Below are 55,010 nucleotides of genomic sequence, written 5' to 3' on the forward strand. Positions count from 1 at the left end.
CTCGGCCTGGGTTTGGCCGGGCAAGGTCCGCAACGCGGCGAGCGTGCGTGCCACGGTTCGCGGGCCCGGCGAGAATTTGAAGACACGACCTAGCGCCGCCCGGCGCCCTCAGGCCGACTCAAGCGCTGTGGTCATTCACCACCAACACCTGAGCCAACCGCACCGCCGCCCCAACCACGGCGGGCCACCCCATCGCATCCAGGTAGACCTCATCGCACGCATCCGCGCCGACCGCGTCCTGCACCGCCCCGCACGCGACACCAAGCCGTCCCATCAGTTCGACTTCCCCCTCGGTGCGGAGAGAGCCGCGGGCCGGATGGTTCCGGGGCCGGTCGGGGCGCGGGGACTGGGCGGTCCTGAGGGGGCGGTCGGGGCGCGGGGGCTGGACTGCCTGAGGGGCCGGTCGGGCGGTATGGGCCCGGGCGGGGACCGGCGGGGAACTCCGTCTCTTCCTTGTGCGTCACTCAGGTTGGGCTGCTGCTGCCGATTTTCCCCGCTCGTGATCGCTCGTCTTCCCTACGGCCACCCCTTCTGAACTGTTTATACGCAAAGTGTGCAAGGGTGGCGTTTTGGGGAGGGGTGCCTCGGTTGCCCCGCAAGGAGGGTCCAGCCGCCTGCGGCGACAGTCGGGAGTACGTCAGACCGTGTTGCGAGTCCTGCTCTTCCTGTGGCGCACGCTCGCCAACGAGTTCAAGTCAATCGTCGTCGCGCCGTTCCGCGAACTGATCGTCAACCGCCGCTGGGGCGGGCTCAACCTCGCGGTGATCGCCTGTCTGGGCGTGATCGTGCTGCACGCGATCCACCTCACCGACTGGGGCTACGACTTCGTGCGCATCATCGGCGGGGTGCAGGCGAGCCTCCCGCTCCCGATCGCGCTGCTCCGCACGCCCGTGTCGCTCTACGTCCCGGCCCTCAACCTCCCGGTCTGGGCCGGCCTCACCCAGTTGTTCATCGCGTTCGCGCTGGCTCAGTTGACCCTGGGCTGGAAGCGCACGCTGCTGGTGTCGTACGTCGCCACGCTCGCCGGCACGATGTCCGCCCGCTTCATGATCTGGCTCGGCCCCGACCACCCGCTCGGCATCGGGCGGCACGAGGCGTACGTCCTGGACACCGGCCCGTCCGCGGCGGTCGTCGGCCTGTTCTCGTACATCGCGGTGGTCAAGCGCGCGCCGGTGCTGTTCTCGCTCACCAGCCTGTCGATGATCATCGAGTCGATCGCCGTCCCGAACCTCGCGGGCCGCGAGCACCTGATCGCGATCGGGGCCGCGATGATCATGGGGTTCGTGCGGCTCTACCGAGAGTCGAAGGGCATCGACGAGGGCGCTTTCGCGCGCGGCATCCGCAAGGCGGCGGTCCGCGGGTACGAGCGCGTACGTCCCCGCGCCGCGCGGCCGGTCCCCGATGCCGCGCCCGCCGCGCCCGCCTCCGCACCGCACAAGCCCCTGGCCGACACGCCCGGGCCGGCGCCGAACAGCCCTCCTTCCGGGTGAAGCCGCGTCGCACCGACCCGTCGGTCGGCTCACCCGGCTACGGTGGGACGCAGTGGACGACAGCACTCCGGACCAGCCGGAGAACTCTCCGGAGCCGCCGCCCGGGTTCCCCGAGGACCTGACGGTGGTCTGTATGACGTGTGACGGCGACGGCTGGCGCTACGTCGGCAGGGCCGCCCGGATCGGCGGACGCATCGCGGCGGTGGGCAAGCAGGAGGCGTGCCTCGTGTGCGAGGCGATGGGCCGGCACAACTGGGACACCGGCCCGGGCGCGTGGGTCAAACGCCATGAGCGCCGCCCGATCCCCGGCTACTGACCGCGCCCGGTTCGCCCGGCTGTCGGGACCGCCGGACCGCACGGATCACCCGGCCGCCCTGCTCCCGCATCCCACAGCGTGGTCAGGCTCGGTCCGGGCCGTGGACGGCCTATTGACGATATATGGACGCCGCGCGAATAATCCGAACTGGCGAAGCCGGGGAGGGGGACGACGATGCGCGGCACACGCGGTACGGACTTCCCCCGACCACTCCCCCTCGTCTCCGGGCGCTTTCTGAGGCGCCGTCACATCGATCTCCTCCGGGTCTGCAGCGCGGCCTAGCCTCTGTCGCGCGTCGGCTGTTCAGGCCCGTGCGAACCCGTGAGTGCGTTCTCCGAGCACCGGCCCGTCTGTCCGCCCGCGCGGCAAGACCCCGCGCGCCGCGAGTACGCGCGCCCACGCTCCGCGTCCGTCCGCCCACCGACCCTGTGTCCGCGTACCCGTGTGCCTCGGCCCACCCGTGCCGCCGCACGCACCGCAGTTTTCCCTGCCCGACTCGGCCTCCAGGGAGTCCCGCATGCACGTCCAGCCCCCCGTACGCCTGCCCAGGTCCGCCGGCCCCGTCGATTTCCGCGTCCACGGACGCCACCGGACGCTCGGGCGCCCGGCCCCGCGCTTCGGCGGCCGCATCGGCCGCGCCCCGGGCAGCGGATTCACCGCCGACCCGCACCGCTACCACTTGTACGTCTGTCTGGCCTGTCCGCGCTCGCTGCGCACCGCGATCACCCGCAGCCTCTGCGGCCTCGAGGACCGCGTGTCCATGTCCGTCGTCGACCCGGTCCGCGACGGACGCGGCTGGGCCTTCCGCCCCGGCGACGGGCACGGCCTGGACACGGTCGCGGGGTTCGCGCTTCTGCGTGAGGCCTACGAGGCCACCGAGTACCACTACGACGGCCCGGTGTCCGTCCCTGTCCTGTGGGACCGCTGGAGCGGACGGATCGTCAGCAACCAGACGCCGCACATCCTGTACGACCTGGCCACCGCGTTCTCCGACCCCACTCCCGGGTTCCGGCTGGAGCACCCGGACGCCGGACCGCCGCACCCCGTGCTCCACCCGACCGGCGCCGCCGCCGATCTCGCGCGCCTCGGTGCGCTGTTCGACGACGACGTATGGGAGGGCGCGCAGCAGGCGGGCCGCGCACGGGCGGGTGCCCGGTACGAAGAGGCGATGCGAACCGTCCTCGACGCCCTCGGCCGGCTCGAACACCACCTGTCGGAGCGCCCGTTCCTGCTGGGCGACCACCTGACCGCCGCCGATGTGCACCTGTGGACCACGCTGCTGCACGTGGACGCGGTGCACCGGCTGCACCTGCGCGCCGAGGACGTGCACCGCATCGCCGACCACCCCGCGCTGTGGAACTACTTCGAGCGCCTGTTCGCGAACCCGTCCTTCGGCGGCAACGTCCGCCTCGACCACATCGCCCGGCACCATACGAGCAGTTGCCGGGGGCCCGCGGCAGGCGGCAGCTCAGTGCCGATAGTGGACTGGCCGCGGCTCACCGGATTGCCCGATCGCCCGGCCGTCGGCGCGCGGGGGGCGTGCGGCTGACGCTGCGGCCAACGGTGCTCCTGACCACGACAAATACGGGACGGCCGGACGCGGATCGCGCGCCGGCCGCCCGTCCTCCGCAGCCCCCGCCAACCGGCCGGACGTCGTGCGCCGTTGACAGCGTTCGCCGGGCTTCGTAGCGTCTGTCGCCACTTGCACCTGCGTTTCCGCCGCACCCCCGAGGTCCTGTTGGCCGACGTCCCACCTGTCCGAGCTCCGCTGTCCGTCGCCGTCATCGGCTGTGGTCCCGGCGGTACGTCACTGCTCGAACGCCTGTGTGCGAACGCACCCGACCTGCTCGCGGAGGACCGCCAACTGCACGTCCACGTCGTCGACCCGCACCCGCCTGGCGGCGGACGCATATGGCGGCGCGAGCAGTCGTCCTTGCTGTGGACCAATTCGTTCGCGTCGGACATCACGGTGTTCACCGACGAGACGAGCACCTGTGCGGGTCCTGTCCGCCCCGGGCCGTCGCTGTGGGAGTGGGGGCGCGACCGGGCGGCCGAGGCTCGCGAGGGACGGTTGTCCGCCGAACTCGCACCGTTCGCCGAGGAACTGGCCCGGCTCACGCCGCAGTGGTTCGCGAGCCGGCCGCTGCTGTCCGCGTACCTGGCCTGGGCGTTCCGCCGGACGGTCGCCGCTGCGCCGCCGAATGTCCGGGTGGCGGTCCACCGCTCGCGGGCCGTGGACGTGGTCGACGTGCCCGGCGGACCACTCCGCCAGCGCGTCGAACTCGCGGACGGGACGCGGATCACGGTGGACGCGTTGGTGCTGACCCAGGGCCACGTCGACGTCGGACCGGAGCCGGAGGAGCGGCGGTTGTCGGCCCATGCCGCTGTGCACAACCTGGCGTTCGTGCCGTGCGGCAACGAACCGGACGTCTCGGTGCTGCGGCCGGGCGAACCGGTCATAGCCCGCGGTATGGGCCTGGCGTTCGTCGACCTGATGGTGCGGGTGACCTCGGGGCGGGGCGGCCGGTTCGTCCGCGGCACCGACGGCGTGCTGCACTACCGCGCGTCGGGACGCGAGCCGGTGCTGCTGGCCGCGTCACGCCGCGGGGTGCCGTACCGGTCGAAGATCGGCTACCGGTTCGCCGACAGCCGGGTGGCCGCCGCGCCGCGCTTTCTCACCGCCGAAACCCTGCGGCGCCTGCCGCCCCGTCCCGGCGCGGGCTGGGAACTGGACCGCGACATCCGGCCGCTCGTGCACCTGGACATGGCCTGGGCGCACTACCACCGGCTGTTCACCGCGCACCGCGACCGCACCACCGTGGACTGGGACGCCTTCTCCGGCGAATTCGCCCGGCTGGCCGACGATTTCGTCGCAGGCTCCGACGGTACGCGTGCCCTGCCCCCGACCCGCGCGACGTCGTCGCTGGTCGCGCGGACCGTGCCCGATCCGGCGGACCGCTTCGACCACGTCCTGCTGGACCGTCCGCTGGCGGGCCGCAGGTTCGGGGACTTCGCCGCGCTCGACGACGCGATACGCGCGCATGTCGCGGCCGACATCGCACGCCGTGCGGACGCGCGCTTCAGCCCGGACCTCGCGGCGCAGCAGGCGCTGGGGGCGGCGTACAGCACGATCGGCCGGCTGGCCGCCGCGGGGGAACTCTCGGAGCGCTCGCGGCGCGAGGACATGCCGGGCTTCCACGGCTTCTTCAGCTATCTGTCCAGCGGTCCGCCGCGGCCGCGGCTCGAAGAACTGCTGGCGCTGTCGCGGGCCGGGGTGGTCCGCTTCCTCGGCGAGGACGTGGCGGTCGCCGCGGACGCGGACGGCTTCACCGCGCAGGGGGCGTCCGTGGCCGCGCCGGTGCGCACGCGCGCGCTCGTCGAGTCCCGCCTGCCGCTGCCGTCCCCGGCGCGTGCTCGGGATCCGCTGCTGCGCGCGCTGTACGCCCGCGGCGAGGCCGCGGACGAGATCCTCGCCGGGCGCCCGTCCGGTCGCGTGCGCACACTCCCCGGCGAACAGCGCCTGGTGGCCGCGGACGGCACGGCGCACCCGGCGCGCTTCGCGGTCGGCCCCGGCGTGACGGGCGGCGTCACGGTGCACGGGTTCGCGAAACCCGGGCACGACGCACAGGCGTTGCTCGTCAGCGACGCGCTGGCGCGTACCGTGCTCACCTCACTCGTACGGCGCGGCGAGGCGAGCACGGACCCGGTACGCGTTGCCGTATGACCGACTCCCCGTGACCCGACTCGCCCCGACCGAATGGCCCTGACCGAGTGGGCCTTACCGAGTGGGCCTGACCGAGTGCGCCTGACCGAGTCACCACCCTGACCGACAACCTCCGACCGACGCGCTCCGCGTCAGCCGGCCGCGTCAGCCGGCCGCGTCCTCGGCTCCCACGCGCAGCGACTCGATCGCCATGCGCAGCCCGGTCTCCAGGTACTTGGGGTTCTCGGGTTTGTGCACCAGGAAGTGGAACATCATGCCGTCGATGAACGCGAGCAGCACTTCGCCGTCATTGGCCGCGTCCTGTGACCCGCTGGCCAGGGCCACCAACTCGGTCAGCTTCCAGAACTCGCGCGCCGAACGGCTCATCGCCTCCTGGATCGCCGGCTCGCGCGTGCCCGCCAACTGCATTTCGTAGCGCGCCAGTTGGCGGTCCCGACTGGTGGACCACCAGGCGTGGGTGAGTTCGGCTATGCGCGGGTAATCCGGCCGGAACGGGCGTACCGCCATCGTGCGCAGCAGTTCGTCGGCGACCTCGCCGGCCTGCCGCCGCTCCAACTCGGTCATGCGGTCGATGACACCGAACACCAGTTGGTCGCGCGTCTTGAAGTAGTACGTCACCGAACCGTGCGGCAGCCCGGCCTCCTGCTGGACGGCGCGATGGGTGAGGCCGCGCAGGCCGTGGGCCGCGAGGACCCGGATCGCCGCGTCGAGCAGTTGTACGCGGCGGCCCGGCGGCCCGCCGGGCACCCGCTCGTGGGCGACATCTTCCGTGGCTGACATCCATCCATTATGCGCACGACTTGACGTGCGTAGAAGATATCCCTACAAACGTAGAAGTCAGTTCTACGAATGTAGGAGGGGTCCATGCCGACCCACGGCACCGCTGCCACCGCACGCACCAAGACCGTCGATCCCAGATTCGTGCTCCTGCTCGTCTGCACCGCGCAGTTCGTCCTGCTCATCGACGACACGATCGTCAACGTGGCGCTGCCGACCATCGGGTCGGACCTGAAGTTCTCCGAGAGCTCGCTGTCCTGGGTCACCAACGCGTACTTCCTGACCTTCGGCGGCTTCCTGCTCATCGGCGGAGGGCTGGCCGACCTGCTCGGCCGGCGCCGCCTGTTCGGCTGGAGCCTCGCCGCCTTCGTCCTGGCCTCGGCCGCGTGCGGCCTGGCCCCCAACGCGGGAACGCTGATCGCCGCCCGCGCCGCGCAGGGCATAGCCGGCGCGCTGCTGTCCCCCGCGGCGCTGTCGATCCTGCTCGCGACCTTCCGGGAGCGCGGCGAACGCGCCCGGGCACTCGGCATCTGGGCGGCCCTGACCGGCCTCGGCGCAGCGACCGGCCTGCTGGTCGGCGGCGCGCTCGTCGAATGGACCCACTGGCGCTGGATCTTCCTGATCAACCTGCCGGTCGGCGCCGTCGCGCTGTTCCTGCTGCCCCGGGTGATCCCGGCCGACGACCGCAGCGCGCCGGTCCGCGCACCGGACTTCGCGGGTGCCGCACTGGGCACCCTGGCAGTCCTCCTGCTCGTCTACACGGTGGTCGAGACCGACACCCACCCGTGGGACTCCGGCCGGACGATCGCCGGCCTCGTCGGCGCCGCGGTCCTCGCCCTGGGATTCGCGCTGCGCCAGCGCTCGGCCGCAGAACCGCTCATCCCGCGCAGCCTGCTCAAGATCCGCCAGGCGGTGCTGGCCCAGCTCATGGTCCTGGTCGCGGCCGGCGGGCTGTTCGCGATGTTCTTCTTCCTCACCCTCTACATGCAGAACGTGCAGGAGTGGTCCCCGCTCCGCACCGGCCTGTCCTACCTGCCGTTCAGCGTCGGCATGGGGGTCGCCAGCGCGGTCACCGCCAAGCTCCTGGCCACGCGCGGACCGGCCGTACCGCTGGCGCTGGGCCCCGCGATCGCCGCGGGCGGCATGTACGCGCTGAGCCGCCTGGACGCCGAAAGCTCCTTCGCGGCCCACCTCATGCCCGCACTCGTCGTCGCCGGACTGGGCCTGGGCATGGCCTTCGTCGCCGTCATCCAGGTCGCCACCGGCGGCGCCGGCGAGGCGGACGGCGGGGTGGCCTCCGCGATGGTCACCACCTGCCAGCAGATCGGCGCGGCCATCGGCATCGCCGTCATCGTCACGATCGCCAAGAGCTACCGCGACGAGCGGCGCGCCGCGGGAGCCCACCCGCTCGACGCCGCGGTCGACAGCTTCAGCCGCGCCTTCGAGATCCAGTCGATCCTGATGGGCGCCGCGGCCGTCCTCGGAATCGTCGTCGGCTGGGCCGCGCACCGTGCGGGCCCGCCCGACACCGCGGCCCTCGGCTCAGCCGTCAAGTCCGGCTCCGACGCCCGGCCGCACGCGCAGCCGTCGTCGGTGGGCTGAACCGCACCGCCGACTTCCGCACAACGCGCCGCACTTCGCCCGACACGCCGCACGACCACCCGCCCCCGACCCGACGCAACGCGACACAACCCGACGCAACGCCGTCGCACCGTGCGGCCCGGACGCCCGCCGACCCCGGCATCCGGGCCGCACGGCCGCGTCGTACGCCTTTGCGGGCGTACGCCGCCGCCGCGTCGTACGCCGTCGCCGCTCTCGCCGCTCTCGCTGCCTCGCCGTCCCCGTCGGCAGCCGGCTCCACGGCCTTCGCACTCGCGCTCCCGCCCTCGCAGCCCGCGCCTTCCGCCTTCGTCGCTACCGACGCGCGACCAGCCCCGCGTCGTACGCGACGATCCCGGCCTGCGTGCGGTTGTCGCAATGCAGTTTGTCGAGCAGGCGCGAGACGTAGCCCTTCACCGTCGCCTCGCTCAGGCACAGCCTCTCGGCGATGTTGGCGTTCGCGAGCCCCTCGCCCAGGCACGCGAGCACCTCGCGTTCGCGCTCGGTCAGTTCGCCGATGCGCGACAGCGCGCGGCGGCGTACCGCGTCGTGGTCCGCCGAGGCGCTGACCAGGCCGCGCGTCGCCGCCGGGGACAACACCGTGTGTCCCTCGTGGGCCACCCGCACCAGGCCGATCAGCTCCTCGGGAGGCGTGTCCTTGAGCAGGAACCCGGCCGCACCCGCGTGGAGCGCCCGCAGCACGTACTGGTCGGGGTCGATGGTCGTGAGCACGACCACCCGTGGCGGGGAAGGCATGCGCGCGATGCGCCCGATCGCGGTGATGCCGTCGACGCCGGGCATGTGCAGGTCCATGAACACCACATCGGGCGCCAGGCGGATGACCGACTCCACCGCCTCGGCCCCGTCGTACGCCTCGCCGACCACCTCGATGTCGTCCGCACTGCCGAGGATCGCCCGCAGCATGCGGCACACCATGCGCTCGTCGTCGACGACCAGGACCTTGATCATTTCGCTCCCGCGGCTGCCGCACCCGTTGCGGCCTCCCCGGCGGGGAGGCCGAGCGGGAGATCGGCGGCCACCTCGAAGCCCCCGTCGCCGGTCGGACCGGCGCGCAGTGCGCCGTCGACCATCTCGACGCGCTGCCGCAGCCCGGTCAGGCCGGTGCCCTCCCCCGCGAAGCTGATCTCGTACGGGCCGGTCGGCGCGGTGTTCAGCACGGTGACCCGCAACCACCCGTCGGCGTGCCGCACCCGGACGTCCACCCGCGCACCCGGCGCGTGCTTGTGCACGTTGGTCAGCGACTCCTGCACGATCCGGTACGCGGTCCGCACCACCACCGGCGACGCCACCGGCGGCCCGTCCACGACGTCGAGCTCCACCGCGACACCGGCCGCCCGGGACTCCGCGACGAGCCGCGAGAGGTCCAGCTCCGTCGGCTCGGCGGTGCGCGCCGAGCCGAAGCGGTCCTCGGTACGCAGGATCGTGACCAGGTTGCGCAGCTCTTCCAGGGCCTGGCAGCCGACCAGGCGCAGGTCCTCCAGACCCTCCCGGGTCTCGTCGTCGGACGTGCGGGTCCGCAGCGCGCCCGCCTGCAGCACCATCAGGCTGACCCGGTGCGTCACCACGTCGTGCATTTCGCCCGCGAGCCGGGCGCGCTCCTCCGAGCGGGCCTGCTCGGAACGCAACTCCTGTTCGCGCTCGGCCCGTTCGGCCCGCTCCGCCAGTGCCGCGATGAGGCGCCGCCGGGACGCGGTGTACAGGCCGTACAGCGCGGGGGCCAGGGCGAGCAACGCGGTGGCGATCAGGTCGCCGGTCGTGGTGTAGTCCCACGGGCGCGCCCACACGATGCTGATCGGCACCACGATCGCGAAGACCCGGCGCCGGTCCTCCACGAACAGCGCCACCGCGTACGTCGCGAAGGGCAGCGCGATGACCTGCTCGGGAATCGAGAGCAGCGTGCAGAACACCGCCACCGCGACCGCGTGCCGACGCCGGAACCACAGGGACATGCAGGCCACCAACTGGGCCACGCCCTTGAGGTACTCGGTCGCGGCGATGCCCTCGTGCCGGTCGTTCCATCCCGCGACGCCGAGCACCACGGCCAGCAGCACCGTGAGGCCGACCGCGAGCACGCGGTCGAACGTCTCGGGGGTCATCCGCGTGAGGGAACGGCTGGTCACGCTCTCCACGGTACCCACCGTCCCCTCTCCGTCATCGCACGTCACCCGCACCACGCGGTGAGCAGTCACCCGCACCACGCGGTGGTCGGTCACCCGCACCACGCAGGCGCTCGTCGTCCCACCAGGCGGGCACTCGTCGTCCCACCACCCGACCACTCGTCGTCCGCGCCACGCGCTCATTCCGTACGAATGGCCCCGAGCACCTCCATCCGGGACGCCCGCCTGGCCGGCCAGGCCGCCGCAAGCACGCCCACCAGCCCGGCGAGGACCAGGAACACCCCCATGCGCTCCCACGGCACGACGGGCGTCAGCTCGCTGGTGCCCTTGGCGGCGTTGACGCCGAGCACTCCGATCAGCAGGCCGAGCGCCATCCCGAGCACCGCACCGAACACCGAGATCATGACCGACTCCAGCCGGATCATCGAGCGGATCCGCCGGCGGTCCATGCCTATCGCCCGCAGCATGCCGATCTCCCGCGTGCGCTCGAACACCGACATCGCCAAGGTGTTGATGATGCCGATCACCGCGATGACGATGGACATGCCGAGCAATCCGTACAGCAGGTTGAGCAGCAGGTCCACGATCCCGCCGAGTTCCTTGCGGTAGTCGTCGCGGGACATGATCTTGACGGCCGGGTTGTCGCCGAGCGCCTTCTCCAGGTTGCCGCGCAGCTCGCCCGCCGCGCCCGGTGCGGCGCGCACCAGGATGTCGGTGTCGACCACGCGGTCCAGGTGCGGGGTCAGGGTGTCGTTGGACATGACCGCCTCGCCCAGCAGGCCGTCGTCCTCGTATATGCCGCTCAGAACGAGAGTCGTACGCTGCCCGTCCGGGAACGCCACGGGTACGCGCGACCCGACCGTGAAGCCGCCGTCCTTGGCCTTCTTCTCGCCGAGCAGCAGGCCGTCCGCGAACCCTTCGGGCCCGCCCTTGACGAAGTCCGCACGCAGCAGGCCGAGTCCGGTCCGCGCGTCCATCGACACGACCTCGGTCCCGTCGCCGGACTCGTCGTCGGCAGCCGCCCCGATCCTGACGTGGGCGCTGCGCAACTGGCTGATCTCGGTGACACCCGGGGTCCTGGCGACGGCCTCCGCCATCGCCGGGTCCATCGGGATCTCGCCGATCAGCGACACCCCGTAGTCCGCGGTGATCCCGCGCAGCGCGATGCGGTCCAGCTCCTGCTTGAGCGACGCACCGAACACCGACAGCGTGCTGACCAGGATGAGCCCGATCATCAGCGCGGACGCGGTGGCCGCCGTACGCCGCGGATTGCGCACCGCGTTCTCGCGGGCGAGCCGGCCCGATATGCCGAAGGCCGCGGACAACGGCCGCCCGGCGAAGCGGATGACCGGCGTGGACAGCAGCGGGACGAGCATGATGACGCCGACGAGGGCGACAAAGCCGCCGCCCATGATCAGGTAGACGTCACCCGTCGCCTTGTCCTTGGTACGCCCGATGCCGTAGCAGACGACGATGCCGATCGCGAGCAGGAAGGCACCGATTCCGTTCCGCGTCCGCAGGCTCTTGGCGGTGGGCGGCAGGTCGCTGCGCAACGCCGCGACGGGCGGGATCGACGCCGCCCGGTGGGCCGGCAGCCAGGCGGCCACCACGGTGACCACCACCGCCACGGCCAGCGCCGCGACGACCGCGCCGGGCGCGACGACCACCGGGCCGGGCGGGAGTTCGGCGTCCATGGAGTTGAACAACGAGCGCAGCGCCTCGGACAGGCCAATGCCGAGCACGAACCCGATGGCCCCGGACACCAGGCCCAGGACCGTTGCCTCGACGAGCACCGCACGGGTGATCTGCCTGCGGGTCGCGCCGATCGCCCGCAGCAGCGCGAACTCCCGGGTGCGCTGGGCGACCAGCATGGTGAAGGTGTTGGCGATGATGAACGTGCCGACGAACAGCGCGATGCCGGCGAACACCAGGAGCACCTGGGTGAGTTCCTTGGTCCCGCTTTCGATCTCGTCGGCCTGGTCGGCGCGCAGCTTGGCACCCGTGACGGCCTCGGCGCCGGACGGCACCAGCGGGCGCACCGCGGCGAGGACGGTCTCCTCGGTGGTGCCGGGCGCGGCCGCGACGGCGATGTCGTCGTACCGGCCCGGTTCGCTGAACAGTTCCTGCGCGGTGGCCCGGTCGAACAGCGTGATGGTGCCGCCGACCTCGTAGCGGGCGTCGTCCGTCGTGAACACACCGACCAGCACCGAGGTGAGCACCGGCCCGTTCGCCACGACGCGCACTTGGTCCCCGACCCGGTAGCCCGCGTCCTTCGCCGCGCGCTCGTCGACGGCTATCTCGCCCTCGCCCCGCGGCCCGTGGCCGGAGGTGAACCGGTACTTGGGGTCCTGGCCGTCGGGACCGGGCGCGAAGGTCGTGCCGTTGGTGTTGCTGCGCCCGCCGATGCGGTCGCCGTCGCGGTCGACGATCGCGGTGTAGCCGGTGTTGGTGGCCCGCACCGACGCGACGCCGGGCAACCCGCGCAGCGCGCCGAGGAGTCCGTCGTCGAGTGCGGGGACCTGCCCGTCGCGCTCGGCGTCCTCGGTGGGCCGTACGTCGACGGAGACGTCCTGGTAGTCGGTCGCCGAAGCCTTCTTGAACGCTTCGGACAGCGTGTTGCTCAGCGTCAGGACGCCGGACACGAAGGCGACGCCGAAGATGATCGCGGCGGCGGTCAGGGCGAGCCTGAGCCGGTGCGCCAGGAGATTGCGCAGCGTGGTTTTCAGCATGGTGAGTCCTCGACGACGAGTCGCGGGGCGAATGGAACAAAAGCCAAGATTCAAGGGACAAAAGGACGTTCGCGCACGCCCCTCCGGGCAGGCGGCATCAACCCGGCGACCCACCGCCAGGAGACGGGGTCGACAGGCAGACCGACACACAGCGGAACAGGGAGCGAAACAGAGCGTGAAGAACAGCCGAGCGAAGACCAGGCTGGTGAGGAACGGGCAGGTGAGGAGCAGGCAGGTGAGGAACAGGCTGGCGACGAACAGGCAGGGTCAATCGACCGGACCGCGAGGCAGGGCAGGCTCGTTGAGCACCACCAAGCCGCTGCGCCGCAACACCACGCCCCCGTCGTCACACCGGGGCCCGGGCCGCGCCGCCTGTTGTCACACCGGGACTACCGCACCCGACACCGCGGAACGTGCCCGTCAGGACCCGCCCTCAGGACGTGCCCGTCAGGACCCGCCCTCAGGAACTGCCCCTCAGGAACTGCCCCTCAGAACACACCCGTCAGAACACACCCGTCAGGACGTGCGTATCGCGTCGAAGCGCTTCATGCGCTCCAGCACCCGGTCGGGCGTCGGCGCGTCCATCTCGTCGACTATGCGGCCGTCCCCGAGGAAGACCACCTGGTGCGCATAGGACGCCGCGGTGGGGTCGTGCGTGACCATCACCACGGTCTGCCCGAGCACGTCGACGCTGCGCCGCAGAAAGGTGAGCACTTCGGCACCCGAGCGGGAGTCGAGGTTGCCGGTCGGCTCGTCCGCGAAGATGATGTCCGGCCGCCCGGCCAGTGCCCGCGCGCAGGCGACGCGTTGCTGCTGTCCGCCGGACAACTCGGCCGGACGGTGCGTCAGCCGGTCCTGCAGACCGACCGCCGTCACGACCTGCTCGACCCACTCCGGGTCGGCCTTGCGGCCGGCGATGTCCATGGGCAGCGTGATGTTCTCCTTCGCCGACAGGGTCGGCAGCAGGTTGAACGCCTGGAACACGAACCCGATCTTGTCGCGCCGGAGCTTGGTGAGGTCCTTGTCCTTGAGCCGCGTGATCTCGGTCCCGGCGATCCACACCCGGCCGCGGGTGACCGAGTCGAGCCCGGCCAGGCAGTGCATCAGCGTCGACTTGCCGGACCCCGACGGGCCCATGATCGCGGTCATGCGGCCGCGCGCGATGTCGATGTCGACCGCGTCCAGCGCGACGACCTGGGTCTGGCCCTCGCCGTACGCCTTGGTCAACTGGGCGGCCCGGGCGGCCACTCCGGGACGGACGGGCGGTTCCGGCACGGACGCCGAATCGGTGTGCGATGTGTCGTCGCGACGGTGATCCACGGTTCCTCCCAGGTTGCCGCCGGCGGGTGCCGACGGGTGCCGCTCCGGACCGGCTTGATCCGACACCGTCAAGACTCCTCCGCGACCCCCGCCTCCCGGTAGACCGGATCGGCGGAACCCTCACCTACGAAAGCAGAACCCCCACCTACGAAAGTCGTGAGCCGTCGTCCTCGGGGAGGAGCCCCACCTCGTCCGCAGTCCCCGTCCCCACCCGCGCCCGCCGCGGAACCGCAGCTCATACCGGGTGGCACGGCGCCGGTCAACCGCCTGCGGGTGGCCTCGGCACACCACCGCCGACGCATGAGGCAGGGTGAGCCCCTAGGGGCAGACGTACACCGGCCGCCCCCTACTCCTCCTTGCGTAGGAGCGGCCGTTCCCTTCCTGACGACGATTCATCGGGCACCCGCCGCCCAATACGGTGATCGTGTTCACTCGAACCAGTTCGCCCGCAACGGCGGAGACGCCGTTCGCGGCGTCCCCCCGCATGCTCCGGTGACCGCACCGGTGACCGCGCCCTGCCCGGCGCTCCGACCCGGCGCTCCGATCCGGCGCACCAGCCACGCACACAACCGCAGGAGAGACTCGTGACCACGGCCACGGCAGCCAAGAACCACGCGGATCCCCGGGGGACCGGCATCGCCGCCCGCGCCGCCCAGCTCACCAAGGCGTACGGAGAGGGCGAGACCCGCGTGGTCGCGCTGAACGCCGTCGACGTCGAGATCGCCCGCGGTCAGTTCACCGCGATCATGGGCCCGTCCGGGTCCGGCAAGTCCACGCTCATGCACTGCCTCGCGGGCCTGGACACGGTGACCTCGGGCCGGAGCTGGATCGGCGACACGGAGATCACGCAGCTCAAGGACAAGGAGCTCACCAAGCTCCGCCGCGACAACATCGGCTTCATCTTCCAGGCGTTCAACCTGCTCCCCACCCTGACCGCGCTGGAGAACATCACGCTCCCCATGGACATCGCCGGGCGCAAGCCCGACCAGGCCTGGCTGCAGAACGTGATCGACACGGTCGGGCTGCGTGACCGCCTGACGCACCGTCCGGCCGAGCTGTCCGGCGGCCAGCAGCAGCGTGTGGCGTGCGCCCGCGCGCTGGCCAGCCGCCCGGAGATCATCTTCGGCGACGAGCCGACCGGCAACCTCGACTCCCGCTCGGGCGCCGAGGTGCTGGGCTTCCTGCAGCGCAGTGTGCGCGAGCTGGGCCAGACCATCGTGATGGTCACCCACGACCCGAGCGCCGCGTCGTACGCCGACCGCGTGCTGTTCCTCGCGGACGGCCGCATCGTCGACGAGATGCACCGGCCGACCTCCGAAGCGGTCCTGGAGCGCATGAAGCGCTTCGACGCCGCCCGCACCAGCTGAGGCGGGGCCGACCACCATGTTGAAGGCAAGCTTCAGAAGCTTCCTGTCCCACAAAGGGCGAATGGCGCTTTCCGCCATCGCCATCCTGCTGTCGGTGGCGTTCGTCTCCGGCACCCTGATCTTCACCGACACGATCACCAAAACGTTCGACGACCTGTTCAAGTCGACGTCGGCCGACGTGACCGTCTCGCAGGAGTCCGACAAGGACACCGGCGACCTCGCCGCGACCGGCCGCGTGCTCTCGATCCCCGAGTCGACCGTCGAGCGGGCGGCGAACGTCCCGGGCGTCGCGAAGGCGCACGCCTCGGTGAGCGTCGAGAACATCACCGTCGCCGACAAGAACAACAAGGCGATCGGCTCGTCGACCGGCGCGCCGACGATCGGCGTCAACTGGTACGAGAGCGACCGCTCCGCGGTCAAGCTGACCAGCGGGCGTGTCCCGCAGGCTCCCGGCGAGGCCGTCGTCGACGCCGACACCGCCGACCGCAAGAAGATCAAGATCGGCGACCCGCTGCGCATCATCGCGCCGGCGGGCGGCTCGTCCGACGCCACGGTCGTCGGCATCGCGACGTTCACCACCACCAACCCGGGCGCCACGCTGCTGTTCCTGGAGACCGAGTTCGCGCAGAAGGCGCTGCTCGGCTCGACCGACAAGATCTCCTCGGTGGAGCTCGACGCCGCGTCCGGCGTCAGCAACGACCAGCTCAAGGCCAACGTCCAGAAGGAACTGGGCGCCGGCTTCGACGTGAAGACCAAGGCCGAGGCCGCCAAGAAGGCCGCGGACGACGTCGGCCAGTTCATCGACTTCATCAAGTACGCGATGCTCGGCTTCGCCGGAATCGCGGTCCTGGTCGGCATCTTCCTGATCTTCAACACCTTCCAGATGCTGGTCGCGCAGCGCACCCGTGAGCTCGGGCTCATGCGCGCGATCGGGGCGAGCGGCAAGCAGGTACGCCGGTCCGTCCTCCTCGAGGCGATCCTGCTGGGCCTGGTCGGCTCGACGATCGGCCTCGCGGCGGGCTTCGGCCTCGCGGTCGGGCTCAAGGCGCTCATCGGCCTCGCCGGCATGAACCTCAAGGGCACGTCCCTGGTGTTCAAGCCGTGGACGCCGATCGTGGCGTACCTCGTGGGCACGCTCGTCACGGTCGTCGCGGCGTACATCCCGGCGCGCCGCGCGAGCCGCGTGTCGCCGATGGCCGCGCTGCGCGAGGCGAGCGCCCCGGCGCAGAAGTCGCTCAAGGTCCGCACGATCATCGGCCTGGTCCTCACCGTGGTCGGCGTGCTGGCCCTGGCCGGCGGCGCGTCCGCGGACAGCGGCGCCACCGGCGGCGGCCTGCTCGGCCTGGGCGTCGTGCTGACGCTCGTGGCGTTCGTGGTGCTCGGCCCGGTGCTGGCCCGGACGGTCATCCCGGCCCTGGCCGCGGGCTACCCGAAGCTCTTCGGGTCGATGGGCAAGCTGAGCCGCGAGAACGCGATGCGCAACCCGCGCCGCACCGGCGCGACCGCCGCGGCGCTGATGATCGGTGTCGCACTCGTGGCGGCGCTGTCGGTGGTCGCCGCGTCCATGAACGACTCGATCTCGAAGCAGATCGACGAGTCGTTCGGCGCCGACTTCACGGTGCAGAGCCAGGGCACCGCGTTCCCGACCGAGATCGCCGACAAGATCCAGGCGACCGACGGTGTCGGCACCGTGGTCCGGGTCCGGGTCCTCTCCGAGGACGACGTCGAGGTCAGGTACCCCGACGGCAAGACGACCGACAACGCCATCGGCGCCGAGCAGGGCTTCGACACCGTGTGGAAGCGCGCGGTGGTCTCGGGCAACGGCGGCGACATCGGCGCCGACGGCAAGGTCGCGGTGAGCGAGAAGGTCGCCAAGGACCACAACCTGAAGATCGGCAGCCCGGTCGAGGTCGTGTTCAAGGAGAAGAACCAGACCGTCAAGGCCGAGGTCGGGGCGATCCAGGAGAACGAGGACCCCGGGGTCGGCTTCGGCGAGGCCGTGGTGCTGCCGCTCGACATGATCAAGCAGAACCTGCCGGAGGTCCAGGACTTCATCGTCTTCGCCAACTCCAAGGCGGGCGCGGACAAGACGCAGGTCAGCGAGTCGGTCAAGCGCACCATCGACCCGTACCCGCAGGTCAAGGCGCGTGACCAGGCCGACTACAAGAAGCTCGTGCAGGAGCAGATCAACATCCTGCTCTACATGATCTACGGCCTGCTCGGTCTCGCGATCATCATCGCGATCCTCGGTGTCATCAACACGCTGGCGCTGTCGGTGGTCGAGCGGACCCGCGAGATCGGCCTCATGCGGGCGATCGGTGCCTCGCGCCGGCAGATCCGCCGGATGATCCGCCTGGAATCGATGGTGATCGCCGTCTTCGGCGCTCTCATCGGCCTGGCCCTGGGCCTCGCGTGGGGTGTGGTCGCACAGCGGCTGCTCGCCTCCGAGGGGCTGGACGTCCTGACGATCCCGTGGAGCACGGTGATCACCGTGGTGGTCCTGTCGGCGGTGGTCGGCCTGCTGGCCGCGCTGCTGCCGGCGCTGCGGGCCTCGCGGATGAACGTGCTGAACGCGATCGCCACCGAGTAGCGGCCGCGGTACGCGAAGGGCGCCCGTCCCCGGGATTCCGGGGACGGGCGCCCTTGCCGTGTACGGGAGTCCGGTGGCCGACGGTCCGCGCGGGGTCCGAACTCCTACCCCGTTGTACGCGCTTCCGCTGCCGCCGCCGCGAGCGCCGCGCGGCACGCACCGTCCGCCTGCCGGGTCGTCTCCGGCAGCCGGAAGCGCGGGCTGAGCGCCAGGACATGGCGGCACGCCTCGGCCAGGTCGAGGCCGTGTCCCACCGACACGAACACCGGCTTGACGTCGCGCTGGGTACGCAGCACGGCACCCACCACCTCGCCGTCGAGCACGAGGTCGGAGGACTCGCCCCGGGCCGGACCGGGCGCGTCGAACGTACCGACGAACGCGGTCTTGCCGACGCCGATGCTCGGGATCCCGGTGTGCACGCCGAGGTGGCACGCGAGGCCGAACCGGCGCGGGTGCGCGAGGCCTTGCCCGTCGCACACCAGCAGGTCCGGCGCGGTCCCGAGGCCGTCCAGCGCCTCGACCAGGGAGGGCAGCTCGCGGAACGCGAACAGCCCCGGCACGTACGGGAACCGGGCCCGGCCGAGGACGACGGACCGCTCCAGGACGGTGAGCGTGTCGGCGTCCAGGACCACCACGGCCGCGGCGAGGCGGTCGGAGTCCTCCGCGTACGCGACGTCGAGGCCCGCGACGCGGCGTACCGCACGCGGCCCCGGGCCGGTCGTGTCGACGAGCGGACGCAGCCGGTCCTGGAGGGCCAGGGCCTCCTCGACGGTCTCGGGCCACGGCTCGGACCGGGGTTCGGACCGGGGATCGGACCACGGCTTGGACCGGGAGTCAGGCCGGGGTTCGGGGTTCACGGGGATCGGCACACGATCCACAGTAGGCCGGACGCGTTGCCCCACCTACCGGATATCCCCGGGTATCGGCTCCCGGCCCGGGGCCGTCGCGTCGGCCTCACTGCTCCCGCGTGCGCGCCACCGGGCAGCCGCCGGTCAGCTTGCCGAGGAACGCGTTGGGGTCGTAGAAGTGCTCGACGTCGACCAGCCGGAGGTCGTCGCTGACCTTGGCGACGCTCACGCCGAACATCTCCACCCTCTCGTTGCTCGGCTCGAAGCCGTGGTACTCGCCTTCGAACGTCCCCCAGTGGCGCCACTTGAACGTCACCACCGGCGGCGGGGACAGGACCTCCAGGACCTCCCAGAAGAACCCCTCGGGGAAGGCGTCGTGGAAGATGTCGTGCGAGGACTCGAAGCTCTCCTCGCCGGTCCGGTAGAAGATGCTGTCGCCGATGAGGATGTTGTAGCTGCCCTGCTCCGTGATGTCGGCGGCGTTCGCCCACGGGCCGCCGTTGACACGTGTGCGGAACCGGTCGGTGACCATGGACACCCAGGTCGCGGGGTCCTTCTTGTGCGAGACCTCCATCTCGAAGACCTGCACGATGCTCTCGACGACGGCCTCCAGCGACCCCGCCTCGAACTTGTGGGTGCGCTGCGCCGGCATCACGGTGTGGGACAGGTGGTAGTCGGGGGCTTCCGCACGCCAGTCGCCGGGAGCGGCGGCGGCCACCACCGCGTCGCGGCCCTGGAGCCACAGCGGAGTCTCAGGGGCTTCGGTGCTTTCGGAAGTCGTCATGCGGGCGATCCTGACCTCTGGCGCGCGCCATGGCAACCCTCCGGATGGCAACTCTCCGTATATCTCCGCGAGTTACCGCAATGCGCGGTTGACTCGCGTTGCGAGGGAAGGCTCCGCGTTCGCCCCCATGGCCAACTCCCTTGGTATGCAAGGGAATTGCAAAGAGATGCGGAATGGAGAATACCGGTTCAGGCGGCGGAGGCGCTTACCGGGGAGCACCGCGGCAGAGGCAGGCGCGCATGCACTCCGTGTCCGGAGCGGTGGATCCGGAAGTCCGTGGCGTCGAGCCGGGCCCGGGCCGCCGCGCGCGGTACACCGTACCTGCCGAGCAGGAGTTCCAGTGCCTGCGACTGGCACTGCGCCAGGGCCCGGTCCACGTCGGCGTCCAGACCGAGCGGCACCAGGTGGTCCGGCGTGGTGACGTACGGCCGACGCCCCGCCCCCGACCAGTGGCGCACCTCGGCCTGCGGGATCACGTCCAGCCGCACCGTCGCGCGCAGGGGACCGTGCCACACGAGGCCGGGCACGCCGCGCAGCGTCCCGTACCGCGGACCGCCCAGGTGGAACAGCGCACCCGGCACCTGGACGGGCAGGTGCAGCGTTGCCCCGACGGTGAGTTCGGGCAGATCCAAGTTGCCGCCGAAGGATCCGGCACGTGTCGAGTGCCGGCGCAGCCCGTCCGACGTGGCCACCCCCATCACGCACAACGAGGGCCGGAATTCGAGCGGCGTGCCGTCGCCCAGAGCCCCCGTGCGCGCCACCGGGTCGAGGTGGCACAGCTGTTCCGGCCCCAGTCGCCCGCGCGGCGCGACGACCCCGTACCCGGACCGCGGGGCCAAGTCCTCGATGCGCACCGCGAGTACATCCCCCGGCCGGGCCCCGCGCACCTCGATCGGACCCGTGACGACGTGCGGCCCGTCGACGGCCGGCTCGTGGGCCGCTCCCGACTCGGCGAGCGCCCGCAAGTCCGCGGGAACGTCCCGCGGATCGATCCCGAAGCCGCCGAAGTACGCCACCGGGTCGCGTCCTTGATCCCCCGTCAGACCTTGGTGGGAAACCGTGTCCACGAGTACGGTGTCGCCCGTCCCGACACTCATGACGGGTCGGTCGACGGCGCCCGGCAACCACCCCCACAACACGGTGCCGGGCCGCGACACCAGCAGATCTCGGGACATGTCCGAGGTTGTACGCCCGGCCCGTAACCGGCTCGGGTCGGCGCGGTTACGTACCGGTTTCGCGGCGGATCGCCGGGGCCGTAACCCCTCGGTAACCCGACGGCAACAGCCCGCCTCCACAGTGGTCGCACAACACTGTTCACCCGCACCGGAACCATCCACGCTCCCCGGCGCATGAGGAGATGCCGTGACCGACACGACCACTTTGACCGGCGTGATGCTGCCTGATGGTCGCGTCCGCAACGTCGTCCTCCGGCACGGCAGCGTGAGCCACATACGTCCGGTCGGCATACCCGATATCGGGCAGTCCGCGATCGACCTGACCGGCTATCTGCTGCTCCCCGCGCCCGTCGAACCGCATCTGCACCTGGACCGCGCGCTCACCTGGGAGCCGATCGGCAGCGACCCGGACGGGCGGGACGGCGCGGTGCGTTCGTGGCGTGCGTCGCCTTCCCGGTACGGCACCGCCGACCTGCGACGGCGGGCACACAGCGCACTCCAGGCGATGTCCGCGAACGGCGTCACCGCGGTACGTACGCACATCGACATCGGCGTGGGCGCCGGCGCTCCGCTGCGCGCCGTCGAGGTCCTGCGGGAACTGCGCGAGGACCTGCACCGCTTGCTCGACCTCCAGATCGTCGCGGTCCCCTCCCCTGACCTGTCGGACCGCTCCGCGTTGGAGGCCTTCTCCGCGGGTGCGGGCCTGCTGGGCGGCCGTCCGCACCGCGCGGCGGACCCGCGTGCGGAGACGCGGCGGCTGCTGCGTCTCGCGGACCGTGCCGAGGTCGATCTCGACCTGCACCTCGACTACCAGCCCGACAGGCGCGTACTCGCGGTTGCCGATCTCGCCCGGCTGCTGCGCAAGTCGGGCTTCGGGCGGCAGGTGACCGCGAGCCACTGCGCGACGCTGGGCCTGTTGCGGCCGCCCGCGCTGGCGAAGGTCGTGGAGGCCATCGCGGCGTCGCGGATGGCGGTGATCGGCCTGCCGTCGACGCCGCGCGACGACGCGCGGGCGGCGGTGGCGCCGTGCGGGGGCCCGGGCCCGTTGCACGCGCTGCTGGAGGCGGGGGTTCCACTCGCGGCGGGCGGCGACCACGTGCGCGACGCCCTGCACCCGATGGGCCGCGCGGACGCCCTGGAGACCGCCTCGCTGCTGATGACGACGGGTCAGATGAGCGCGGACCAGGCGTACGCCGCGGTCAGCACCTCCGCCCGGGCGATCATGGGACTGCCGGTGGCCGGCACCGAGCCCGGGGCCGTGGCCGACCTCCTGGCGGTACGCGCGAGCAGCCTCGCCGAGGCCGTACTCACCACTCCCGCCGACCGTGTCGTGCTGCGCCGCGGGCGCGTGGTAAGCCGTACCTCTGGGCGGCGCACGCCCGCACTCCAGGGCCGGTCCGACAGCGGCTACGGCCGTCGCCGCGGCCGTGTCCCGGCCGGGGCCCGCTGACGCCGACGACCGGTGCTACCCCTGGGCCAGCCGCCGTCCGCCACTGGGATACGTCACGATCAGTCCCTATTTGACACTGCCTTGCCGCCCGCGGCGGACATGATCATCCGTCCGAATCGCTATGGCCATCGCTCCTTGCTCATCGCATGATGACCCGCGGGCCCCTCCCGGCCCACCGGTCGACGGCACGACGGCAAGGAGCGCGGCATGGGCACAGTAGAACTTTTGGACGGGCACGACACGGTCGGCCTCGCCGAGCTGGTGCGCACGGACCAGGTCAAGCCCGCGGAACTCCTCGACGCGGTCGTGGCCCGGATGGAGGAGCGCAACCCGGCACTGAACGCGGTGGTGGCCACGCGGATCGACGCCGCGTACCGCGAGATCGAGGCGGGGCTGCCGGACGGTCCGCTGCGCGGCGTGCCGTTCGCGGTGAAGGACCTCGGGTGCGACGTCGCGGGACTCGCGACGACGAACGGCTCCCGGCTGTTCGCGAGCAATGTCGTCGCGCACGACGGGATCCTCGCCGGCCGCTACCGCGCGGCCGGGCTCGTCATCGTCGGCAAGACCAACACCCCTGAGTTCGGCAAGAACGCGAGCACCGAGCCGCAGTTGTTCGGCCCGACCCGCAACCCGTGGAACACCGCGCACTCGCCCGGCGGTTCGAGCGGCGGCTCGGCGGCCGCGGTGGCCGCGGGCATCGTGCCCGCGGCACACGCCAACGACGGCGGCGGCTCGATCCGCATCCCCGCGGCATGCTGCGGCCTGTTCGGCCTGAAGCCGTCGCGCGGGCGGGTGCCGAACGACGGGGGCAACGCGGCGTTCGCGTACCCGCTCTCCATCGCCAACGCGGTCACGCGCACGGTACGCGACAACGCCGCGCTGTTGGACGCGGTCGCCGGCCCGGTCCTCGGCGACGCCACCCTCGACCCGGCGCCGCCCGGCTCCTTCCTCGCCGCACTCGCGGAAAAGCCGGGCCGGCTGCGGATCGGCTTCGCGACGGCCGCCGCGGACGGCACACCGGTGGCCCCGGCGGGCGCCGAGGCGGTCCGGCGTACGGCCGCCCTGCTCGCCGAACTCGGGCACGACGTCGAGGAGTCCGCGCCGCGGTGGGACATGTCCGATGTCGTGTCGGTGTTGAGCCAGGTGATGGGCGCCGCGACCGGCGCGCAGATCGAGGACCACCTCGCCGCGCTGGGACGCGGGCTCGCCGACGACGACCTCGAACCCGCCACCCGCTGGCAGCACGACCGCCTGGCCTCCGCGACGGTCACCGACCTGAGCCGCGCGCTCCGGCTCGCCGAGACGCTCGGGCGCCAAATAGCCCCGTGGTTCGCCGAGTTCGACGTCTGGCTGACCCCGACGCTGGGTCTGGACGTGCCGGAGTTGGGCTGGATGGACACGACGCGCCTGGAGACCATGGCCAATGCGGGCAAGATGACGTGGTTCACGTCCGTGTTCAACGTGACGGGCCTGCCCGCGGCCTCCGTGCCGGCCGGGTTCGACGGCCGGGGCCTGCCGGTCGCGGTGCAACTCGCGGGCCGTATGGGCTCCGAGGCGACACTGCTGCGCGTCGCCGCGCAGTTGGAGGAAGCCGCGCCTTGGCCGTGGCAGGCCCCCTGGAACCCGGGCGCCTGACGCGCCGCGCGATCTGGTGCACGCGGCCCGGTGCCCGCGGCGGGGAATCCCGCCGCGGGCACCGAGTCCGAACTCACGCGGTGCCCGCGCTCATTCGCGATTCGAGGTCACCCGAGAACTGAGACCACGCGAGACCCGAGGTCGTTCAAAACCTTGGGTTCATGCGCGGTCCGACGTCACGCCGCCGCTTCGGCCGGGGTCGGCTTGATCGGCGTGCTGGCGCGGCCGTCGACGCCGACCGGGATGTCGCCGTCGACCGTGGTGCGGTGCAGGACCCGGGTGACCCGGCCGAAGTCCGAGACCGCGCGGTGCTGCGTCGCCCGGTTGTCCCAGATCGCGACGTCGCCCGCCTGCCACGACCAGCGCACCGTGTTCTCGATGCGCGTGACGTGGCCCTGGAGCAGGTCGATCAGCAGCTTGGAGTCCTCGCGCGAGTAGCCCTGGATGCGCTGCACGAATCCGCCGAGCAGCAGCGTGCGTTCGCCGGTCACCGGGTGCACGCGGACCACCGGGTGCTCCGTCTCGTACTTCGTCGACGCGAAGACCTCCTGGTACTTCTTGAACGCCTCGGGGTCCTTGTCGGGCGAGAAGCCCGCGTAGTCGTACACGTTGGTGTGCACCGCCCGCAGGGAGTTCGCCAACTCCTTCAGTTCGGGCGTGAGTTCGTCGTACGCGGTGGCGGTGTTGGCCCACACGGTGTCGCCGCCGGCCTCCGGGATCTGGATGCCGCGCAGGATCGAGGCGAGCGGGTAGGCGGGCACGAACGTGACGTCGGTGTGCCACTGGTCCGCGGCGCCGCCGTACTCGCTGGTGATCGGCAGGACGTACTCGCCCTCCAGGTTCACCGTGGGGTGGCCGATCGGGGTGCCGAGCAGGCGGGTGAACTCCAGCTGCGTCTCGTCGGTCAGGTGCTCCTGGCCGCGGAAGAACACGACCTTGTGGGCGTGCAGCGCGTCGCGGATTGCCTGCACGGTGGCTTCGTCGAGGTCGCCGGAGAGGCGGACTCCGCCGATGACGGCGCCGATACGTCCGGCGACCTTCGTGACGGTGACGCCAGTGGCGGCAGCGGTGGCAGCAGGGGTGGTGGTGGTGTCGAGCGTGGTGGCGGTCACGAGGATTCCCTTCCAACGGGTCACATGGCATGGCGGACAGGCATGGATCAGGCGGCTCAGGCGAGACGGAAGCCGGCGTCCGCGAACGGCGTACGGGGTGGCGTACGGGATCGGGACACACGGCAGCGCGCGACCGCCGCGCCATGGGCGCGGGAAGGCGTACGGCAGGGGCGGCGCGCGTCGGTCAGCGACAGTGCGCGCCGGGAGGCACAGGCAGATGGGAGATGCGGTGGCGGATCAGCGCGCGCATCGATGCTCCCCTCAGGCCCGGCAAGACCGCGGGCATGGGGCCCGCGTCACGTCGATTGTGGGCGAGATAGGTGCACTGGTCAACTATTAACGGATAGACATACCGCGACACACCCGTTTGAGTGTTGCTATTTCTGATGAAGCATGACATTCGCGTCTTACTGTGAGGGTCCATCAGATTTCTGACCCTCCGGACGAGGTGAGTCGTGCGCTCCGCTCGTGGTGCAGCCCTGCTCGTCGTCGTCGCGGTCCTGGCCGCCGTGGGATTCGTGTTCCTGGCCAAGGACAGCGACGACAAGAGCGCCAAGAACGACAGTTCCAAGGCCCCGGCCGCGGGCAAGGACGACAAGTCCGTGCAGGCCGCCCCGCCGCCCGCCGGCGCCGTGACCCTGATCGGCGACGGTTCGACGTCCAGCACCGGCGTGCAGCCGAACCGCATGCCGATCGAGAAGCTCAAGCCCGGTGAGACTCCCCCGCAGTTCGTGGTCTTCTCGTGGGACGGCGTGGGCGAGGACAACCAGAAGCTCTTCTCGCACTTCCGCAAGGTCGCGCAGGAGTCCAACGCGACGATGACGCTGTTCCTCAGCGGCATCTACGTGCTCCCGGCCAGCCAGCGGGCGCAGTACCAGGGCCCGAACAAGGCCGTCGGCCAGAGCGACATCGGCTTCCTCGACGCCAACGAGGTGCGCGACACGATCGAGCAGCTCGGCCTCGCCTGGAAGGACGGGCACGAGGTCGGCACGCACTTCAACGGCCACTTCTGCGGCCCGACGGGCGGCGGCTCGTGGTCGGCCGCCGACTGGGTGAAGGAGACCGAGCAGGCGCTGAAGTTCGTCCAGACGTGGCGCACCACCACCGGCATCACCGACCTCCCCGCACTGCCCTTCGACTACAAGAAGGAGCTGGTCGGCGGGCGGGCGCCGTGCCTGGAGGGCCAGAAGGCGCTGCTGGAGGCTGCGCCGCAGCTCGGCTTCCGGTACGACTCCAGCGGGCCGGGCGGACGCCAGATCTGGCCCGCGAAGGCGAACGGCATCTGGGACATGCCGCTGCAGTCGATCCCGTTCCCCGGACACAAGTTCGAGGTCCTGTCGATGGACTACAACGTCATGATGAACCAGTCGCGGACGGTCAAGGGCGACCCGTCGAACCACGCGGCGTGGGAGAAGCAGGCGTACGAGAGCTTCATGTCGGGCTTCAACCGCGCCTACAGCTCGAACCGGGCGCCGCTGATCATCGGCAACCACTTCGAGAGCTGGAACGGCGGCATCTACATGAAGGCCGTCGAGCGGACGATGCGCGACGCATGCGCCAAGGAAGGCGTGCGCTGCGTGTCGTTCAAGCAGCTCGCGGACTGGCTCGACGCGCAGGACCCGGCGGTCCTCGCCAAGCTCCAGAAGCTGAACGTGTCGGAGAAGCCCGACTGGGCGACCTTCCTGACGCCGGCCGCGCCTGCCGCGCCCCCCGCGGTCCCCGCGCAGCCGGTGCCGGCCGTACCGGCCGCGGTGAAGCCCGGCACCTGAGCCATCACCCGTACGAGGGGTGCCCCGGCGTCGACCACCGCCGAGGCACCCCTCGTCCGCGTTCCGGGCGCGGGGGGCGTCCGGCGTGGGACCGCAATCAGCGGCGGAAATAGGAGAGTTCGTCGAAGGAGTCGGTCGGCACGGCCAGGCCGCCGGTGTCCATGACCGTCTCGAAGCCGTCGAGAAGCGCCCGCATCGGCGCCTCGGCCGCCTCACCGTCGGCCCTGTGCAGCCCCGGCGTGACCCCGAGCACGACGCGTGCCACACGTCCCGCCCCCACACTGAACAACTCACCGGTGCACGGCGCGAGTTCGTGGGCCAGCAGCCCGACGCACGCGGCCGTCTGCCCGGCGCGGAAGGCGGCCCGGAACGGCGACGCGCCCTCGGGGCCGAACTTGGCGTCGTAGACCTGCTCGAAGCCCGATGCCGTCATACGCGTCCAGGCCACCGGGAGAACGGCGTTGACCTTGATGCCGTCCGGGGCGCCCTCGATGCCGAGTACCCGGGTGAAGCCGATGATCCCGGATTTGGCGGTGGCGTACGGCAGCACGAACGGCATGCCGAACACCGACCCCGAGCACGTGTTGACCACGCGCCCGTACCCGGCAGCGCGCATGTGCCGCCAGGCAGGGCCGGTGACATGGAACGCTCCGTCGAGGTGCGTCCCGAGGACCCTGCGGTACTCCTCCTCGCCCAGCGTGTCGACACCCGCCCCGCTCGGCGCCACACCGGCGTTGTTGACGACGATGTCGATGCGTCCCCAGGTGTCGAGGGCCGTCGCGACGATCGCCTCGCCGCCCTCGCGGGTGGCAACCGTGTCGGTGTTCGCGACCGCCTCACCGCCCGCCGCGACGATCTCCGCGACCACCTCGCGCGCCGGTGAGCCCACGTCGCCGTCGCCCGCGTCCGCGCCCTCGCGCGCGCCCCGGATGTCGCCGCCGATGTCGTTGACGACGACGCGGGCACCGTGCCGGGCGAGGTGCAGCGCGTACGCCCGACCGAGCCCGCCGCCTGCCCCCGTCACGACCGCGACCCGTCCGTCGAAAGCCAATTCGTCCATGCCCTGCTCCCTCCGTTCCCCAAATACTTGACCAAAGCAGGTACCTGGACACCGCAAGAGGCCGCGCCTAGCATCGACCGTCATGACCGACCCGGCCGACCACCGCCCCGCTCCGGCGCCACCGTCCTTCCACGGCCGGGCGGTTCTCGTCACGGGGGCGTCGCGCGGCATCGGCTTCGCGACCGCCGAGGCGTTCCTGCGGGCCGGTGCGGACGTCTGCCTCACCGCCCGCAAGCAGCACGAACTCGACGAGGCGCTCGCCCACCTGGACGGGATCGGCGCACCCGGCCGGGCCGTCGCGTACGCGGGCTCCGCCGGCGAACCGGAGCAGGTCGACGCCGCGGTCGCGTACGCCGTCGCCGCGTTCGGCCGGGTCGACGTCCTGGTCAACAACGCCGCGACCAATCCGGCGTTCGGCCCGCTGATGGACGTCTCGCTCGGCGCGTGGCGCAAGACCTTCCAGGTCAACCTCGACGGCCCACTGCTCTTCGCGCAGGCGGTGTGGCGGGCGTGGATGCGCGACAACGGCGGCGTCATCCTGAACATCAGCACCGAGGGGACGTACGGCGTCGCCCCGATGATCGGCGCGTACGAGATCAGCAAGGCGGCACTCGCCCACTTCACGCGGCAGCTCGCCGGCGAACTCGCTCCGGGCGTACGCGTCAACTCGCTCTCCCCCGGCCTGGTCAAGACCCGTATGGCGCGGGCCATCTGGGAACCCGACGAGGCGAAGGCCTCCGCCGGGATCCCCCTGGGCCGCATCGGTATGCCCGACGACATCGCGGGCGCGGCCCTGTGGCTCGCGTCCGACGCCGCCGCGTGGATCACCGGCGCCGACCTGATCATCGACGGCGGGTCCCGGGTACGCGCCGCCGCCGCGAAGCCCGCCGGCGGATCCCGCGACGGCGTCGCCGACAACCTCCGCGGAGCCGCCACATGACCGCCACCCCCGCCGCGCCGCTCCTCGACCCCGCCCGCCTGGGCACCTGGCTCGACGGCCTCGGCCTCGCCCCGGGCGAGCCGGTCGAGCACTCCGCGCTGTCCGGCGGCAAGTCCAACGCCATGTTCCAGATCCGGCGCGGCGAACACGCCTGGGTGCTGCGCCGCCCCGCCGGCGTCGCCCTCGACCGCGCCGAGGACGGCCTGCGCCGCGAGTTCCGCATCTTGACCGCCCTCGCGGACACCCCTGTCCCGCACCCGCGCGCGGTCGCCTTCTGCGACGACCGCGGCGTCCTCGGCAGCGCCTTCTACCTCATGGCCCGCGTCGAGGGCTTCGCCCCGTTCCCCGAGGCCATCCCCGCGTCCTTCGGCACCGCCGGCACTCCCGGCACCCCTGCCGGCACCCCTCCCGGCTCATCCCCCGGCCGCGAGATCGGCCTCGCCATGGCCGACACTCTCGCCGACCTGCACGCGCTCGACCCCCAGGCCGTCGGCCTCGGCGACCTCGGCCGCCCCGACGGCTTCCACGAACGCCAGGTCGGCCGCTGGATGAAGCAGTTGTCCGGCTACCCGGAGCAGGGCACGCTGCCCGGCGTCGAGGTCGTCACCTCGTGGCTGGGGAAGAACCTCCCGCCCGCGTTCACCCCCGTACTCATGCACGGCGACTACCACTTCGGCAACGTCCTGCTCGCCCCCGACCCCCCGCCGCGCGTCACCGCGATCGTCGACTGGGAGACCGCCACCATCGGCGACCCGCTCCTCGACCTCGCCGGGTTCCTCCGCATCTGGTTCGAGACCGGCCCCGCGGAGGGGAGCTCCTGGGACGAGATGGCCGCCCGCTACGCGACCCGCGCCGGCCGCGAACTCCCGGATCTCACCTACTACATCACCCTCTCGCGCTTCCGCCTCGCGGTCCTCCTCGAAGGCATCCACCAACGCGCCAAGTCCGACCCCACCCGCACCCCCCAACCGGGAATCGGCACCTACGCCCGCCGCCTCATCACCGACGCCGTGAAGTCACTCCGCTAAGCCGCGACCCACCCGTGGGCCAACATGGCCGTCGGTCGCACTTCGCCCTCACTGAACCCGTCCATAGCTTGCCGACACCGGCCCCTCCGGCCAGTCCGGCCACGGGCTGCTGTCGCCCAGCGTGCTCAGGAACTCCGCAACGCCGCATGGGTGCCGGGTCCACGTGCTCCCCTTGTGGCGTGACACCACCACGGTCCAGGACTCGGGATCGCCGACCGCCAGCCAGTAGCAGTAGTCGCCGTTGGTGGTGTTTCCCCAGAGCAGGACACCATTCCTGTCCGGGAAGGCAGGATAGGGGAATTCGTCGGCGAAATCCTCATCCGACCGCATGTCCGCCAACCATGCGGAATTCGACTGGTTCGCTTCGACTGGACGCAGGGACCATGACTTGCTGTCGGGATCCAGCAACCTGATGAAATCGTCGACAACCAGCCTGGGATACGTTTCCAGAATCTCCTTGTAGTCCGACGGAAGTCGCGTGCCCAGGGCCGACTCCAATTCGACCCAGGCCACCTCGCGGCGGGCTCCCGAATCCAGGGACAGCGCCTCACGGAGACGGGCAAGACTTCTTGACATAATCCCTCACCCCGGCATTCTTCGGATCAGCGTTTGTACCACCCCAGTGCGGAAGAATCACACTACAGTACGGGGCCGTAACCGCGCCGGTCTGGCGATCCACCATGAAGACCTGCATCGTCAAGTAGGAGACGGTTTTTTCACCGCGCTCCACATAGAGCGGTGTGACCACGTAGAGCACCGCACTCTGCGACTTGTTGATCTTCCGGGAAGTCCGCCCTTCGACCGTCTTCATCCACGAATTGTTCATCGTGTCGTGATAGCAGGTGAACAAATTCCGCTCGTCTTTCCCGGTGCCACCCAGCGTGCTGGCGTGGGAGTGACAGCGCGCGTAAGGGTGATCCGTGGCCCACTCGCCGTTCGGTCCGGTCGGCCAACCCGGGGGATGAATCGACTTGCTCGCCTCCTTTCGGTCGCCCCCTGTGTCGCCGGGGCAAATGATCGAGGTCGATCCCTGGTATACGCGACCTTCCGCAACCCAGTCGTACTTGTAGTCGAGGTACTTGAATCTGGATTCCTGAGACGCGGCGCAAATGTCGCGTCCGCCCTGAGTTCCCGTACCTGACCCCGGTGCCGACGCGTCGTACTGGAGCCCGGCGACCATCTGGTCCACGACGGCCTGTGCTTCGTCGTCGTCCATCAAGTCGTCGACGATCTCCTCGGGCGGCGTGTAGGGCTCGCTGGCGACCACTACGTCGGCGACGGACTGGAGGATCGCGCCTACCTGGAGGCCGGCTCGGATCATCGCGGCCACTGCTGCGGCCTGGTCCACCACCGCGGTTGCCGGGGTCGGCGGGCGGTTGGTGGGGGCGGTGGGGCGGTGCGGGGGCTTGGGCTTGACGGGGGGCTTGGGCTTGGTCGGGGGCCGACCGCTCGGGTTCTTCGGCGGCCTGGACGGACCCCGCGGGCCGGACGGGCCGGGCGGCGCGGTCGGGGTGGTGTAGGAGACGAGCGGAGGTGTCGGGAAGACGCACCAGTAGCAACTGTTGGCGACTCCGGCGGCGTACGCCATGTCTGCGTCACCGCTGTACTGCGGGGATTGCCCGCCGCCGCTGCCGCCGCTGGGCCCGTCGCCACTGCACGCGCCCGTGTAGTGGTCGACGACCTCCCAGCCGACGTCCCACGCGACGGTTGCGATCAACCCCCAGGCTCCGCCGCGACGGGACACGGTCTTCACGGTCTTGGTGGTCCGGCTCTTGGTCCACGCCGGGACGCAGTGGCCCGTCGGGTCGGTGTTGCCGAGCGGATCGGCGTTGGCGTACCCGTATCGGTTGGCGTTGCCCGAGGGGCTCGGGTCGAGGGTCCAGGTGTCGCGGCTGCCGAAGCCGCCGGTTTCCGGGTCGTACCAGCGGGAGGCCATGTTGACCTGTCCGGTGTCCGGGTCGGTGTAGCCGCCCTGGTAGCCGAGACTTCCGTTGGCGCCGGCCTGTGCGGTCACCTTGCCGAAGGGGTCGTAGGACTTCGATCCCGCGACGGCGACGGAGTCGTCCGGGGTGGTGGCCAGTCCGGCCACGACGTCGCCGTGCTGGTCGGCGATGGTGAGTTCCACCGAACCGCCGTTGGCCGGGTCGCCGTTACGGGCGGAGAGCAGGGCGCCGTCCGGGTCCCTGGCGAACCTCGAATCCCCGGCCTTGACCAGGTTGTTCGTGGCGCCGTCGTAGCTGTAGTCGCCGTCACCGTCACGCTTGGCCACGCGTCCGAGGGCGTCGTACTCGTAGGTCGTGTTGCCGTCTTCGAGCAGTTGCTCGAACGCGTCGTACTTCGAGGTGAAGACGAGTCCCGGCACGGCGGTCGTGGCGCGCGTGCCCCGCGGGCTGTAGGTGTACGACGTCGTACCCGCCGTCAGGAGGCGGTTACGTTCGTCGTACGTGGCCGTAGTGGCTCCCGCCTTGGTGCGGTTCCCCGACGCGTCCCACTCGTAGGCCGTGGTGTTCGTGCCGTCGTTGTGGCTGGTCAGGCGACCGGCCAGGTCGTAGGTGTAGGTGTTCGCGGACGCCCCCGCCACACCCGTCGTGGTCTTGCTCGTCATCCGGCCGTCGGCGTCGTACTCGTAGCCGATCGACAACTGCTCGACACCGTCCTGGTTCTCGATGCTGTCGCCGACCAACCGCCCGAGATCGTCGTAGCTGTAGTAACGGCTCCCCTTCGGCCACTCGTCCTGCGCGGTTCCGAGGGGGGAGGTCGTCTCGTAGTCCTCACCCCCGAGACGACCGGCTTGGTTGTACCAGTAGCTGAACATCGTGGCGCTCTGCGGGTCTTGGGCCCAGGACAGCCGACCGTTGCCGTCGTACCCGAACCTGCGCGTCCCCGCCTCGTCCGTCCGCTCGACGAGTTCGTCTTCGGCGTTCCAGACGTGCTCGGCGTCGCCGCCCGGGCCCTCCGCGGTCAGCATCAGGCCGCGGTCGTTGTACGTGTACGTGTCCGTGCGCGCCAACAATGGGGCCTCCGACGTCGCCGTGAGGCGACGACCAGACACGTCGTACGTGAACGACCTTGTCCTGGTGCCGGCTTCAGCGCCCGAGCCGGACTGGCTGAGGATGAGCCCGAGCGGGTTGTACGCCATGTCGGTGCGCACACCGCCGGGGGCGAGTTGCGTCACGACCTGCCCGGCACTGTCGTAGACCGACGTCCAGGTGCGGTCGGCGGGGTTCGGGTGTGCGGTGGTGGAGGGTTCGACGGTGGACTCGCTCAACCCCCAGCTGTTGTAGGTGTAGACGGTGGCGTTGCCGCGGCCGTCGACGAAGCGGGTGCGGTTGCCCGCCGCGTCGTACTCGAACGCTGTGGTGATGGACTCGGTCGCGGACACCTTCTCGACCTGCGTGGTGAGTCGGCCGCCGCGGTCGTAGGTGTACGACGTCTGTCCGCCCGCGGGTGTGTCGACCCGGGTGACCTTGCCGTCGTGGTCGAACTTCTGCGAGGTGGTCCTGATGACCCCGCCGTAGTGGTCGTAGTTGTCCACCGCGTCGACGCGACCCGCCGGGCTGTAGGTCACGCTGGTCGCACGCCCCGAGTTGGGCGTGGTCCGCACCGGGCGACCGAGACCGTCGTAATCGGTATCGGTGCTTTCCCCCTCCGGCTCGATCGTCTCGACCAGCTGGCCGGCCGCGTTGTACCGCATCCGCGTCTCCCGGCCGAGCGGCGACGAGGTCAGGACGAGGTTGGACGCGTCGTCGTAGGCGTAGTCCGTGACGAACCACTCCTGGTCGGGGTACCGCTCCTGCCGGGATGTCGTCAGTGGCCGCCCGAGCTGGTCGTACGTCGCCTCGGTCCGCTCCCCCGACGGTCCGGTCGCGGACAGTTGGAGACCCGTCGGCGTGTACCGGTACGTCGTCTTGGGCGCGTCAGGCCCCGGGGCGATCTGCTCGACGAGGTTGCCCAGTTGGTCGTATTTCATCGTGGTCGTGCGGCCGAGCGCATCGGTCGTCGTGACCGGCCGCCCGAGCTTGTCATACGTCTGGGTCCTGGTCGCCGGCAGCGGGGTCGTCGCACCCGGCGGCGTGTAGTTCGGCAGGGTGGTCGCGGTCGGACGGCCCAGCTTGTCGAGCTGAGTGGTCGTCACGTTGCCGTTCGCGTCCCGGCTTTGCACCGCTTCGCCGAAGACGTTGTACCCGACGGTGGTCGTCGGTCGGATCATGGTGGAGGGCTGCCCGCCGACGGACACGGGCACCTCGGCTCCCTCGGTCCGGACGAGTCGGCCGAGGATGTCGTAGGTCATCGAGACTTCGCAGACACCGGTACAGGCCGCCGCATTGGCGTTGGGGCTCTTGCGGGAGGTCACCAGACCCCGCTGGTCGTACGTGAGCGTCGTCACCAGATCGGTGTCCGCGCGGCCGGTCCCGTCGTCGTTGCGGACCGTCTCCTTCAGCGGGCGACCGAACGCGTCGTACTCGACGTCGACCACCTCAGGATGGACGATGTCCGGCCCGGTACGCAGCGACTGCGTCCGGTCTCCGGCGGCGTTGTACGTATGCGTCGTGACGCGGTTCAGCCCGCCGGGGTCGAGGATCGATTCGACGACGCGGCCCATGGAATCGCGCTTGAACTCCGTGGTCTGCGTGCCGTTCCCGGTCGTGGTCCGCACGAGGTTGCCGGCCCCGTCGTACCAGTTCCGCTCCAGGACGAGGTCGTGCTTCACGCCCTGGCCGTCCTGCACGTACCGGGCGACCGTCTTGGCGAGCTTGTCGTCGTCGTAGTACTGGAACTCGGTTGTTCCGCCCATCGAATCGGTCACGGACGCCAGACGCCCGGCCTGGTCGTAGGCGCGCGACTCCAGCACCAGGTCGCGGGGAGGCATGCCCCACGGATCACCGGTCCACCCGAGCAGGATGGTCTCGGCGAGTTGGCCCGCCGGCGTGTATGTGAAGCGTGTGACGTCCCCAGTCGCCGCGGTCTCGCGTTCCCGGCGCCCGAAGGCGTCGTACTCGAAGCCGGTGACGTTGCCCTCCGCGTCCGTCACCAATACGGGCAGGCCGCGATGGTCGTAGACGGTCGTCGTGGTGCGCGCCACGTCGCCGCCGGTCACATCGGACTCAGTGGTTGTGAGGACCCGGCCGTCGGCGTCATACGTGCGTGTCGTGCGTCCGGTGTGCGTGACGTTGGTGATCGCGTTCGCGACTCCCGGCCCGGTCGCCGTCAACATGCGCGACGATCCGTCGTAGGTGAACGTTGTCGGCACGCCCGCCGGGACCGCGTCCGAGTGGACCGTCTCGACCGACTTCCGCCCGATGCCGTCGTACGTGTACCGGGTCACGAGTCCGGACGGCTCGGTGATCGCCGCCAGATCGCCGTTGGCGTAATAGCTGTACGTGGTGGTGCGGTTGCCCGGATCGACCACGGTCTGCAACAGACCCGCCGGCGCAACGCCGCCGCCTTGGGCCGGCGTCGTCGCGACGGTGTACGTACGCGTGGTCTGGGAACCGTCCGGGTTGACCACGGTCTCCGACTCGCCCCGCGCGGTATAGGTGTACTGGGTCCGGTAGGTGTTGTCCCTCGCGTCCGCGGACCGCGGATCCCGCGTCGCGGTCAACTGGTCGTTGCGCGGGTCGAGCCCGTCGCCGGCGTTGAGGTAGTACTCCTGATATCCGGTCCAACACGAGCTGGTGGTACGGCACGTGGTACGCGACACCTCGTTGCCGCGCGCGTCGTGTCCGCTGACTACCGCGTTGCCGTTGGGGTCGACGATGCTGTGCTGGTAGCCGCCCGCGTCGTAGCCGTAGGTCGTGGTGCCGCCGCCGGCGTCCGTGAGCGAGAGCACGCGGCCGCGTAGCGCATCGTACGTGCGCTTGATCGGCTTGCCGGCCGGGTCGGTCACCGTGACCGACGACGCGAGCCGCGAGTTGGTCTGCGTGGTACCCGCAGCAAAGTGAGCCGCGACCGACTCGGGCGTCAACGCCTGGCGATATAGAGCGACTTCGTCGATCGTGCCGCGGAAATATCCGCGGAAGTTCGTCGGCGCGGCCGGCCACGGCCACCCGTTCAGGACTCCCGCGCCGATCGTCAGATGCTCGTCCACGACGACGAACTCGGCGTCCTTGGTGCCGACCGCGCTGCCGTCGAGGTAGAGCGTCTGCTTCTTGGCCACGGTGTCGACGACGAACGCGACGTGGTGCCACTGGTTGTCCATCACCGCCTCGGTGGACGCGATGGGCGTGGCGCTGCCGTGCCAGGCTTCCGCGCGCAGATGCCCGTCCGTGCCGACGTACAGCATCGGCGTTCCGGCGGTTTCGGGAGTGATGTACGCGAAGTCCTCGGTCGCGTAACCCATCAGCACCCCAGGCGCGTCGGTCTTGAACCAGGTCTCCACCGTGAACTGCTGGTCCTGCGGCAACTGCCCTGGACGCAGCCGCAGATGCGACGAGGTACCGTCGAAGCCCATGGCCTGGTCACCGTCGCGGCCGAACGCGCCCTCGACGCCGTACTGCACGTTCCACACGCCCGCGACGTCCGAGTTCGGGGGTGTGACCAGGTTCGGGAGGATGCGGCTCGGCGGCGGCGCCATCGACCAATAGCCCACGGGGCCCGCGTCCTCGATACGGGCGCGGTACTCGTTCGCGTTGAGATCGCCGACCTGGGCGTGGCTCGCAACCGTCGCCGGGTCGAGGGTCTTGTGGTAGACCGCGACTTCGTCGATAGATCCGGTGAAGTAGCCCGCGCCGGGCGGGGCCTTCTCCCATCCGAGCGTCGTGCCCGCACCGACGAAGTTGCGCACGCTGCGCTCGTGGTAGGTCGCGCCCTCCTGCGTGCCGACCAAGGCACCGTCGAGGAAGAGGTTGTGCCAGCGGCCGTCCGTGGTCAGCGCCACGTGGTGCCACTCGTCGTCGTTGACCTGGCCCGGTGAAACGATCTGGGGCATCGCGGTACTGGTGTAGAACTTGCCGCGCAGTTTTCCGTCGGTGTCCACATACAGGGCGGGGGCCCAGTCGTTCTGTACCGGATCGTTCAGCGCATTGGACTGGTAGCCGAACAGGACGCCCGGCTCTATGGTCTTGAACCACAACTCCACCGACACGCGCGCCATGCCGTGCACGAGTCCTTGCGGCAACTCGACGTGCCAGCCTGCCCCGTTGAAGCGCGCCGCGTCGTCGCCGGGCAGCACGCCGTAGGCGTTGTCGGTGCCGTACGCGGTGGCCTGTCCCCAGCTTGCGCGAGCCGCCTGCTGCGACACGGCCTGTCCGCCGTTGGGTTCGTTGAGGCGCCAGTACGACCAGGGTCCGTCGCCGGCGACCGCCGCGCGGTACGCCGGTGCCGTGCTCGCCAGCAGCTTGCCGCGGGCCGCGTAGTGGTCCTTGACGCTCCCGGCGCCCAATGCCGTGTCGTAGAAAGAGACTTCGTCGATGTCACCGGTGAAGTACATGCGCGGACCGGTGCCGGACGGCCAGGCGTTGGCGTCGAAGACACCCGAGCCGACGGTCACGTATGGGTCGACGACAACCGTCTGGGACTGGATGGTACCGACGGCGACGCCGTCCAGGTACAGGGTTTGCGGCTGGTTGTTGCCTCCGACCGAGAGCACTGTGTGGTGCCAGAGCCCGTCGTTGACCGCTTGCGGAGAAGTGATCGGCTGCGTGCTGCCCGACCACGCCTGGCCGCGCAACTTGCCGTCGGTGCCGACGTACAGCATCGGCGTCGCCGGGTTGTTGTTCTGGTCGAAGGGCTTCTGGGAGTACCCGAGGATGACGCCCGGGCCCTCCGAGCGGAACCACAGCTCCACGGACATCCGGTTGTCCGGCGTCGTGAACGCCCCCGCCGGCAGTTGAGCCGTGGCGCTGCGTCCGTTGAACTCGGCCGCGGTATCGTCGCCGGCCGCAAAGATCCCGGCCTCGCCCAGGCGGGCGTCGGCGTACGTGAGCGCCGGTCCGCCGGTGACCGAGTTGGCGCCTGTGGTGCCTTCGCGTTCGTTGAGACGCCAGTAGCCCTTGGGCGCATCGGCCGTGACAGCGGTCGTGTACGGCGCGGACGAGCCCTCGAACGTGGGCGCGGACAACTGCCATGCACCGCCGTTTGCGTCCGTCAGTCGGCTGACCCGCTCGGTGGCCGGGTCGTACACGACCTCGGCATGCGCACGCCCGGACGGCAGCACGACTTTGGTGGCCTGGGCCGCGACCCTGCGAGCGACGTAGTGCTCGGCAACGGTAGGCGCGCCCAATGGACGGTCGTACAAGGAAACTTCGTCGATGTCTCCGTCGAAGTAGCCCCTCGGGTCGTTCTCCCACCGAGAGGGCCACGAGTCGTGAGAGCCGCCCGCACCGATGGTATTCACCGGGTCGAGATTCCTGATCTCGCCCGCTCGGCTGCCCACAGCGGTGTTGTCGAGGTACAGCGTCTGGGTCGTGCCCTGGCCGCTGAGGACCGCGTGGTGCCACTGGCCGTCGTTGACCGCCCCGGTACTGGTGATCGGATCGAACTGGCCGTTCCAGAACTGGCCGCGCAGCTTGCCGTCCGAGCCCACGTACAGCACCGGGACACCCGGGGTGCTGCCGTCCTGTTCCTCGACCGGCTTCTGGCTGTAGCTGAACAGCGTGCCGCCCGCGGTGGTACGGAACCACAGCTCCACCGACAGGTACGGGTTGGCGCGGACCAGGTCCTTGGGCAGGTCGACGTAGGCGTTGGTGCCGTTGAAGTGCGCGGCCCCGTCCGGCGTGCCCCCCAAAGCACCTTGGACAGCCGCCGTGACGTTGCGGTGTGTTCCGTTGTCCCTGCCGCCCTGTACGACCGACTGGCTCGCGGCGACAGCCCCAGCGGCGTCGCCGAGCCGCCAGTACGAGCGCGGGTTGGTGTCCAGGACGACGCTGCGGTACTGAGAGGAACTCTGATACTCGTACCGGCTGCAGGCGGTCTGCGGACCGACGCCGTCCGGCGGCGGGCACACCGCGGCGAGCCGATCCCCCTCGTAGGAGTACGTCCATACCAGCCCGGACGACGCACCGTCGACCGGGTTCGTCGTCACGGCGACCACATGGCCCCCGGACCAGGTGAAGTCGAGGTACCGGCCCGACATGGCGTCGGTTGCCCGGGCGAGGCGGCCCGTGGTGTCGTACGTCAGCGTCTGGGCCCGCCCGCTCGCATCCGAGATGCCGGTCAGGCGCCCCGCCGCGTCGAAGACATGCCGGGTGCCGGACTTGTCGGCCAGCACCCACCCTCCGCCCTGGGCGCTGGTGAACGTCGCGAACCCGCCCGAAGGCGAGGCGTAGGTGCCGTCGAAGTTGCGTCCGAAGCGCACCTGGCGTCCGTCCGCCAGCACCACCACGACGTTGCCCGACCCGTCGCTGTCGGGAACGGCCCGCATGTCCCACCGGGACGACCAGCCTTCGCCGAAGGCGCTGTCGGGGCGCGGGTCCATCGAGTTGTAGGTGCGGCGCACGGTCAGCTCCGGTCCGACCGCACCCACCGACGCGTCCGCCGCCGAGGTCGTGTAGTTGCCGACCTGGACGTTGAACTCCTTGCCGTCCGTGCCCGAGGCGAGATGCGACGTCACCGCCGGCTGCGGCACCTGGGTGGTGAAGAACACGGGCCGCGCGATGGACGCGGCGCCGCCGCCCTTGTCACCTACCGAGGCGTACCAGGCATACGACTTCGCCCACTTCAGCCCCCAACTCTCGGGGACGGTCCACGTGTTGGCGTCCATCCAGTCGGACGCCTGGCAGTTCTTGCGGTGGTCGCCCCCTTCGGACTCGCAGACCTCGAAGCGGTGATCGACACCCAGGTTCGGCCAGCCGTCGGTGTCCCGGCCGGAGACGTGCAGCATCGGCGTGAGCGTGGGGAAGGTGTACCCGTTGGGCGGCCACGCCGCGTCGATCACCGGGTCGCGGTTGGGGATGGTGAAAACGGCCGGGTTCGGCCGGGCGTTGCTGTTCGCCCCGTCACCGATGTAGCCGTACCACGCGTACGTCTTGCCCTTGGTCAGCCCCCAACCCGCGGGGACCGTGAAGGACGGCGACGTCTGCCACGCCGGTCCGGAGCTACGGCAGTTGACCTGGTAGTCGGTGGCGACGACCTCGCAGACCTCGAACAGGTAGTCCTGGTAGGTCCAGGGGTAGTTGTCCGGGTCGTAGCCCGCGACGGTGAGCGTCGGTGTCGTGGTGGCGGACTCGTGACCGTTGCCAGGCTGCATCGACGTCAGGACCGGCCACTGGTTGGCCGTCGCCAGGTTCATGCACAGCCAGGGGACGCCGAGTTGGGAGAACTTCGGCCCGTTGTTGGCGTCCATGTCCCAGCACAGCGTGTAGTTGCCCGGCGTCAGCTTGGCTATGCGGGCATCGAGCGTCGCCGAGCCGCCCGGACCCACGTTGTACGGCAGTCCGGTCCACGCCACGTTGGGTACCGTCTGGCCCGCCGAGTTGAACAGCGTGTAGTGCAGGCTGTGGACGTTGGTGTACCACGTGGCCGCTCCGGTGTTGGTGACGGTGATCCGGGCGACCCCGTCCTGACTGGCGGTGACGGGCGTGACCAGGGCGTCGAAGCGGTAGGCGGCGCGGTACGGGGTGTAGTCGATGTCGAGCTTCACGCCGTTGTTCGGCGCGGTGTCGAACTTCTTCCAGGTCCTGGGGTCATTGAGGGCGGTGCGCACGGTGAGCCCGTGGTTTGGCTGTCCGGTGACCCAGCCCTGAATCACGTTCGCCCCGGCGGTACCGAGGTTGACGACGCCCCAGCCGTCGCCGCAGCCGTCACTCTCATTGCCGCGGCCGAAGGTCGCGGAGCCGAGGGCGCCTCCGTAGGCGGGCCCCGGGTAGCGCACCGTGCTCGGGTTCCACGGGGCGGTGTTCGCGTGCACCGTGACGGCGCGCGGCGCCTGGCAGTCGTACGTGTGCACGTTCCACAGGTTCAGGCGCGCCCCGGTGATCTGGTGGTTCTGCAGCGCCGAGGACACCGAGGCCGTGTTGAGCAGGATCGCTGCGTTGTTGCAGACCCCGCCGTCGCAGTTGTAGCCGAGGCGGTAGACGTCCGTCTGGAAGTAGTTGCGGCCCTGGACGATGCTCACGGAATTGGCCGTCGGCGTGACCTGCAGCGTCGGGTCGACCTTGACGGGGTACACGCGCCGGGGGTCGTCCAGCCACGCGCGGTCGAGCATGACCTTGAGGGCCCACGCCCCCGGTGCGCGCTCGATCAGGGCGTACGAGACACCGCCCGAGGTGACGCCGTCCCCGGTCGCGGGGTTGACGGCGGAGTCCATCATCCAGCCTGCCGGAATGACGGCCCGGACCTCGCCGGCGGCGTCCTTGAGAGCGACGTTGCCCGCCTCGTCGAGGCTCGGCACCAGCCCTTCCAGCGCGAGCGGGAACGTCCACGTGTCGGGCGATTGGCGGGACTGGAGGTGGATCGTTTCCTTGAGGCTTCCTTCGTCCGCATGGAGGGTCAGGTCGGCCTTGTCGCGCACACCGGAGAAGGTCACGGTGTCCCGGTCCGCGCGGCCGGTCGCGGGAGTGGCTCCGTCGAGGCCGAATCCGGCGGACTGCCCGTTCCCGACCTGTATCGTCGCCAGGGTAGGCGAGTTCGCCGTGCCGGCGATCGCGACCGGATAGGCGCCGGCCTTCGTCTGCCAGCCACCCTGGACGCGGGCTTGGTCGCCCGAGGCGACGCCGGCGCGTGCCGGGGGTCCGGGAGCGGTCACGAGTGTCGTGTCGATCGGCTCCCAGCGGCCGTCCTGCGTACGAAAGTTGACCGGTTCCTCGGACACGCGCAAGGTGCGTGACCCATCGGCGTTGTCGAAAACCTGTGTGCGTTCCCCGCGTTCCGCAACCACCTCGGTGCTGGTGGCGGGGTCGTACGACGAGGACGCGGAGGTCTTGGGTGTCTGCGGCGGCGCGGACGACGGGGTCATGCCGACCGTCGGCCCCTGTTGGTGGGGAGGCACGGACTGGACGACCGGGGCCGATTGCGTGGGCTCCGGGGAATGGCCCTTGGACTCGACCGGGACCGGCAGCAACGATTCCTCAGGAGGAAGCTCGTTCGACGCGGGGGCGCCGGGTCCGCCCGCCGCGGATTCGTCGAACCGCGTTTGTTCGGTGCCCACTTCATGGGGACGGCCGGCGGCCGATCCGGTTTGCTGGGTGGGACGTGGCTTGTCGGGGCGCTCCACGTCGGGTGCACCCGTCGCGGCGGCCGCCGAGACTCCCCCAAGCGAGAGCCCGGCCACCAATGCCAACACCACTGACACTGCTGCGAAACGGCGTGCGGGCGTGCGCGGTCCAGCCGACATGCGGAATCCCCCCAAGGAAGCCCACCGTAGGTTCGGCAGATCCAAGCGCAGCTTGATCAGCGGAATCAAGGTGCCTAGAGGGATATGTCGATATTCCATGTCAACTAACCGGTGCTCTGCGGCATTTGCCACCCGAAGTCACCAACTAACGGTGTCGAAAAGGCTCGTGGGGGCGCCATGCGAACCCTCCGCAGGCCTGCGGCGGCTGGATAGCGGCACGTGGGTGGGGTCGGGAGGATTGGGGCCGGCGTTCGGGGGGCTGGGTGCTGGGACGCTTGGCGAGGCCGGTTCAGGAGGCTGCGTGCAGCGGTACGACGGGGGTCGCGAGCTGCGGACCGGGCTGGAGTTTGCGGTCGCGGCGCAGTTGATCTGGGGTGTGCAGCCGCTGTTCTGGCCGTTGTTGGACGGCATGACGACAGCGGAAATGCTGGCGCATCGGGTCTTGTGGTCGTGGGCCGTGGCCATGGTGGTGGTAGCCCTGCGGCCTCGAACTCGGCGGGGTGTCAGAGTACTTGCCCGGGACCGGCGCGCCGGGTGGACGTTGGCCGGCACCGGCTCGCTCATGGGGTGTGCTTGGGGGCTCTACATCTACGGCGTGGTGACCGGCCGTGTCGTGGAGACGTCGTTGTCCCTGTTCGTCGGACCGTTCGTCACCGCCGCGTTGGGGGTGGCGATCCTGCGTGAACGGCTACGCGCTTACCAGTGGTTCGCGGTCGCGGTGTCGGCGGCCGGCGTACTGGTGCTGGGATGGGGGTACGGGGGTGTCCCCTGGGTCGCACTGCTGATCGCCGGCACGGTGGCGCTGTACGGGTTGGTCAAGAAGCGGCTCGCGGTGCCCGCCGTCGAGGGCATGGCGGTCGAGACGGTCTTCCTGACCCCGTTTGCGGTCGGCTGCCTGCTGTGGCTCGGCGCCACGGATCGGCTTGTCTTTCCCGGCACATGGGGCGTCGCCCCACTGGTGCCGCTTGCCGGGGTTGTGAGTACGCTGCCGCTCCTCTTCTTCGCCGCGGCGGTCAACCGCGTGCCTCTGTCGACGTTCGGCCTGGTCATGTACCTGAATCCGGTGATCCAGTTCGCCATCGGGGTCTGGGTACTCGGTGAATCGGTGACGCCTTCGCGGTGGCTCGGATTCGGTCTCCTGTGGGTCGCGCTCGCAGTCTTCGCGCTGGGCGCGTTGCGCACGGCGAGGCGGGCGGTGCCGCACCAGCCGGAATCCGCGGACTCGGTCGGTGCCGGTCAGTGGTCTTCGCGGAGGGGCTGGGGGAGGTAGAGCGCTCCGGAGCCGAAGCGGGCGGCGGTGTCGTCGGGGTTGGAGATGGCGCACCGCTGGAGGGAGAGGCACCCGCAGCCGATGCAGGACTCGAGGCCGTCGCGCAGGGTGGTGAGGGCGGTGATCTCGGCGTCGAGCCGGGAGCGCCAGCCGCGCGAGATGCGGGCCCAGTCGGCCTTGGTGGGGGTGCGGGACTCGGGGAGGGTCGCGAGCGCGTCGCGGATCTCGTCGAGCGACAGGCCCACGTGGCGGGCGGCGCGGATGAAGGCGAGCCGGCGCAGGACGTGGCGCTCGTAGCGGCGCTGGCCGCCGCCGGTGCGGTGGGCGGTGAGCAGCCCCTCGCGCTCGTAGAACCGCAGCGCGGAGGCCGCGAAGCCGCTGCGTTTGGCGACCTCGGCCACGGTCAGCTGGTCGGTGTCCTTCATGGCCGCGAACCTCTTTCCGGGGAAAGCTTGACCTGAAGTCAACTTTAACTTGCAGCATGGGTGACGGAAAAGGCCACTGACGAACCATCACAGGAAATGGGGATGATCCTCATGCCCGTCGCCCTCATCACCGGCGCCTCCCGCGGACTCGGCCTCTCGCTCGCGCACGGACTCGCCGAGCGCGGCTGGACCCTCGTCGTCACGGCGCGCGGCGGCGACGAGCTCGCCTGGGCCGCCGCCGACCTGCGGACCGAGACCTCGGTCGTGACCGTCACCGGCGACGTCTCCGACCCGGGGCACCGCCGCGAGCTCGCCCGTACCGTCGCCGGCCTCGGCGGCCTGGACCTGCTGGTCAACAACGCCGGGACACTCGGCGTCAGCCCCCTCCCCCCGATCGCCGAGTACCCGGCGGCCGACCTGGAGGCCGTCTTCCGCATCAACACGGTCGCCCCGCTCGCACTCGTCCAGGCCCTCCTGCCGCAGCTCGACGCCGCGAAGGGCACCGTCGTCAACATCACGTCGGACGCGTCGGTCGAGGCGTACCCGGGGTGGGGCGGGTACGGCGCCTCCAAGGCCGCGCTCGACCACATCACCGGGACACTGGCCGCCGAGAACCCCGGCATCCGGTTCTACGCCGTCGACCCCGGCGACATGCGCACGGTGATGCACCAGGACGCGTTCCCGGGCGAGGACATCTCGGACCGTCCGGAGCCGGGCACGGTCGTGCCGGCGCTGCTCGGCCTGCTCGACCGGCGCCCGGAAAGCGGCCGCCACCGCGCGTCCGACTTCACCGAGTCCGGCATCACCGAGCCGGGCATCACGGAGTCCGACATCACCAAGTCCGACCTCCGCGTGTCCGCCGACTCGACTTCCGACTCCCCTGCCGTTCCCGTCCCGACGTCCGTCGAGGAGCTGTCGCAATGAGCGTGATCGATTTGGCCACCGCCCGCACCCGGTTCACCCTTCCCGACGAACTCCACGCCTCCGAGCCGCCCGAGGCGCGCGGACTGTCCCGCGACGAGGTGCGCCTGCTGATCACCGACGGCCGGGCCGGCCGCACCGACGGCACTGGTCCCGCACCCGGAGCCGGCGGAGGCGAGGTGCGGCACGCGCGCTTTCGCGACCTCGGCGGCCACCTGCGCGCCGGCGACCTCCTGGTCGTCAACACATCCGCCACCCTTCCGGCCGCGGTCGACGCGCAACGCTCCGACGGACGCGGTGTGATCGTGCACTTCTCCACCGAACTGGACGACGGGCGCTGGCTCGCGGAGATGCGCCCGCCGGAGAACGGCGGCGGACCGGTCCCCGACGGCCGGGCGGGCGAAGTCGTCGCGCTGCCCGCGGGGGTGGAGATGACGGTCGAGGAGGCGTACCCGGATCCGAGCCTGACCGGCGGCAGCCGCCTTTGGAAGGTACGGGTCGGCGCGGCCGTCCCGGCGTACCTCAACGAGCACGGACGCCCCATCACCTACGGCTACCTGCGCGGGCGCTGGCCCCTTTCGCACTACCAGACTGTCTTCGCCCGCGAACCGGGCAGCGCCGAAATGCCCAGCGCGGCCCGGCCGTTCACCAACGACCTGGTGCTGGACCTGATCGCGCGCGGTGTCGTGGTGGCGCCGGTCACCCTGCACACCGGCATCTCGTCGCTGGAGGCGGGCGAACCGCCGCTGCCCGAGCGGTACCGCGTCCCCGAGCAGACCGCGCGACTCGTCGAGTTGACCAAGCGCAACGGCGGAAGGGTGATAGCGGTCGGTACGACGGCGACCCGTGCGCTGGAGAGTGCGGCACTTCCGGACGGCACCGTGCTGCCGAGCGAGGGGTGGACGGAACTCGTGCTGGGTCCGGACCGGCCGGCGTACGCGGTCGACGGCCTGATCAGCGGCCTGCACGCCCCCGACGCCTCCCACCTGCTGCTCCTGGAGGCCGTCGCGGGCCCCGACGTCGTCGGCCGCGCGTACGAGGCCGCGCTCGAGAAGCGCTACCTGTGGCACGAGTTCGGCGATTCGAGCCTGCTGCTCCGGTAGGCCCGCCACTCTCCCTGTCGGACTCCGCCTGTCCTCTCTGACGCCTGGCGCCTGCCGCCCGCCGCCTGCGAGGGCGACATCGCCCACACCTTCGTGAACGAGGCCGCCGGAACACCCCGGTGAATCCTGCGGCTCAACACCCAGGGCGGCGTTGCCCCAGCCAGCCACCTGCGACCCGGCCACCCAGCCGACCGTCCACCCGTACAAGGCCGACTACGTGTTCATCGGCTGGCAGTCGGCCCCACAGCGTTCGGGAGCAGAACACAGCACAGCACGACGCACCACGCCCGCGGACGCTCCACCGCGCGGACCCAGACGAGGGGGTCCGCGCGGTGGAGTTCCCCCTTTTCACGGGTTCGCCCTCGGTACGGCCGGAGGGTCACGCAGGTCGCGAAGCTCTCGTACGTCCCGCAGTTCGCGGACGAACCGCAGGCTGGGACGGCCGTCGACCTCCTCCTCGCCGACCGCCTCGAACCCGGCGCGGGCGAGCACGGCCAGCGACGCGGGGTTGTCGAGTGTGGTGACGGCACGCAGCGACAAGAGGCCGTAAGCGGCGCCGGCCCGCACGCAGACCGTGCGGACCGCGGCCGTGGCCACCCCGCGTCCGGTCGCGCGCTCGGCCACGCGGTAGCGCAACTCCGCTGTCCCGTCGGCCACATCGACGAGTTCAACGCGACCGACGACCTGGCCGTCCGCGGCGACGAGCACATGGAAGTAGTGCGTGCCGGCGTCCTGTTCGGCGAGCTGGACGCCGAGGCGTACGTCGAACTCGTTGAAGTACGCGTCGCCGCGATCCGGGACCGAGGCGGCGAAGTACGCCCGGTTCGCCAGCTCGAATGCCCTTACCGCCGGGCCGTGTTCCGCTCGCATCAGCTGGATCCGAGTCATGTCCACGACTCTAGGACGTCAGTCGCCAGGCCGCGGGTCCTTCGCCCTGGGGCCGCCACCGAGCGGACACCCCGAACCGGCCTACGCTGCATATTCGACCCACCTTGGAGGCGGACCTTGAGCGAGGAGCACGCAGAAGCACCCGCCGGTGCCGACACGGACCGGGCGTACCGGACCTACCGGATGAAGACCGTGACGGAGTATGACGGCAATGTCGCCTTCGTCGCGGAGAGCCAGGTGCGTACCCGGGACATGGCCCAGCGCGTGCGGACGACGACCTGTCGGGGTGCCTACGCCGCGCTGGGTGGAGACCATGAGACACCGGAGGAAACGACCGAGACCCTGATCCTGGGGAACACCGTGTACAGCAGGGCGGATCCGGCATCGGTGTTGTTCAACGGCGAGAGGCCGTGGTGGAGGTGCACGGTCGAGTCGCCGCTGCCCTCTCCCCCGCAGGGCACCGCGGCCGCCGGTACACCCTGGGACGACGGGCCTATGGCGGGCCTGCGTCCGCTGATCGATTCGGGAGAAGTCGGCGTCGTGGGACGGGAAGTCGTCGACGGCGTACAGACCGTCCACTACGCCGGAACCCTCTCCATGCAGGTCATGCTGGAGAAGAACCCGGCGATGACCGACGAGGCGCGTGAAGAGGTCCTTCGCTCCTGGATGGTGCTGGGTGAGGATCCGGTGGCGATCGACGTGTGGATCGGGCCGGACGATCTGCCCGTCAAACAGGTCTCCGTCAACCTGCTGCGGACGCCCGGCCCGGCCAAGTCGGTCAGGGCGGCCCAGCCGGTGGTGGTCAGCACCACGTCGTACTACTCCGGCTGGGGCGAACCCGTGGACCTCACGCCGCCGCCCGCGAACGAAGTCAGGGATCCCGGGGAGGCTTTGCCGCCTCCCCTGGATCCCAAGGTGTCGGCCGAACCTCCGGCCCCGGTGTCTCTGCCGGACCCTCCGGACGACGCGCCTTAGCAGCAGCGGCAGATGGGGGTCTCCTCTCGCCTCCGCCGGCGCCACGCCTCGTACTCGCGGCGCGTGGGCGAGGGCCGGTCGGGATTCTCGCGGCGGTGTCGTTCGCAGTGCCGCTCGTAGGCGGCGTCGCCGGAGACCTCGCGCAGGTACCAGCGCACGGCGGCCAGCAGGCGGCGCGGATGCAGGCCGCCGCCCGCGGCTTCGCGGTCGGGCCCGGGGGCCGTCACGCCCGGTCCGTCTCGGACGCGGCGACGGTCGCGGGCTTTCGGGCGCCGGGCAGCGACACGTGGAGCTGCGATTCGACGTACGGGGTCTCCGTCGTGGGCAGCGAGCCCGCGCGGATCGCCCGGACGCAGATCACCGCCGCATTGACGATCACGACCGCGACCAGGACGAGGAACACGGCGATCAGCACGCCGTCGACCGTGCTGTTGAGCACGACCGTGTGCATCTCGTCCATGTTCTTGGCCGGGCCGAGCACCTTGCCGTCGCCGATGGCGTCGGCATAGCGCTCGCGTTGGGCGAAGAACCCCACGCGCGGGTCGTCGGAGAAGATCTTCTGCCACCCCGCGGTGTAGGTGACCGCGACGTCCCAGACCAGCGGCACCCGGTGACCCACGCCCAGCGCAGCTTGCCGCGCTTGATCAGGATGGTGGTGGCCACGGTGAGCGCGATGGCGGCGAGGAGCTGATTGGCGATGCCGAACAGCGGGAACAGCTGGTTGATTCCGCCGAGCGGGTCGGTCGCGCCGGCATAGAGGAAGTAGCCCCAGCCCAGCACGACGAGCCCGCTGGCGATCCAGATACCGGGCTTCCAGTTGACCCGGCCCATCGGCTTCCAGATGTTGCCGAGCATGTCCTGCAGCATGAAGCGGCCCACGCGCGTGCCGGCGTCGACCGTGGTGAGGATGAACAGCGCCTCGAACATGATCGCGAAGTGGTACCAGAACGCGCGCAGGCTGTCGCCGCCGAAGACCTCGGAGAAGATGTCCGACATCCCGACCGCGAGCGTGGGCGCCCCACCGGTACGCGCGATCAGGCTCGACTCCTCCACCGCCTGCGCTGCGGACCGCAGTTGCTCGGGCGTGATGGTGAAGCCGAGGTTCGCAACCGCCTGCGAGGCACTCTCCGCCGTCGAACCCAGCACGCCCGCGGGCGCGTTCATCGCGTAGTAGAGACCCGGGTCGATGACGCAGGCGGCGACCAGCGCCATCACCGCCACGAACGACTCCATCAGCATGGCGCCGTAGCCGATGGCCCGGACCTGCGACTCCTTCTCGATCAGCTTCGGCGTGGTGCCGGACGCGACCAGGGCGTGGAACCCGGACAGCGCGCCGCACGCGATGGTGATGAACAGGAACGGGAACAACGCGCCCGCGAACACCGGCCCTTCGCCCGAGCCCGCGAACTTGCTTACCGCGTCCGCCTGCAGCGTCGGCGCGGAGGCCAGCACCCCCACCGCGAGCAGCACGATGGTGCCCACCTTCATGAAGGTGGACAGATAGTCGCGTGGCGCGAGCAGCAGCCACACCGGCAGCACGGAGGCCACGAACCCGTAGGCGACGAGGCAGAACACCAGGGTCTTCGGGCTCCAGGTGAACGCGTCCGCGAGCCCGGAGTTTTCCACCCATCCGCCGGCCACGATCGCGAGCAGCAGCAGCGCGACGCCGATGACAGTGGTCTCGACGACCTGACCCGGTCGCAGGAACCGCAGGTAGACGCCCATGAACAGGGCGATCGGGATGGTCATCGCCACCGAGAAGGTGCCCCACGGGGAGTCGGCCAGCGCGTTGACCACCACGAGGGCCAGCACCGCGAGCAGGATGACCATGATGGCGAACACCGCGAGCAGTGCCGCCGCTCCGCCGACACGCCCGATCTCGTCGCGTGCCATCTGCCCGAGGCTCTTGCCGTCCCGGCGCATCGACAGGAACAGGACCACCATGTCCTGCACCGCCCCGGCGAAGACCACCCCCACGACGATCCAGATCGTCCCGGGCAGGTACCCCATCTGCGCCGCCAGCACGGGTCCCACCAGCGGTCCGGCCCCGGCGATGGCGGCGAAGTGGTGCCCCAGCAGTACGCGTCGGTCGGTGGGCTGGAAGTCGACTCCGTCGTCCAGGCGTTCGGCCGGCGTCGCGCGCGTGTCGTCCGGTTCGAGGACGCGCCGGGCGATGAAGCGCGAGTAGAACCGGTAGGCGATCGCGTACGACGCCAGCGCCGCGACGATCAGCCAGACCGCCGACACCTCCTCCCCCCGGGCCAGGGCCAGCACGCCCCAGGCGATGGCCCCCACCACCGACACGGCGGTCCACACCAACACGGTCCGCGGCGCCACGGCACGGCGCCGCATGCCGGTCTCGGACATACAAACTCCTCGGGTTGCGGCGGCACTTCACCGGCGCCTGGCCGGGTGGCCACCGAAGTCGGACGCGCGCACAGCGCTGTGCCCGGGCGGTGCGACGGCAAACGCAGCGGCTACGGGTGCCGGGGCCCGGCGGGGCACATGTCAGGAAGCGGCGGCGTACGGCGCGTTGGGCGCGTACGGCAACACCGCGGCGGCGGCACGGCACGCCGATATGCAGGCTCGCACGCGCACCTCCTCATGCCCGTCCCACACGGACCGATCCACCCGCACCGGGCAGCGGACGCGTCGCGAACCGCCGTCCCACGGAAACGGAGTCCCGGGCATCCTCCCACTGTTCGCGACGCACGAGCCGCAAGCGCCACCGTCCCGACGGGCACTCGGCGTCGCGCCCGCGACACCTCGGAGGATTCAGGACTGTCCACTTCGCGGTAGCCATGTGGCGCCAAAAGGTCAGGTCACGCGGCACCTCGGACGGTGCGAAAGGCGCATGCTTACGCTGCCCATCGATCACCTCGGGAGGCGGATCATGCGCAGGAAGCACTTCTTCACCACGGCTCTGTACGCCGTCGTCCTCGGCGTGTCCGTGTCCGCCTGCGGCTCAGGGGGCGGGTCGTCGGACGCGAAGGGCGACACGGCGGGTTCGGCGAGTCCGACGAGTTCCGCGAGTTCCGCGAGCACGGGGAGTTCCGCCGTGCCGTCCGCCTCCGAGACGGCATCCGCGGCAGCCGGTACCGCCGGAGCGGCAGGCGGTGGAGCGAACGTCTCGGCGCTCGCGGGCAAGGTCGCCACTGCACGTGACCAGGCCGCCCACCAGCAGACATACAAGAGCAAGACCGTGCTGGAGTACAACGGCGAACTCGCCTCGGTCACCGAGAGCCAGGTACGCACCTCCGACTTGGCCCAGCGCACGCTGACGACCACCTACCCGGCCGCCTACACCGCGATCGGGGCGCCCGAGGAACTGCGACGCGAGTCGACGTCCGAGAGCCTGATCCTCAAGGATGCCATCTACTCGAAAAACGACCTGAGTTCGCCGCTGTTCAAGGACGCGAAGCCGTGGTCCAAGAGCACCCTCGAAGAGCCGCTGGTACCCGCCCCGCAAAACACCGCGGCCGATGCCGGGCAGAACAACGGGCCGCTGACGCACTTGGACAAACTGATCGACTCCGGGGAGATACGCATAGCGGGGCAGGAGGTCGTCAACGGCGTGCAGACCACCCACTACGCCGGCACGATCTCGTTGGTGCGCTTGGTGCAGAACACCGATCAGACCGACGAGGCCCGTGAACAGACACGACAGCTGTACGAGGCACTGGGACTGGACCGCACGGCCGTCGACCTGTGGATCGGGCCGGACAACCTGCCGGTGAAGGCGGTGACCGTGGCCCCGATCAAGCTGGCCAAGCCGATGGTGGCGAAGACCACCGTCACCTACTCCGACTGGGGCAAGCCCGTGGACCTCACACCGCCGCCCGCGAGCGATGTCGAAGACCTCGGAGTCCTGCCGCCGCTCCGCCCCAGGCCCACCGGCCCGGCAACCGCGCTGCCGAGCACGATGACGTACTGAATCCCGGGTGCGGGACCCCTTCTGTACGTGTCTCGATGCGTCTCTATGCGTCTCGATGCGTCGATGCGTCTCTAGGTGGCGACGGGCGGCGTGTTGTCGGGGACGCGGTCCAGCACGATGCCGAAGTGCTCCCGGTACGCGGCCAGGATCGCGGCGTCGTCCGGCAGTTCCTCCTGGTGTCGGCCGTCCGGGCCGGTGCGGATGAACGTACGGCCGGCGAGGGTGATGCGGCCGCCCTCCGGTGTCAGGCGGGTGCAGACCGGGCCGCGCGTGAAGTGGGACAGCGGGGAGGTCTGGTGCCACCAGGCTCCGGCCGTGAAGTCGACCAGCTCGCGCGGCCGGATCTCCATACGGAACTCCGGACCGCCGTCGCCGTGTACATCGACGTCACCGTCCGGGCCGTCGACGATCCGGAACACGCCTTCCGCGTCCGGCTGTTCGTCCCGTACGTCGAACCGCAGCGGCTCGCGCGCGAAGCGGCCGAAGCCGACGTCGGCCAGCCACGGTTCGTCGAGGCGGACGAGCAACGTCATGTGGTCGTACGGGATCCCGACCGACGCCCCGCCGTCCACGAACACACGGGCCGCGAGCAGGGACACGTCGTAGCCGAGTGCCCGCAGCAGGGCGCCGAAGGCGCCGTTGAGTTCGTAGCAGAACCCGCCGCGACGGCGGTCGACGACCTTGGCCACCAACTCGTCCTCGACGAGGCGGATGGGTCGGCCGAGGTGGATGTCGAGGTTCTCGAAGGGGACGGCGATCAGGTGGCGCCGTTGGAGTTCGGCGAGCAGCGCGGCGTCCGGCGCACCCTCGGGACGCGCCACGCCCAACAGGGCCAGGTAGCCGTCAAGGTGTTCCTGCCGCACGCCGCGCTCCCGTCGTTCCACTCGTCGCCGTCACGCATCGGGCATCACGTAACGCCGTCACTCGTTGTCGTCCACAGGCCCGGGACGCTGCCAGAACAATACGCACTTACCGGGCCCGGGTCCGGTGTGCAAGGCGGACCGCCGCGCGTCGGGTTTCGGCGGCGGCGCGCGCCTGGTGTCGCCCCGGCTTCGAGTCTCGGCCGGACCTGCGGTGCGCGGGGGAAGCGGGTGTGCTCCACGAGCGTGGAGCCGTCGCGTCGCCATCGGGCAGAGCCGCCGCGATACGCACGACAGGTGCGGGGAACGCGGGCGCGGGAATGGCAAGACCGGCGACGGGGAACTGCACGGGCGACTCTTGGAGAGGCGTGACTGCGGGGGCGACAGGGATGACAGGGATGACGGGGATGACGGGGGTGGCGGAGGTGGCGGGGGTGACGGTGACGGGGGTGACGCGGGTGATCGGATCCCCTGCGGGATGTGTCAAAGTCCGGTCCTTTCAGGCGAGGTAGTCGCGGAGCAGGGACGCCCGCGACTTCATACGGAGCTTGGCCATGGCCTTGACCTCTATCTGGCGGATCCGCTCCCGGGTCACGCCGAAGCGGCGGCCTATCTCCTCGAACGTCTTCGGCTCGCCGTCACCGGCCAGGCCGAACCGCAGCGTGACGACCTCGGCCTCACGTTGCGTCAGGTCGGCCAGCACGCGGTCGAGTTCGGCGCGCAGGCCGGCCATGGCGACCTGGTCCTCGACGGGGGCGGAGGCGGTGTCCTCGATGACGTCGCCGAGTTCGCCCTCGCCTTCGGAACCGATGGGCATGTGCAGCGAGACGGGGCGCCGGTCGTACCCCTGAACCTGCGTCACCTTCTCGGCGGTCAGGTCGAGTTCGGCGCCGATCTCGGCCGCCGTGGCCGGTCGACCGAGGTCGCGTTCGAGGCGGCGGCTCGTACGGTCGACCTTGGCGATCAGCTCGGCCATGTGCGACGGCACCCGGATCGTGCGCGACGTCTCGTCCACGGCGCGCTGCACCGCCTGCTTGATCCACCACATCGCGTACGTCGAGAACTTGAACCCGCGCTCGTGGTCGAACTTCTCGACCGCCCGGATCAGCCCGCAGTTGCCCTCCTGGATCAGGTCGGGCAGCGGAACACCCGTGGCGGCGTAGCGCTTTGCGACGGAGACGACGAGGCGCAGGTTGGCCTCGATCATGTGCTGCTTGGCCATGCGCCCGGCTGCCGCAAGCCATTCGAGGTCGGCGCGGGCGGCGTCGGCGAGGGTGTGGTCCGTGTCCAGGCGGTCCTGTGCGTACAGCCCCGCCTCGATCTGCCGCGCCAGCGCGACCTCCCGCTCGGCGTCGAGCAACGGCGTGCGGCCGATGCGCTTGAGGTAGTCGGCCACGGAGTCGGTGCTCGCGGCGGCGACCGGCGGTACTGCGGTACGGAAGGTCATGCGGCTCCTCGGCCCGGCGGATCATTCAGTAGGACGAACATAAAATTAGGCTGGGCAAGGCAACCTGTCAAGCATAAAAATAGGTCCATCACAAAAAAGTGTTGGACCTATGAGAGGATGCCGCCCATGACCTCGACAGAGCCGGTCGGCCTGCGCGCGCAGAAGAAGCTGGAGACGCGCCAGGCGATCTCCGACCACGCGACGCGCCTGTTCATCGAGCGCGGTTTCGACGCGACGACGATCGCGGACATCGCGAGCGCCGCGCGCGTGGCCAAGATGACGGTGACGAACTACTTCCCGCGCAAGGAGGACCTCGCGCTCGACCACGCGGACGCGTTCGTCGCGAGTCTGGCCGGGACCGTCGCGGCGCGCTCGCCGGGGCAGTCGGCCGTCGCCGCCCTGCACGACGCCTTCCGCGAGGCACTGGCGACGCGCAACCCCGTCCTCGGGTTCAGCGGCCGGCCCTTCGCGCGCATGGTGGCGGAGAGCACGGTGCTGGTCGCGCGGCTGCGCGAGCTGCACGAGAAGAGGGAAGAGGCGTTGGCGGAGTTGCTGGCGGCCGAGGCGCGGGAGGCGGGGGGCGGCCGTCCGGGTGCGGGCCGAACGGGGGAAGCGGGCCCGAGCGGAGCGGACGAGCTCACGCCGTACCTCGCGGCCGCGCAGATCGGCGGCGTCCACCGCGCGCTCTTCCAGGAACTTCAGCGGCGCAGCGTGGCGGGCGAATCCGAGGAGTCCATCGCCGCGGCGGTCGCCCCGGCGGCCGAGGCGGCATTCGCGCAGCTCACCCGCGCGCTGGGCGACTACGCCGTACGACCTCAGCCGCCCGCCGCAGCCGACGGCGCCGACAAAGAGGCCGACAAAGAGGCCGACGAAGACGACGAGGCCGACAACTCCTGATCATCCGAACGCGGCGATGCCGCGGCGATTGCGTCCGCATACGCCGCGAGATCCGCGGATCGGCCCGGCAGGTGAGACCGGGGTTCCCGAGGGCGTGTTCAACCTGGTCCACGGGCTCGGGACGGACAGCGCGGGCGAGTTCCTCACCTCGCACCCGGACGTCGACGC

35 protein-coding genes and 1 pseudogene are annotated in these 55,010 nt (G+C 70.7%); 18 read left to right on the forward strand and 18 right to left on the reverse strand.

Features of this window, described 5'->3' with window-relative positions:
* Positions 1–644 precede the first annotated feature (644 nt).
* From AB0C36_RS19950 to AB0C36_RS19965, 4 genes are all read left to right on the forward strand, one after another.
* Positions 645–1,490 (forward strand): hypothetical protein, encoded by an 846-nt coding sequence (locus AB0C36_RS19950; protein ID WP_358355792.1) that lies wholly within the window; start codon positions 645–647, stop codon positions 1,488–1,490.
* Between the two features lie 52 nt (positions 1,491–1,542).
* Positions 1,543–1,806, forward strand: a complete 264-nt coding sequence (locus tag AB0C36_RS19955) for a hypothetical protein (RefSeq protein ID WP_358355793.1) — start codon at positions 1,543–1,545, stop codon at positions 1,804–1,806.
* A gap of 517 nt (positions 1,807–2,323) precedes the next feature.
* Positions 2,324–3,355, forward strand: a complete 1,032-nt coding sequence (locus AB0C36_RS19960) for a glutathione S-transferase C-terminal domain-containing protein (RefSeq protein ID WP_358355795.1) — start codon at positions 2,324–2,326, stop codon at positions 3,353–3,355.
* Between the two features lie 153 nt (positions 3,356–3,508).
* Positions 3,509–5,530 (forward strand): FAD/NAD(P)-binding protein, encoded by a 2,022-nt coding sequence (locus AB0C36_RS19965; RefSeq protein ID WP_358355797.1) that lies wholly within the window; start codon positions 3,509–3,511, stop codon positions 5,528–5,530.
* Between the two features lie 144 nt (positions 5,531–5,674).
* On the opposite strand, the gene AB0C36_RS19970 is transcribed toward AB0C36_RS19965, so the two are convergent.
* Positions 5,675–6,310, reverse strand: coding sequence for a TetR/AcrR family transcriptional regulator (locus AB0C36_RS19970; protein ID WP_358355798.1), 636 nt, complete (start codon positions 6,308–6,310; stop codon positions 5,675–5,677).
* Between the two features lie 84 nt (positions 6,311–6,394).
* Here AB0C36_RS19970 and AB0C36_RS19975 point away from each other — a divergent pair, with 84 nt between their 5' ends.
* On the forward strand, positions 6,395–7,909 hold the full coding sequence (locus tag AB0C36_RS19975; RefSeq protein ID WP_358355799.1) for an MFS transporter: 1,515 nt from the start codon (positions 6,395–6,397) through the stop codon (positions 7,907–7,909).
* A 312-nt stretch (positions 7,910–8,221) separates the two neighbouring features.
* Here the strand turns inward: AB0C36_RS19975 and AB0C36_RS19980 are convergent, their stop codons facing one another.
* From AB0C36_RS19980 to AB0C36_RS19995, 4 genes are all read right to left on the reverse strand, one after another.
* The gene (locus AB0C36_RS19980; RefSeq protein ID WP_358355801.1) at positions 8,222–8,875 is read right to left on the reverse strand and encodes a response regulator; all 654 of its coding nucleotides are present in this window, start codon (positions 8,873–8,875) and stop codon (positions 8,222–8,224) included.
* Positions 8,872–10,047, reverse strand: a complete 1,176-nt coding sequence (locus AB0C36_RS19985) for a sensor histidine kinase (protein WP_358355803.1) — start codon at positions 10,045–10,047, stop codon at positions 8,872–8,874. The genes AB0C36_RS19980 and AB0C36_RS19985 overlap by 4 nt, the downstream gene beginning before the upstream one ends.
* Positions 10,048–10,223: 176 nt before the next feature.
* Entirely contained in the window at positions 10,224–12,773 is a 2,550-nt protein-coding gene (locus AB0C36_RS19990; protein WP_358355805.1) for an ABC transporter permease, read from the reverse strand.
* Positions 12,774–13,289: 516 nt separating this feature from the next.
* Complete coding sequence (locus tag AB0C36_RS19995; RefSeq protein ID WP_358355850.1) at positions 13,290–14,021, reverse strand: ABC transporter ATP-binding protein; 732 nt, start codon at positions 14,019–14,021, stop codon at positions 13,290–13,292.
* A 656-nt stretch (positions 14,022–14,677) separates the two neighbouring features.
* Between AB0C36_RS19995 and AB0C36_RS20000 the strand changes: the two genes are divergently transcribed.
* Positions 14,678–15,460, forward strand: coding sequence for an ABC transporter ATP-binding protein (locus AB0C36_RS20000; protein WP_358355807.1), 783 nt, complete (start codon positions 14,678–14,680; stop codon positions 15,458–15,460).
* Between the two features lie 16 nt (positions 15,461–15,476).
* The gene (locus tag AB0C36_RS20005) at positions 15,477–18,050 is read left to right on the forward strand and encodes an ABC transporter permease (RefSeq protein ID WP_358355809.1); all 2,574 of its coding nucleotides are present in this window, start codon (positions 15,477–15,479) and stop codon (positions 18,048–18,050) included.
* Positions 18,051–18,154: 104 nt separating this feature from the next.
* On the opposite strand, the gene AB0C36_RS20010 is transcribed toward AB0C36_RS20005, so the two are convergent.
* The 3 genes from AB0C36_RS20010 to AB0C36_RS20020 all read right to left on the reverse strand — a co-directional run bounded on the left by AB0C36_RS20010 (position 18,155) and on the right by AB0C36_RS20020 (position 20,857).
* On the reverse strand, positions 18,155–18,808 hold the full coding sequence (locus AB0C36_RS20010; RefSeq protein ID WP_358355851.1) for an endonuclease V: 654 nt from the start codon (positions 18,806–18,808) through the stop codon (positions 18,155–18,157).
* A 196-nt stretch (positions 18,809–19,004) separates the two neighbouring features.
* The gene (locus AB0C36_RS20015; protein ID WP_358355810.1) at positions 19,005–19,682 is read right to left on the reverse strand and encodes a SnoaL-like polyketide cyclase; all 678 of its coding nucleotides are present in this window, start codon (positions 19,680–19,682) and stop codon (positions 19,005–19,007) included.
* A gap of 188 nt (positions 19,683–19,870) precedes the next feature.
* Entirely contained in the window at positions 19,871–20,857 is a 987-nt protein-coding gene (locus AB0C36_RS20020; protein ID WP_358355812.1) for an acetamidase/formamidase family protein, read from the reverse strand.
* 187 nt (positions 20,858–21,044) lie between these two features.
* Between AB0C36_RS20020 and AB0C36_RS20025 the strand changes: the two genes are divergently transcribed.
* Positions 21,045–22,307 carry an amidohydrolase family protein gene (locus AB0C36_RS20025; RefSeq protein ID WP_358355814.1) on the forward strand — a complete coding sequence of 421 codons (1,263 nt, stop codon included), beginning with the start codon at positions 21,045–21,047 and terminating at the stop codon, positions 22,305–22,307.
* Positions 22,308–22,514: 207 nt separating this feature from the next.
* Positions 22,515–23,942 (forward strand): amidase, encoded by a 1,428-nt coding sequence (locus tag AB0C36_RS20030; protein ID WP_358355816.1) that lies wholly within the window; start codon positions 22,515–22,517, stop codon positions 23,940–23,942.
* A 176-nt stretch (positions 23,943–24,118) separates the two neighbouring features.
* Here AB0C36_RS20030 and AB0C36_RS20035 read toward each other — a convergent pair whose 3' ends face one another.
* Complete coding sequence (locus tag AB0C36_RS20035; RefSeq protein ID WP_435839081.1) at positions 24,119–25,060, reverse strand: TauD/TfdA dioxygenase family protein; 942 nt, start codon at positions 25,058–25,060, stop codon at positions 24,119–24,121.
* 449 nt (positions 25,061–25,509) lie between these two features.
* On the opposite strand from AB0C36_RS20035, the gene AB0C36_RS20040 reads away from it, so the two are divergent.
* Positions 25,510–26,823 carry a polysaccharide deacetylase family protein gene (locus tag AB0C36_RS20040; protein WP_358355820.1) on the forward strand — a complete coding sequence of 438 codons (1,314 nt, stop codon included), beginning with the start codon at positions 25,510–25,512 and terminating at the stop codon, positions 26,821–26,823.
* Between the two features lie 97 nt (positions 26,824–26,920).
* On the opposite strand, the gene AB0C36_RS20045 is transcribed toward AB0C36_RS20040, so the two are convergent.
* Positions 26,921–27,883: an SDR family NAD(P)-dependent oxidoreductase gene (locus tag AB0C36_RS20045; RefSeq protein ID WP_358355822.1), complete on the reverse strand. Its 963-nt coding sequence runs from the start codon at positions 27,881–27,883 to the stop codon at positions 26,921–26,923.
* Positions 27,884–27,965: 82 nt separating this feature from the next.
* Here AB0C36_RS20045 and AB0C36_RS20050 point away from each other — a divergent pair, with 82 nt between their 5' ends.
* Together AB0C36_RS20050 and AB0C36_RS20055 are read left to right on the forward strand one after the other, a co-directional pair.
* A complete protein-coding gene (locus tag AB0C36_RS20050) occupies positions 27,966–28,823 on the forward strand; it encodes an SDR family oxidoreductase (RefSeq protein ID WP_358355824.1) in 858 nt (285 codons plus the stop codon).
* Positions 28,820–29,851 (forward strand): phosphotransferase family protein, encoded by a 1,032-nt coding sequence (locus AB0C36_RS20055; protein WP_358355826.1) that lies wholly within the window; start codon positions 28,820–28,822, stop codon positions 29,849–29,851. The genes AB0C36_RS20050 and AB0C36_RS20055 overlap by 4 nt, the downstream gene beginning before the upstream one ends.
* Positions 29,852–29,899: 48 nt before the next feature.
* Here the strand turns inward: AB0C36_RS20055 and AB0C36_RS20060 are convergent, their stop codons facing one another.
* Positions 29,900–30,364 carry an SMI1/KNR4 family protein gene (locus AB0C36_RS20060; protein WP_358355828.1) on the reverse strand — a complete coding sequence of 155 codons (465 nt, stop codon included), beginning with the start codon at positions 30,362–30,364 and terminating at the stop codon, positions 29,900–29,902.
* Between the two features lie 34 nt (positions 30,365–30,398).
* Positions 30,399–41,744 carry a LamG-like jellyroll fold domain-containing protein gene (locus AB0C36_RS20065; protein ID WP_358355830.1) on the reverse strand — a complete coding sequence of 3,782 codons (11,346 nt, stop codon included), beginning with the start codon at positions 41,742–41,744 and terminating at the stop codon, positions 30,399–30,401.
* 679 nt (positions 41,745–42,423) lie between these two features.
* Between AB0C36_RS20065 and rarD the strand changes: the two genes are divergently transcribed.
* Positions 42,424–43,392: an EamA family transporter RarD gene (gene rarD / locus AB0C36_RS20070; RefSeq protein ID WP_358355832.1), complete on the forward strand. Its 969-nt coding sequence runs from the start codon at positions 42,424–42,426 to the stop codon at positions 43,390–43,392.
* Here the strand turns inward: rarD and soxR are convergent.
* Positions 43,359–43,817, reverse strand: a complete 459-nt coding sequence (soxR, locus tag AB0C36_RS20075; protein WP_358355834.1) for a redox-sensitive transcriptional activator SoxR — start codon at positions 43,815–43,817, stop codon at positions 43,359–43,361. The two genes, rarD and soxR, sit on opposite strands and share 34 nt — an antisense overlap.
* Before the next feature lie 102 nt (positions 43,818–43,919).
* Here soxR and AB0C36_RS20080 point away from each other — a divergent pair, with 102 nt between their 5' ends.
* Both AB0C36_RS20080 and AB0C36_RS20085 read left to right on the forward strand, forming a co-directional pair.
* Positions 43,920–44,741 (forward strand): SDR family NAD(P)-dependent oxidoreductase, encoded by an 822-nt coding sequence (locus tag AB0C36_RS20080; protein ID WP_435839078.1) that lies wholly within the window; start codon positions 43,920–43,922, stop codon positions 44,739–44,741.
* Entirely contained in the window at positions 44,738–45,841 is a 1,104-nt protein-coding gene (locus AB0C36_RS20085; RefSeq protein ID WP_358355836.1) for an S-adenosylmethionine:tRNA ribosyltransferase-isomerase, read from the forward strand. The genes AB0C36_RS20080 and AB0C36_RS20085 overlap by 4 nt, the downstream gene beginning before the upstream one ends.
* Before the next feature lie 348 nt (positions 45,842–46,189).
* On the opposite strand, the gene AB0C36_RS20090 is transcribed toward AB0C36_RS20085, so the two are convergent.
* Positions 46,190–46,729, reverse strand: a complete 540-nt coding sequence (locus AB0C36_RS20090) for a GNAT family N-acetyltransferase (RefSeq protein ID WP_358355838.1) — start codon at positions 46,727–46,729, stop codon at positions 46,190–46,192.
* Between the two features lie 117 nt (positions 46,730–46,846).
* Here AB0C36_RS20090 and AB0C36_RS20095 point away from each other — a divergent pair, with 117 nt between their 5' ends.
* Positions 46,847–47,704 carry an SCO4651 family lipoprotein gene (locus AB0C36_RS20095; protein ID WP_358355840.1) on the forward strand — a complete coding sequence of 286 codons (858 nt, stop codon included), beginning with the start codon at positions 46,847–46,849 and terminating at the stop codon, positions 47,702–47,704.
* On the opposite strand, the gene AB0C36_RS20100 is transcribed toward AB0C36_RS20095, so the two are convergent.
* Together AB0C36_RS20100 and AB0C36_RS20105 are read right to left on the reverse strand one after the other, a co-directional pair.
* A complete protein-coding gene (locus AB0C36_RS20100; RefSeq protein WP_435839079.1) occupies positions 47,701–47,931 on the reverse strand; it encodes a CstA-like transporter-associated (seleno)protein in 231 nt (76 codons plus the stop codon). The two genes, AB0C36_RS20095 and AB0C36_RS20100, sit on opposite strands and share 4 nt — an antisense overlap.
* A pseudogene (locus AB0C36_RS20105) lies at positions 47,928–50,056 on the reverse strand (carbon starvation CstA family protein). Before AB0C36_RS20105 ends, AB0C36_RS20100 begins: the two are co-directional and overlap by 4 nt.
* A 541-nt stretch (positions 50,057–50,597) precedes the next feature.
* On the opposite strand from AB0C36_RS20105, the gene AB0C36_RS20110 reads away from it, so the two are divergent.
* Positions 50,598–51,638 (forward strand): SCO4651 family lipoprotein, encoded by a 1,041-nt coding sequence (locus tag AB0C36_RS20110; protein ID WP_358355842.1) that lies wholly within the window; start codon positions 50,598–50,600, stop codon positions 51,636–51,638.
* A 71-nt stretch (positions 51,639–51,709) separates the two neighbouring features.
* On the opposite strand, the gene AB0C36_RS20115 is transcribed toward AB0C36_RS20110, so the two are convergent.
* Entirely contained in the window at positions 51,710–52,501 is a 792-nt protein-coding gene (locus AB0C36_RS20115; protein ID WP_358355844.1) for an arylamine N-acetyltransferase family protein, read from the reverse strand.
* A gap of 496 nt (positions 52,502–52,997) precedes the next feature.
* Positions 52,998–53,945 carry a sigma-70 family RNA polymerase sigma factor gene (locus tag AB0C36_RS20120; RefSeq protein WP_358355846.1) on the reverse strand — a complete coding sequence of 316 codons (948 nt, stop codon included), beginning with the start codon at positions 53,943–53,945 and terminating at the stop codon, positions 52,998–53,000.
* 126 nt (positions 53,946–54,071) lie between these two features.
* Here AB0C36_RS20120 and AB0C36_RS20125 point away from each other — a divergent pair, with 126 nt between their 5' ends.
* Positions 54,072–54,842: a TetR/AcrR family transcriptional regulator gene (locus AB0C36_RS20125; RefSeq protein WP_435839080.1), complete on the forward strand. Its 771-nt coding sequence runs from the start codon at positions 54,072–54,074 to the stop codon at positions 54,840–54,842.
* Positions 54,843–55,010: the final 168 nt, after the last annotated feature.

Origin of the sequence: Streptodolium elevatio (assembly GCF_040649515.1) — a bacterium.
Taxonomy (GTDB): domain Bacteria; phylum Actinomycetota; class Actinomycetes; order Streptomycetales; family Streptomycetaceae; genus Yinghuangia; species Yinghuangia elevatio.

Bases quoted from the DNA above. Each gene is read 5' to 3' on its own strand.
- AB0C36_RS20015 (WP_358355810.1), bottom strand. From the start codon at position 19,682: ATGACGACTTCCGAAAGCACCGAAGCCCCTGAGACTCCGCTGTGGCTC.
- AB0C36_RS20050 (WP_358355824.1), top strand. From the start codon at position 27,966: ATGACCGACCCGGCCGACCACCGCCCCGCTCCGGCGCCACCGTCCTTC.
- AB0C36_RS19990 (WP_358355805.1), bottom strand. From the start codon at position 12,773: ATGCTGAAAACCACGCTGCGCAATCTCCTGGCGCACCGGCTCAGGCTC.
- AB0C36_RS20030 (WP_358355816.1), top strand. From the start codon at position 22,515: ATGGGCACAGTAGAACTTTTGGACGGGCACGACACGGTCGGCCTCGCC.
- AB0C36_RS20090 (WP_358355838.1), bottom strand. From the start codon at position 46,729: ATGACTCGGATCCAGCTGATGCGAGCGGAACACGGCCCGGCGGTAAGG.
- AB0C36_RS20020 (WP_358355812.1), bottom strand. From the start codon at position 20,857: ATGTCCCGAGATCTGCTGGTGTCGCGGCCCGGCACCGTGTTGTGGGGG.
- AB0C36_RS19980 (WP_358355801.1), bottom strand. From the start codon at position 8,875: ATGATCAAGGTCCTGGTCGTCGACGACGAGCGCATGGTGTGCCGCATG.
- AB0C36_RS20120 (WP_358355846.1), bottom strand. From the start codon at position 53,945: ATGACCTTCCGTACCGCAGTACCGCCGGTCGCCGCCGCGAGCACCGAC.
- AB0C36_RS20085 (WP_358355836.1), top strand. From the start codon at position 44,738: ATGAGCGTGATCGATTTGGCCACCGCCCGCACCCGGTTCACCCTTCCC.
- AB0C36_RS19970 (WP_358355798.1), bottom strand. From the start codon at position 6,310: ATGTCAGCCACGGAAGATGTCGCCCACGAGCGGGTGCCCGGCGGGCCG.
- AB0C36_RS20045 (WP_358355822.1), bottom strand. From the start codon at position 27,883: ATGGACGAATTGGCTTTCGACGGACGGGTCGCGGTCGTGACGGGGGCA.
- AB0C36_RS20080 (WP_435839078.1), top strand. From the start codon at position 43,920: ATGATCCTCATGCCCGTCGCCCTCATCACCGGCGCCTCCCGCGGACTC.
- AB0C36_RS20125 (WP_435839080.1), top strand. From the start codon at position 54,072: ATGACCTCGACAGAGCCGGTCGGCCTGCGCGCGCAGAAGAAGCTGGAG.
- AB0C36_RS20005 (WP_358355809.1), top strand. From the start codon at position 15,477: ATGTTGAAGGCAAGCTTCAGAAGCTTCCTGTCCCACAAAGGGCGAATG.
- AB0C36_RS20065 (WP_358355830.1), bottom strand. From the start codon at position 41,744: ATGACCCCGTCGTCCGCGCCGCCGCAGACACCCAAGACCTCCGCGTCC.
- soxR (WP_358355834.1), bottom strand. From the start codon at position 43,817: ATGAAGGACACCGACCAGCTGACCGTGGCCGAGGTCGCCAAACGCAGC.
- AB0C36_RS19975 (WP_358355799.1), top strand. From the start codon at position 6,395: ATGCCGACCCACGGCACCGCTGCCACCGCACGCACCAAGACCGTCGAT.
- AB0C36_RS20110 (WP_358355842.1), top strand. From the start codon at position 50,598: ATGCGCAGGAAGCACTTCTTCACCACGGCTCTGTACGCCGTCGTCCTC.
- AB0C36_RS20055 (WP_358355826.1), top strand. From the start codon at position 28,820: ATGACCGCCACCCCCGCCGCGCCGCTCCTCGACCCCGCCCGCCTGGGC.
- AB0C36_RS19960 (WP_358355795.1), top strand. From the start codon at position 2,324: ATGCACGTCCAGCCCCCCGTACGCCTGCCCAGGTCCGCCGGCCCCGTC.